Consider the following 46,864-nt stretch of genomic DNA (forward strand, 5'->3'; position numbering starts at 1 on the left):
TCGAGGCGGTCGCTCAGCACATCATCGATCATGGCATTGCTGCCGTTGCGTATAATTCCCCGGCGGGTCCGATCCGTCCCCTGGACATGCTGTATGGGCACACCCGGGCGATCGAGGAGGGCCACTATTACATGGCCCATCGCACCGGCTTCACGGCCGAGCGGCTCGGGAACCTGCTGATGACGGCGGGGTTCCCGACCATCAACGTCCGGCGCGAGAATTTCGAGATCTGCGCGCTGGCCTTCATGCCTGACGCCGATGTCTCGGCCATCGAGGATGCACTGGCGCGGGCCGGCTTCGACATGCGGGAAACCGCCTGATCTCGCTCCGCGGCGCGGCCACGCACGTTAATCACACGTCCGAACCTTTTCGGCGGCGGGCGCGATGAGCGCCGGTCCGCCGTTGGCTTTCTCCGCTGTTATGCGGTATGGTAATCAAATGTTATAGCTCGTTTGACGCAGCGGATCGTCGTCGCTGCGAACGGCATATTTTCAGGAGCATCTCTGCGATGTCCTCACCCTCCGCGATGGTCCCGCAGCCCGCACCGCTCTCTCCGAGCTTCGATGCCGCCCAGGACGGCGCCGCGCCGACGGGGCTTGCCGCGCTGGTGATCGTGGCGCGTCAGCACGGCCTGCATCTCACGGTGTCGCAGCTGATCCATGACAATGTGCTGTCCGGCGCGGAGGTGTCGACTGCGGAAATCGTGAAGTCCGCCAACAATTCTGGCATGACGGCGAAGGTCGTGAAGCTCGACTGGGATGGCCTCAGCCATCTCAAGAGGGCGCTGCCGGCGATCGTCCGTCTGAAGGACGGCAGCAGCATGGTGCTGCTGCGCCTCGAGGGCGACGAGAACAACCCCCGCGTCGTGCTGCGCGATCCCAATGTCGACGACGACACGCTGCTGGTGATCGACCGCCTCCGTCTCGAGGATGTCTGGACCGGCGACGTCGTCCTGGTGAAGCGCGACTACGAGATCTCCGACGAAACCCAGCCGTTCAGCCTCGGACTGATCACGGCGCTGATCTTCCGAGAGCGCCGGATCGTCCGCGATGTCGCGGTTGCTGCGCTCGTGCTCGGTCTGATGGGTCTCGCGCCGATCATGTTCTACCGGCTGCTGTCGGAGAAGGTGCTTTATTACAAGGCGTTCAGCACGTTCAGCGTTCTCTGCGTGGCGATGCTGGTTCTAATCGCCTTTGAGTCGGCCTTCGCGTTTCTCCGGCAGTTCCTGGTGCATCAGCTGACGGCGCGACTCGACGTCAAGCTGTCCACCTACATGTTCGAGAAGGTTCTCAACCTTCCGATCGACTTTTTCGAGCGCAACCAGGTCGGCATGGTCGCGCGCGATATGCGCGAGATCTTCCGCATCCGGACCTTCCTGATGGGCCAGTTGTTCGGGACGATCCTCGACTCCACGACGCTGATCTTCTTCCTGCCGGTCATGTTCTTCTTCAGCCCGATCATGACGTTCGCTGTGCTGGCCTTCGTCGCCTTGATCGCGGTCTGGCTGCTGGCGATGCTGCCGGTGTACCGCAAGCGGTCGAATGCGGTTCTGTCGGCGGAAGGCGTTCTCGGCGCCTTCATGGTGCAGACCCTCAACGGCATCCGGACCGTCAAGTCGCTCGCCCTCGATGCCCGCCAGAAGCATATGTGGGATGTCTATGTCGCGCGCGTCGCCAAGGCGCGCGTCGCGGAGGGCATGGCCGGGACGATCATCCAGGCCGTGGTCCGTCCTCTGGAGCGGCTGGCGGTCACCGCGCCTTATGCGCTCGGCGTCTATCTCGCGATCACGACCGATGATCCGCTGTTCGTCGGCGCGCTGTTCGCCTTCCTGCTGCTGTCGCAGCGCGTTGCGGCTCCGCTGATGCAGATGGCGCAGCTCATCAACCAGTATGACGAGGCGCGGTCCGCGGTCGGGATCGTTGGCCAGCTCGTCAACCAGCCGGCGGAAGAGGGCCGGACCGGCCACGGCGTCCGTGCGCCGCTGAAGGGGCACATCGAATTTTCAGGCGTGACCTTCAAGTACAAGGGCGCGGTGTCGCCGGCCCTCAACGACCTGTCGTTCGAGATCCCGGTCGGCGGCACGCTCGGCGTCATGGGCAAGAGCGGCTCCGGCAAGACCACGATCACCCGGCTGCTGCAGCGGCTGCATTCCGACTACGGCGGGCTGATCAAGATCGATGGCGTCGACGTGCGTGAATACGACGTCGACCATCTGCGCCGGAACGTCGGCGTCGTGCTGCAGGAGAATTTCCTGTTTTCCGGCACGATCCGCGAGAACATCTCGGCCGCCAAGCCCGACGCGACGTTCGACGAGATCGTGCGGGCGGCGCGTCTGGCCGGCGCCGAGGAGTTCATCGACAAGCTGCCGCGCGGCTATGAGACCTACATCTACGAAGGCTCGCCCAACCTGTCCGGCGGCCAGCGGCAGCGGCTGGCGATCGCGCGGGCGCTGCTCGTCAATCCGCCGATCCTCATCCTCGACGAGGCGACATCGGCGCTCGATGCCGACAGCGAGGCGATCGTCAACGCCAACATCGCCCGGATCGGCCACGGCCGGACGATGATCATCATCTCGCACCGGCTGTCGTCCCTGGTCGATTGCGACGCGATCCTCGTGCTGAACCGCGGCGTGATCGACGATATCGGCCGCCACGACGAGCTGCTGGATCGCAACGAGATCTATTCCAGCCTGTGGCACCAGCAGAACAGCCACGCCATCGCGGCGCCGCGGCGCGGCCGTCCGGGCTATGGAGGGCCGACCCTTGTCTCGTAGCTCCGCCGCGGTCGCGACCGTCCGCCAGTTCCAGTCGGAAACCGACGCCATCCGCGAGGCGCCCGAGCCGATCGCGGCGCGCGCGACGCTGTACGTGCTCGTCGCCTTCATCGTGGCGATGATCGCGGTGATGTGCCTGATGCGGCTCGACCGCGTGGTGTCCTCCGTCGGCGGCAAGATCGTGCCGCTGGATGCGATCAACGTGCTGCAGGCGCTGGATGCCTCGATCATCAAGAGCATCGACGTGCGCGAGGGCGAGCAGGTCGCCGCGGGGCAGCTGCTCGCCACGCTGGACCCGACCTTCACGCAGGCCGATGTCGCGCAATACCGGGCGCAGGTGGCGAGCCTGAGCGCGCAGGTTCTGCGCGACAAGGCGGAGCTCGCCAACGCGCCGCTGGTGTTTCCCCAGGAGAACGACCCGGAGTTCGCCAGCTACGCCGCCCTGCAGAAGGCGCTGTTCCAGCAGCGCAAGGCGCAATATGCGGCGCAGATCGCGAGCTTCGATTCCAAGATCGGGCAGACCGAGGCGACCATCGCCAAGCTGCAGAAGGACGACGAGCGCTACGCGCAGCGCGACGACGTGCTGCAGAAGATCGAGACGATGCGCTCGACGCTCGCCGAAAGCGGCAGCGGCTCGAAGCTCAACCTCTACATCTCGCAGGACTCCCGGCTCGAGCTGCTGCGCCAGATGGACAATACCCACAACAGCCTGATCGAGGCGCGGCATCAGCTGGAATCGCTGAAGGCCGACCGCAAGGCATTCGTCGAGCAGTGGAACGCGCAGCTCAGCCAGGACCTGGTGACGACGCAGAACTCGCTCGACACCGCCAAGGCCGCCTATGACAAGGCGATGCGGCACCAGGACCTGGTGCGGCTGACCGCGGCGGAGCCGTCGGTGGTGCTGACGCTGGCCAAGCTGTCGGTCGGCTCGGTGCTCAAGCCCGGCGATCCGTTCATCACCCTGATGCCGAACCAGGCCCGCCTCGAAGCCGAGATCAAGATCGCCTCCCGCGACATCGGCTTCGTCCGCCCGGGGGATTCCTGCACGCTGAGAGTCGATGCCTTCAACGCCGCCGAACACGGCACCGCCCAGGGGAAGATTCGTTGGGTCAGCGAGGGCGCCTTCACGCTCGACGAAGACAGCAAGCCGGTTGATGCCTACTACAAGGCACGCTGCTCGGTCGACGCGACCAATTTCCACGACGTGCCTACCAACTTTCGCCTGATCCCGGGCATGACGCTGACCGGCGACGTCCATGTCGGCTCGCGTTCGGTGGCGATGTACGTGCTCGGCGGAATGATGCAGGGCCTCGGCCGTGCGATGCGTGAACCGTAAAGCGCTTTGAATCTCATGAGTCGAATCAGGCAGGCGTTGGCAAGCCTCAGGCCTCAACCCTCTTCCGTAGAGGCGGGAGAGGCGCGGCACGCAGCCGGCGCCTTTGTAGATGCCGTCCTCATCTGGAAGAAGGCTGCGGATGCCGGCTCGGCCGAGGCCGCGTTTCGGGTCGGTCAGGCCTATGCAAAGCGAGAGGGCGTCGCCCTGTCGTTTCCCGATGCTGCCGCTTGGTACAGGCGGGCAGCGGAGGCAGACCATACCGAAGCCCAGTATCAGCTGGGGCTGATGCTGCTCGATGGGGTGCCCGCGTTGCGTGGACCCGGAACGCCCGGCGCGTGGTGCGAAGAGCTGACAGAGCAGGATGGGCAGGCCCCGGTGGTTGCCAGCATGTTGTTTCCAACCGGCATTGCCGTCGAGCGGGACGAACATCAAGGCGCCGCCTGGATCGAGCGGGCCGCGTCCTCCGGTCACGCCGAAGCCCAGGCGCGCATGGGCGATCTGTGTCGTCATGGCCGCGGTGGTCCCCGCGATCTCGCCGCCGCGCGTGAATGGTACGCGCGGGCGGCCGCGCAGGATCTTGCCGACGGCGCCTTCGGTCTCGGCGACATCTACTTCCAGGGCCTCGGCGTCGAGACGGATCCGGAAACCGCCGTCGCTTGGTACCGCCAAGCGGCTGACGGCGGCCATGTCCGCGCCAAGGTCGCGCTCGCCTTCAGTCATCTCAAGGGCTCCGGTGTCGCGGAGGATCACGTCGAAGCCGCGCGGCTGTTCGCGGAGGCGGCGAAGCATGACGATGCGCTGGCGCTCTACAACATCGGACTGATGTATCTGAACGGCGACGGCATCGAGAAGTCGGTCGACCGCGCCGAGACCGCGCTGCGCAAGGCGGCGCGCAAGGACTATCTGCCGGCGATCCAGACGCTGGCGGAGTTCTACGCCAAGGGCCTGGGCGGCGAGCCCGACATGCGCGAGGCGGTCCGCTGGTACGAGGCGGCGGCGGAGCGCGGCGACGTCCAGGCGCAATTCCTGGTCGGGCGGTTCTATGCGGCGGGCACCGGCGTGCCGCCGAGCCCGCGCAGCGCCGCGCGTTGGTTCCTCCAGGCCGCCGAGGGCGGGCATGGCACCGCGGCGTTCAACATCGGCATCTTCCACCTCAACGGCACCGGCGTGGCGCGCGACGTCGCCAAGGCGATCCACTGGTTCGAGAAGGCGTCGGAGGCGGGCCTGCGCGCCGCGGAGGTTCAGCTCGGCCGCCTGTATGCATCGGGCACCGGCGTCGAGCGCGACCAGGCGCGCGCCGAGCGCTGGCTCGGCAAGGCGGCCGACAGCGGCGATGCCGAGGCCAAGGTGGCGCTGGCGCTGTTCCTGCTGCAGTCGGACAAGTCGACCCTGACGGTGGCGCGCGCGACCAGGCTGCTCACGGAGGCCGCCGATGCCGGCCACGCGCCGGCGGCGCTGCAACTCGGCTGTCTGCGCGAGGGACGGTTCGGCGGCGTGCCCTATGTCACTGAAGCGATCATCTGGTACACGCGCGCGGCCGAAGCGGGGCTCGCGGAGGCGATGTTCGTGCTGGCGCGGCTGTATCTGGATTCGAAGATCTCGATCCCCAATCCGGTCGTCGGCGTGAGCTGGCTGGAGAAGGCGGCGAAGGCCGGCCATGCCGGTGCGCAGTTCGATCTCGCGGTGCTGTACTGCACCGGCAACGGCGTCGCGCAGAGCCTGGAGAAGGGCGTTGCGTGGTACGAGGCTGCGGCGCAGGGCGGCCACACCTTTGCGCAATACAATCTCGCGGTCATGACCGCGAAAGGCCAGGGCTGCGCGCGCGATCCCGACAAGGCGATGGACTGGTTCCGCACCGCGGCGGAGTCCGGCATGGCTGCCGCGCAGGTCGCGCTGGGCGATGCGCTCGCCACTGGCAACGGACTTGCAAAGGATCTCGACGCGGCCGTGCTGTGGTTCGACAAGGCGGCCGCGCAGGGGCACGAGGGCGCAAAGCAGCGCCTCGGCACCTTGCGTCAAGGTGCAGAGCAAGGTCCGCCCGGAAGTTAACCGGCGTGGCTTTCCGAGATTCCAAAGTGCAGCGATCAGGCGTGGGGCCCGCTGAATGCAACAAGTAAATAAATTCGAAGCAGCAATCAGTAAGCTGCATATTAGGATAGCGGAGCTTCGGCCACGGTTGCGTGGCGCTGCAGCCAAGCTCGATCGCAACGGTGGTCACGAGTCCGATATCCTGAGGGATGTCGAGCAGGCGATGGTGGATGTGCGGCGCGAATGCGCCGATGTGCTCGTATCGCTGAAGTCGCTGTTCGAACTGATCGCCTCGAACCGACCTAAACCGGACCCGACGTTGCTTAAGAAGCTCCAGCTTCTCAAACGGGATCATGAAAACCTAGTCGACGAGTTAGCACGCAACATGGCAAGGGTGGGCCCGAACTCCGAGAGCGGCCGGGGGGCAGCAACTGCTGCGGATGCCTTCGACAAAGTGGAACGCTCATTTGCTGGCCATGAAAGCATCGGAGGCAGTCCGCCCTCAGCTTCTGAGTTGCAGTCGACACTTGATGTGATCCTGGATCGTGAAGCCTCACTTCGCGCTCAATACGATCTGCTCGTGTTGAAGCTCGATCGCATGCAGAATGAGCATCGCGATGCAGCGGCCCAGGTCGAAAAGTTCAAGCGCGACCTTATAGAGAAGGATTCCGAAAGACAGGAGTTGCTCGGCAAGCACGCGCGCGAGCTTGAAGAGTTTAGAGCGGTCTACGAGCGTCGCCTGGACAGTGCGACGCGTTTCATCGGTGTCCTGGCGGACAGAGCGCGGTTGCTTGAGAGTATCCTCGACGCCCGGAAGCCAGTGCTGCAATATGCGCTGACCGAAGAGCTCGACCTCTATCGCCAAGAGGAGGTGTTCCTCAATCCGGCTCTGCTCGGTGGATCGGCTCCATCGCAGAAGCACGCCGCAAAGCTCGTCCGTATGATCGAGGACAGCGGACTATTCGATCGAGCGTATTATCAGTCACAGTTCGAGGGGGGAGTGCCGCGCGGCATGGACCTCCTGAATCACTACGTCACCAAGGGCTGGCGGGAAGGGAAAAGTCCACAACCGCTGTTCTCCGTCCCATTCTATCTGATGCGCAATCCAGATCTCGCCCGCGACGGGATCGAGCCGCTTTCCCATTACATCGAGCATGGCTCAAAGGAACGCCGCGATCCCCATCCGTTGTTCTGCACAGACTACTACGCCGGATCGGTCGAAACTCCGCCGAGCGGTACGACGTGGCTCGGGCGCTTTCTGGAGATCGGTCCTTCACCGCCCAGCCCTCACCCCCTGTTCGATGCGGCCGCCTATTCCCGCAAGGCCGGCCTCTCGGATAGCCACACCACGGTCGCACTGCTCCATTACGTCACAAGCGGCTGGCGCGCCAGGAAGTTTGGCTTCTTGCCGCTGTTCGACCCTGACTATTACGAGGCGCAACTCGGCAGGCCCGCTGGCATGGAACCCTATCTACATTATGCGATCTTCGGTGCAGCGCATGGGATCAGCCCCCATCCCCTGTTCAGCACCGCGCACTATCTCGAATCGACTCCGGCTCTGGATCCGCTGCGGTCGGATCCGTTGCTGCATTATCTGCTTCATGGGGAGAGAGAAGATCGCCAACCGTCGCCGTTCTTTTCACCTCAGTTCTATCGCCGCAAATATCTTGGCGGCAAAGCCAGCTCGCCGGCAATTCTGCACTATCTGACGGCGGGTATGGCGGCCCAGAACGATCCGCATCCCTATTTCGATGCGGCGGGTTATGCAAAGCTCGCGCAGCGTGCAGGTAGCCCAGCGGCGGCTGCGACGAGCGTCGCATGCTTTGTGACGGATGGTCTGAGGCACCTGCCGTCGGAGACGATCGTCGGCTTCTTCAGGACGGAGGACTCCGCTCAGGTCCCTGTGACCGCGTCGGCGGCCTCCGTCACACCACCTGCACCATCGCTGATCTCGAAGCAGTTTCCTGGGAAGGTCGCCTATCGGGACGGCGCGCCGAATGTCCTGCTCATTGCCCACATCGCGGGCGATCACCTGTTCGGGAGCGAGCGCAGCTTTCTCGACATGGTTGATGCCATCGGCCGTATTCCGACCAATCTTTACGTCGTCCTGCCGCGCAACGTTCCGGACTATACCAACGCAATCCGGCCACATTGCCATCGCGTCTATATCGTTGACTACAAATGGTGGCGCAAGGGCGAGGCGATGTCGGCGCGTTCGACAGAGGCCTTCGAGCAGATCATCCGTTCGGACCGCATCGACGCCGTGCACGTCAATACCATCATGCTTCGCGAGCCCCTCGAAGCGGCGAGAAAATGCGGCGTTCCGGGCATCGTGCACGTCAGGGAGCTCATCCAACACGATCAGGCGCTGCAGGACCTGATCGGAGAGGCTCCGGACGAGATCATCCGCCAGACCAAGGCGCGCGCCGACTGGGTGATCGGCAATTCCGAGATCACGGGCATCGCCTTCGCCAAGGAGGATCGCACCTTCACGATCCCCAATACCATCGACGTCGATACGATGGATATCGCCAACGAGGTATCGGGTGAGATCAAGTTCGGCCTGATCAGCAGCAACGTGCCGAAGAAGGGCATCGCCGACGTCGTCGAGCTTGCCCGCCTGGCGGCAGCGCGCGTGAAGAATGCGACCTTCGTCATCATCGGGCCCGAAAACGATCTCGTGAAGGAGCTGAAGGCCAAGCAGGCGGCCGGCCAGCTTCCCCGCAACATCCAGTTTCCCGGCTATGCGACGACGCCCCGCCAGGCGGTCGAGCAGGTCAATGTCGTCCTGAACTTCTCGCACTTCGCCGAGTCGTTCGGCCGCACCGTGCTCGAGGCGATGGCCGCCCGCCGGCCGGTGATCGGCTATCATTGGGGAGCGCTGCCGGAGCTGATCGATCACGGCAAGAGCGGCTACCTGGTCGACTTCAAGCAGTACGCGGAAGCGCTGCCGCATGTCGAAAAGCTCTGCCGCAATCCGCAACTGATCCGTGAGCTCGGCGAGCGCGGGCGGGAGATCGCGGTCACCCGCTTTGCGCTGCCCAGCTACCGCGCCAAGACGGCCGAGGCCTATGCGCGGATCGTTCCGCCGCGGGAGGTGCGTGAGGCAGCGAGCGCGCCCCTAGTGAGGGAGGCACGCCTTCCGGGCCTGAAGCGGCGCGAGGCGCGGCCGCGGGTCGCTTATTTCTGCTGGCATTTCCCGGTGCCGTCGGAAACCTTCGTGCTCAACGAGCTGGAGTCGCTCGTCGCCCAGGGTGCCGATGTCATCGTGTTCTGCCGGCAGACGCCGTGGAAGGATTTCAAGCCATCCTTCCCGATCACGTTCGAGCGCGTCGATTCGCCCCAGAAGCTCGCGCAGCGGCTGACGGAAACGGGACGAACCATCGTCCACGCGCATTTCGTCTATCCGGTCGTCACCGACATGGTGTGGCCGGCCTGCGAGCAGGCCAAGATTCCGTTCACCTTCATCGCGCACGCCCAGGACATCTTCCGTTACGACAACGATCAGAAGAACCGGCTGGCCGAGATCGGCAAGTCGCCCTGGTGCCGCGCGCTGTTTACGCTCTCGAAATTCCACCTCGACTTCGTGGTCGAGCGCGGCTTCCCGCGCGAGAAGGTGATCATCAACCCGAACGCTGTCGACACCAGCCGCTTCTCGGCGGCCTATGACGAGGACAAGCAGAGCAGGTCGGCCCGCAAGATCATCTCCATCCACCGCTTCGTGAAGAAGAAGGGTCTCGACCTTCTGATCCGCGCGGCTCCGATGATCGAGGATCTCGGCGTTCGCATCGAGATCTATGGTTACGGCGATCTCGAGCAGGAGTACCGCAATCTGATCGCCGAGGTCGGTGCGCGCAATGTCGAGATCATGGGTCAGCTGAGCCAGGACGAGATCGTCGGCAAGATGAAGACCGCCGATCTGTTCGCGGCGCCGTCCGTGCGCATCGAGAATGGCGACATGGATGGCATCCCGACCTCGGTCGTCGAAAGCATGGCGGCCGGCGTGCCGGTGCTCACGACCAACGTCGCGGGGATTCCCGATCTCGTGATCGACGGCATCACCGGCATCATGGTCGAGCCGACGCCTGAAAGCGTGGCGGCAGGCATCCGCCGCTATTACGAGATGCCGTCGCTGAAGGTGCGTGCCATCATCCGCGCGGCCGCCCAGCGCGCGCGCGAGCGGCATGACGTGGTCAGGCTGACGCGGGTCCTCACGCGGGTCTGGCGCAACGAGACGATCGACATCATCATCGTGTCCTGGAACAACCTGGCCGAGCTGAAGATGGTCGTGCAGCGCATCCTGGAGAATACGTCGCTGCCCTATCATCTGATCATCTGCGACAACCAGAGCCGCCGCGAGCCGGTCGCCGAATATTTGGATGCGCTGTGGCAGGCCGAGGAGCGCGTGACGGTCATCCACAACAACGTCAATGCGATGGTCGGCCCTGGCACCAACGCCGCGCTGGCCCAGGGGACCAGCGATTACGCGATCTACATCTGCGGCAAGGAAGGCGTCAGCTTCGCGCGCGGCTGGGAAATCACCGTCGTGCATGCCCTGGAGGAGCAACCGGAGGCCGGCCTCGTCGGCACCATCGGCTACTCACCCACCTATCTGCACGGCGCGCAGCTTCCGACCGGCATCGAGCTGTTCCCGAAGTTCCGCAACAAGGAGTTCGCGAAGGAGAATCCCACCCGCCTCTTCGGCCATGTTCAGGGAGGACTGTTCGGCATGCGCCGGAAGATGGTCGACCAGATCGGCGGCTTTAGCGACGACGTTCCGCACAACTACACCGACGTCGAATACAGCTATTACGCCGAAAGCCGCGGCTGGAAGCTCGGCACCGTGCCGGGCATGCTGGCGCTGTTCAACAAGAGCCGGCCGACGCTCTCACAGCGGTTCGACGAGACCGTCATGGTCGCACATCCGGTCCTCCCTGACGAACTTGCCCGCTATGATGCCGTCGCGAATGGCCGGCTAAAGCACTGCAATCTCTGTGACTGGTATGGTGAGGCGTTCGTCGCCGCGGACTGTTGCCCGTCTTGCGGCTGCACGCCGGAGGACCGGACGGTCTATCGCTGGCTGAGCGATAGCATCCTTATGTACCGTCGGTTGCCGGCACTGGGAGTTGGGTTGCACGGTGCGATGGAGAAGGAGTGGGGACGGCAGTTTCAGGGGGCGCGAATGTCGATGAAGGACATGATCGGAGAGCTCAAGTCGAACGGACGTCTGCCAAATCGGGCCATGTCGTTCCATCTCGCTCTGCTCAGATGCACCCCAGCGCTTGACGACCTCGAATTGGCTGCGCGCGAACTGAAGCGACTAGTCATGCGCGGCGGTACTGCTCTCGTTCAAATTCGCGCGGATGGCGCAATAGAGTGGCAGCCTGCCTCAGACCGTTTGAAAAAATTGATGGCGAGCGCAGGCTTCCGTTTACAGTCTGATGAGGTCTACACGAGCAAAGCCGTCGACTACACATTTGTACCGATGAGCGTCTTTGAAAAGATCTGATCGAGAGCGGACCTGCTCGCCATAATGAAAGGGCGTCTCGTGGAAAAGGCTCAACAGAGGCGGCAGGGGGAAGTGGATCGGATCCGAGGCGAGCCATTGGATGTTGTGCATACGCAACACTGCCGTGTCGTCCCGACGAGGTTGCACATGTTGGACGAGTTACCCAAAGGAGGAGTCGTCGCTGAGATCGGCGTTGCCTCTGGCAGTTTCAGTCGCGAAATCATCGAACGGCTTCAGCCGAGGAAGCTGCACCTTGTCGATGCTTGGAACGATGATCGGTTTGCGGGTGGACTCTCCGTAGTACAGGAAACGTTCTCAGCCGCGATTGCAACGGGTATGGTGGAGATAAATCGCAGCACCTCCGTCGAGGCCCTCTCCCGCTTCCCTGACGGATATTTCGATTTTGTCTATATCGACACGACGCACGCTTATGACTTAACTCTACAGGAACTCAATCTTTGTCTGCCTAAGATGAAGCCGGCCGGCCTCATCGGAGGTCACGACTTCTGCTCGGGCAACATCGTTGCCCCGCACGTCTATGGAGTTATTCAGGCGACGAGTAAATTCTGTAGGGAGCGAGATTGGGTGTATAAGTACATCTCGATCGATCCTGATACCTACTTTAGCTTCTGTATTGAGCGGGCGCTACTTTGACACGACGCTCGAAAGGGTGGGGCCAAACTTGATGTGATCGAACAATATGGTCTGGGTTGTCGCTTGCCGGCGTCGGTAAACACCCAGATCGATTCCTATTGCGTCTCTGACAAGCCCTCTCGTGTAGGGCGAATTCTCGTTCGGCTCAAAGCCCCAGAAGCCTCTCCAATCGAAAAGTGTGGAGCCATTCAACCATACGACAATTCGTCCTGGTTCTTTACTGCCAACAGGGCGAGGCTCCAGTTCGAGAGCCATGTGATACCAGCGATCACGCGCGATTTGCGTTTTGAAGATAGATCTTGGGACGCCGAATTGGTCGCGCTCTAAGCTATCGTTGGTCACAACGAAGTTGAATTCTATTGGCGCCGATTTGATCTGGCTCGGGGTTACTCTAATCGCAAATGGCGGGTGACCGCTGCAACACTGCCATGCCTGCAAGTGGAGTGCCCAACCGTTGGGCGCCTCATAGTTCGGATCCAGTAAGAAGTCGAATGAGATGAAACGCTTGCTCGCCTCTCCTGCCACCGTCATGTGATTTGGCCCATTGTGCGCCACCGGGCTAACCAGGATCTTGTCCTTGACGTTCTCGTTTATGTGGGCTGTGATTTCTAGTGCCAGAGAGCGATCATCGCTTCGCTTCGAGCTGGGCGGTACTCGATGGTCTAGCCAGGTTTGGAAATCGGTGCCGATGTCAACCGTGAAGCGGTATGGATCGACCTGTGGATATCCTCCGTTTCGTTTCTGAAGATAAAAGTATAGCGGCTTCTTCGCAGCCTCCTTCGTGCTGACCTGATCGATCGAGTATTTTTCGTCGAAATCGAGATCGACTATAGGGTTGGAGTCATTTTCAAACGCCTGAGATGCCGAACTATATAGGCCAAGCGTGAGAATGACGCCGAGCAAGACGAGCCGGCTGCGATTAAGCCATCCCAACGTCGTCAGCGCGGGTAGAGCATCAGAACGAAAAGATATTTGCGCCATATGGCAGCGGACCCTGCTTGTCGATTCTTCCACTGTCCCACCGTGCCAGGTCTGGCTGCTCGTGCTGGGACCGATCAATTCACAGTCACTCGAAGAGTGCCATAAACTCGGTCGTTCGTAGCACGTCAGGATTGTAAACGCGCGCCAATCGAGGAGGGGGTATCTGATCAGTTTGGAAGAACTGATCCCTTAATCTCTTCAATCCAGCGGCTCCGGCTCGACCGATGATATCTTGGGCGGTCAGCCGATTTAGTTCTAGAAATTGGCGCCATTCGCGCGTTTCGGTCGGTTGGAACTCTGCGGACAGAACACCTTCGCGAAGTTCGTCGAGGGACAAAATCAGATGGTGCCAGGGTGATTTGAAGTACTTGTAGAGATGCGAGCCCTGCGGTGAAAAGTAGAGTGGGTTGACCTGAACAAAAAGGAGGCCGTTCGGAGCTAGTCGCTTTTTCAAGCTTGAGAATAGGTCGATCATGACGTCTTCTCTGACATGCTCAAACACGGACCAAGCATAGATTAGGTCGAACGGTTGCTCGCCGGGAGGAACTTCACCGGGATGCGCGGATGTAAACGAAATATTCGGTGGAAGCGATAATCCGGACTGCGCTCGATAAATGTTGGCAAGCTGTTGCTGGTTGACCGGCTCGATGTCGAAGCCAGTCACCTGCGCCTTCGGATGTCTGAGGGCGAACGAGGCGGCGGCAATGCCTTGACCGCACCCGAAATCCAGCACTCTGGCTGTATCGAGATTAATTCGATCTCCAACCCAGCCCCTTATGCGCTTGTACTCGGAGATTGCTCGGCCTTTGAAGCCTGCGTCGTTTGCTGCTTCAAACATTTTCTCAAGATTCTGAATGTCCACAATTACTGGCCCCATGCATTGAAACCCTAATCTAACATGATTTGACGAGGTTGTCTCAGCGGCACGCCTGTCGTTACAGCACAGACGACTGGATCAGCCGTGCGACGCTACTATACTGAAAACCGAGCATATGCATCTCCTCTGGCCGATAAACATTGCGCAGATCCACCACGATCGGTGTTTTCATCGTAGGCCTGATCCGCTTGAAGTCCAACGCCCGGAATTCCCGCCGCTCCGTGACGATGACCAGGGCGTTCGCGCCTTCGGCGCAGCTGTAGGCGTCGGCACAATAGGTGATTTCGGTAAGCGAGGGCGCGGCGGCATGTGTCTTTGCTGTGAAGCGACGCGCGTCATCGGAGGATCAATGCGCTGCCTTGCGGCCGAGCCGCTCGGTCTGATAGCCGCGCTGCAGGATCGCCTGCCACCACGGCTTCTCCTGGACATACCAGCGGACGGTCTTGGCGATGCCGGTCTCGAAGTTCTCCTCGGCGCGCCAGCCGAGCTCGCGCTCCAGCTTGGAGGCGTCGATCGCGTAGCGGCGGTCGTGGCCGGGGCGGTCGGTGACGAAGCTGATCAGCTGGCGGCGGCCGCCCTGCGGAGATGGGGCGACCTCGTCGAGCAGGTCGCAGATGGTCTCGACGACGTGCAGGTTGGTGCGCTCGTTGCGGCCGCCGACATTGTAGGTCTCGCCGACCGCACCGCGCTCCACCACCAGGGTCAGCGCCTTGGCGTGGTCCTCGACGAACAGCCAGTCGCGGATGTTCTGGCCGTCGCCATAGACCGGCAGCTTCTCGAAGCCGAGGCCCTTGATGATCATGTGCGGGATCAGCTTCTCGGGGAAGTGATACGGCCCGTAATTGTTCGAGCAGTTGGTGATCATGGTCGGCAGCTCGTAGGTCTCGCGCCAGGCCCGCACCAGATGGTCGGACGAGGCCTTGCTCGCCGAATAGGGCGAGTTGGGCGCGTAAGCCGTGGTCTCGGTGAACAGGCCGGTGTCGCCGAGCGTGCCGAACACCTCATCGGTCGAGATGTGCAGGAAGCGGAAGCCCGCGCGCTTCTCGGGCGACAGCGTGCGGAAGTGGCGCAGCGTCTCCTGCAGTAGCGTGAAGGTGCCGACGATGTTGGTCTGGATGAACTCGCCGGGGCCGTCGATCGAGCGGTCGACATGGCTCTCGGCGGCGAGGTTCATCACCGCGTCCGGCTGGTACTTGTCGAACAGCTTGCGCAAGGCGCTGGCGTCGCAGATGTCGGCCTGCTCGAAGGCGTAATGCGGATTGCCGACCGCGCCGGGCAGCGAATCGAGATTGGCGGCGTAGGTCAGCTTGTCGATATTGACCACGCGCGCATGGGTGTCGCGCAGGAGGTGCCGCACCACGGCCGAGCCGATGAAGCCGGCGCCGCCGGTGACGAAGATGGTCGAGCCCTTGAAACGCATCGATGCCTCCTGGCGTCAGCGGTGGAAGGAGCGGGAGACGGATTGCAGATATTCGCCGTAGCTGCTCTTGGCCGTCTTGGCGGCGACCTTGTCGAACTGCTCCAGCGAGATGTAGCCCTGGCGCAGCGCGATCTCCTCGGGGCAGGCGATGCGCAGGCCCTGGCGCTGCTCGAGGATCTGCACGAAATGGCTGGCCTCGACGAGGGAGGCATGGGTGCCGGTGTCGAGCCAGGCGAAGCCGCGGCCGAGCACCTCGACATAGAGGTCGCCGCGCCTGAGATAGGCGTTGTTGACGTCGGTGATCTCGATCTCGCCGCGCGCCGACGGCTTGACGTCGGCGGCGATGCTCACCACATCGTTGTCGTAGAAATACAGGCCCGTGACAGCGACGTTGGATTTCGGCTGTTTGGGTTTTTCCTCGATCGACAGCGCCTTGCCGGTGCCGTCGAGCTCGACCACGCCATAGGCCTGCGGCTCGTTGACGACATAGCCGAACACGGTCGCGCCCTTCTTGCGGAACGAGGCGCTCGACAGCATGCTCGGCAGGCCGTGGCCGTAGAAGATGTTGTCGCCGAGGATCAACGCGACCGAATCGTTGCCGATGAACTCGCGGCCGACGATGAAGGCGTCCGCAAGCCCGCGTGGCGTCTCCTGGGTCGCGTATTGGAAGCGCAGTCCGATCTCGTGGCCGTCGCCGAGCAGGCGCTGGAACAGCGGCTTGTCCAGCGGGGTCGAGATGATCAGGATGTCGCGGATGCCGGCCAGCATCAGCGTCGACAGCGGATAATAGATCATCGGCTTGTCGAACACCGGCAGCAATTGCTTGGAAACAACCGTTGTCACCGGGTACAGGCGCGAGCCCGTGCCGCCGGCGAGAATGATGCCTTTCATGGCGCCTCTCGGTGAGCAATAAATGTTAAGTTAACAGATGACGTGCGTTGCACAAGTTAGATATAGGGATAGGGTAAATTGGTGTGACCCCTTATTTTCAGCGTTGCCAATGAACGTCATCAGAACCGACCTTCCGGAAGTTATCATTCTCGAACCCAAACTGTTCGGTGATCACAGGGGCTTCTTCCTGGAGACGTTCCAGGCTGCCCGATACCGTGAATTGGGTATTGTCGGGCCGTTCGTGCAGGACAACATGTCCCGCTCGTCCTATGGTGTGCTGCGCGGGCTGCACCTGCAGAACCCGAACACGCAAGGCAAGCTGGTCAGCGCGATGCGGGGCCGGGTGCTGGATGTGGCGGTCGATGTCCGGGTCGGCAGCCCGCATTTCGGCAAGCACGTCGCCGTGGAACTGTCCGACGAGAACCGCCGCCAGCTCTGGGTTCCCCGCGGCTTCGCCCACGGCTTCGTCGTGCTCTCGGAGAGCGCGGACTTCTTCTACAAATGCGATGACTATTACAGCCCCAAGGACGAGATGTCGGTGCGCTGGAACGATCCGGCGATCGGCATCGACTGGGGCGTCGCCGAGCCGAAACTGTCGCCGAAGGACGCCGAGGCGCCGCTGCTGGCGGATGCCAAGAATCTTCCGGTTTACGGGCAGATCTGATGCGCATCCTGATCACCGGAACCAGCGGACAGGTCGGTCGCGCATTGCGCGAGGTGTTGTCGGCCCGTGGCGCGGATGAGCTGCTCTGCCCGCCGCGCGCGGAGTTCGATCTGGCGCAGCCGGCCAGCCTCGCGAGCGCGCTGGATCGGTTCGCGCCGGATCTCATCCTCAATCCGGCCGCCTATACCGCCGTCGACCGCGCCGAGGACGAGGTCGAACTCGCGATGACGATCAACGGCCGCGCGCCGGGCGTGATCGCACAATGGGCGGCGGGGCGGCGCGTGCCGCTGCTGCACGTCTCGACCGATTACGTGTTCGACGGCTCCGGCGAGCGCCCCTGGCGCGAGGACGATCCGGTCGGCCCGCTGTCGGCCTATGGCCGCAGCAAGCTCGCGGGCGAGGAAGCGGTGCGCAGCGCCGGCGGACCGCATCTGATCGTGCGGACCGCCTGGGTGTTCGCGTCCGAAGGCGCCAATTTCATGCGCACCATGATCCGCCTGGCGCGTGAGCGCGAGAGCCTGCGGGTCGTTGCGGACCAGAAGGGCACGCCGACCTCGGCGCGCAGCATCGCGCAAGCGATCGCGGCGATCCTGGCGCAGGGCACGGCTGACCTGCCGGCCGCGTTCGCCAAGGCCGAAGGTCTCGTGCATCTGACCAATTCCGGCGCGACCAGCTGGCACGGCTTCGCCAGCGCCATCGTCGACGGCCTGCGCCAGCGCGACATTGCGGTGAAGGCCGCGGCGGTCGAGGCGATCACCACGGCGGATTTCCCGACCAAGGCGAAGCGGCCGGCGAATTCGCAGCTTGATCTGTCGCGGTTGTCGACGGCCTACGGCATCGTGCCGCCGACCTGGCAGGAGGCGCTGGCGCGCGAGCTCGACGAGGTTGCGCCGAGCCTGCGCTGACGGCGCTCAGGCGCGGCGCTTCTTGCGCCCGAAGGCCTGCCGGCTCCAGTGCCGGTCGGTCGATTTGTAGCGGACCGGGCAGTGGATGCCGATCACCCGCTGCAGCGCGCCGAGGCTCATGATCTGGGTTCTCGCGAGCAGCTGCTCCGACATGTCCTCAGTCCATTCCTGGGCGAATGCCCGCGTCAGCAAACCGGGGCCAGTCGCCAGCCAGACAAGGTCGTGGTCGCCGCGATTGAGTCCCGTGACGGCCAGGCGCAGCGCACGCAAGATTACTGGATGACGTGGCGCTACCGCGATGAAGTTGTTTCCGATCGAGCCGTAGCTTTCCTGATAGACGACCAGGGTCGCACGCGGAGATACAAACGTGTCAATCGGCGCAAGGCAGCGATCGTCCGCATCGGCGTAGATTCCGCCATGGGTCGCCAGATAGGCAAGACGGAAGATGTCGGCTTTCTGGGCCGGCATCCGTGCCCGCTTATAGGCCGACAGCACCTCATCGCCGTGATCGCGCTCGATGAGACCCGTTGCCTCGGAATCATCGAAGCGGATCAAATCAAAGGCCGGATTCAATGTCTTCCAAGTCTGCATAAGCTCGACCACGTCCTGCGGAGGCTCGTGATCCCAAAATTGAACAATACGAGCAGGGATGTTTGACGACAGGCCAGGAGATCCTTCGCCCGTCACGATCGAGCGGTAAGCGCGGCGCAGATCCACAGCCGCAAAAATTGCGGCGGCGGTATAATCGGGGTGCTTGAGTATGAGATCTCGGAGAGCTGCCATGCGAGGCTCGCCTTGGAGTTCTTTCGCGCGTCGCAGCGAAGCGAGCGCTTCCGAGTCCAGCGAGAACTCATCGATCATTTGGCCTACCTGATTCTGCGAAGGACTCAACGATTTGTTCTTGAGCGTCAGGGATCCCCTCGATAGTTCGGTGAACTTTTGCAGAGCGGCGCGTGCTGTGTCGACATCCAGATCCATCAAGGCTGCCCGAGCCAGCTCGTGGTGTGCTGCTGGCCCTGGAGGGTGCAAGTCTCGCGCTTCTCTATACGCTGTTATAGCTTCCGGATACCTGAACATCGCTTCGGCAACCCGCCCGCGCAGCAGCGCAGTACGTGATTCTTCAACGGGATTCGACGCGGGCGATTCCGAAAGCAATTGCGTAGCGTGCTCGTACTCGCCTAGCTCCGTCGCGAGTTGAACTTGATGAGACCAGAGCAAGAAGTTCGACCGGAGCTCTCTTGGTAAATTGGCAAGGATGTCTGCGGCGCTGATCCAATCTCGAAGCTGGCGGAGGAATTCGACCTTCAATCCGGTGAGTTCAGGTGCAAGTCCAAGCTTCGCTATTCCATCGTCGAGCGTCCTCATCGCCTGGTCGCGAGATCCCGCCGCAAATAGCGCGCGCGCTTTGCCCAGCCAGCATGAGACATTGGTTGGGTGCTGATGTAGCGCGCTTCCATAGAGCTCTTCGGCTTCTGCCCATTTCTCCTTTTGTGCCAGAATGTCGGCTAGCTCCAGTAGAGCCCCAACATGACGGCCATCAATTGACAAGGCGCGTTCTAGCCATTGCGTTGCTGAATCAATTCGACCGAACGACCTTTCCTCGACCGCAACCGCCAGCGCCGCCTGAACATTCTGCGGATCTATTGCAATAATCTCCATAAATGTCCGAAGTGCATCATTGCGGAACCCTTGCCGGCGTAAATTGAACCCAAGCGTCATAAGCGCTTTTGAGTTTCGCGGATACTCCTCCAGTATGGCCATCACAATCTCGGTGGCTTCGACATAACGGCCGAGCTCAATAAGCTCGGTGGCAACATCCAGTCGGCGGTCGAAATTTGAAGTATCGATCGCGCTAATACGTCGAAATATACTCAGCGCAGCCGGGCGATCGCCACGTCGACGATAAACCTGCGCAAGGCCATTAAGAGCTCCGATGTGATCGGACCTCTTGGCTAGCGCTGCGCAAAAAAGCGCTTCTGCGTCTTCCAAGCCGTGTCGTGCTGTAGCTATTTGTCCAAGCGCAACCAGAGCTCCGACGTTTTCTGGATCAACTGTCAAAACCTGCTTCAGCTCGACTTCTGCCTCAAGTAGTTTGCCCTGCCGATACAACGCTTGTCCTAACCCTGTCCTCGCGCTTGCCTTGTTCCGGCATCGTGAGAAAGCGCTGCGAAAGACGCGTTCTGCATCTTCATAATTGCTTAGTTGCATCTCAAGGTGTCCAATCTCCAAAAGGAGGTTGGAGTCGCCGATGGTCGCCTCTGCCTTTATAAACGCGTCCAGTGCTTCGGTAGGTCGGCCGGCTGCTTTAAGGGCGTTCGCGAGGGCTAGTCTTGTGGGGCCGTGCTCAGGCCATTCTGATAGGATCTTTTTGTACTCGGCTATTTCTGCCTCGGTGTCTCCCAGTTGTCGAAGCGCCTTTCCAATCTCGGTCCAGGCATTTACGTTGCGAGGGTCGCATTCTTTGGCGATAGAAAGATGCTCTATTGCGGCGTGAGGATCGCCAAGCTCGCGCATAGTTACGCCTAGCGCGTGATGGTGAGCCCCATTTTTTGGCTGCAGCCGCGCCAACCTCAAGAATATCTGAACTGCGAGATCAAGACGCGTCTGCTTGCGGAATACGTAAGCAAGCGCATTGAGCGCTCTCGGGTTATCCGGCGCCTCACCCAGAACTGCTTCGAGTCGCTCTTGAGCCTCGTCTAGGAGGCCCGCGTCGCGCAGCCAGTGGCCTAGGTCTATTTGCAGGTTAACATCGGAGGATGAGCCCGCAACCGCTTTCCGTAGAAAAGAGATGGCTTCCTCCGCTCGCCCTGACGCTTTCATCAAACGAGCCACCAGGGCTAATGCCGCTTGGTCGCCCGGGGATGAACTGTCAAGTTCGAGGCCTATTTGAAGGACTTGTTCGATTCGACCAGTCCGTCCAAGTAGGTCGACAAGATGGCTGAGGGCCGGAGCTCGAGTTTGAGCATGGCGGCTGGCTGCCTGGAGTGCCGAAATAGCATCGTCATGGCGCCCCTGGGATGCAAGTGCAAGCCCGAGGACGAGACTGGCTTCTCCATTCTCGGGATCCAATTCGAGTAGTTGGCGGCAAGAGTATTCGGAGCGCTTAAAATCGTTTTCGAGTACATAGGCGCGGGCAATACCGATGAGCGCGGATCTGTTCTGGGGGGCGGTCGAGAGGACGTCTTCAAACGTGGAGCGTGCTTCCTGAGCATTGCCTAACTCCAGATGGCTGTATGCACACTGCACGACCACGTTTATATTTGATGGATCAAGCTCTCGCGCAGCGCAAAACGCCCTAAGCGATCCAGTCCAGTCGCCCTCGGCGCGCAGCCTTAAACCTATTTCGATCAACTCGTGTGGCCTGCTCATGATCTCGATTGTCCACGATCCGCTTTAGCCGTGCTCAAATTAAATATACCAGAGGTGGTGCGCGTTCACGTTCGGTCGAAGTTAATTCGGGTTGCGGCTGATCTCTTGCTTGCAGAGAGGTACTGGGCGCATCAACCGATTTCGATCAGCCCAAGTGCAAGGAGGCCCAGGCCTTCCTTCGCTCGCCTGTCTGCGAGTGCCGGTTGTGCCCCCCTTCGCGATTGTCGCGGGCTTTCGCCGAAGGCTTGGCGGTAGGCGCGGTTGAAGGAGGCGATGCTCTTGAAGCCGGTGCCGTAGGCCACGGGGGCGATCCTTCTGTTCAGCAGACCTGGCTCCTTGATCGTTTCGCGGACGCGCTCGAGACGGCGGGCTCGGACGTAGCTGGCGACGCCGCCGACCGGCTCAAACAGGCGATACAGCGAGGCGCGCGACAGGCCGAAGGCGCGTGCGAGGGTTGCTGCGCTGAGGTCGCGCGCGTTCAGATTGGCGTCGATGTAGTTGCGGATGGTCACGAAGGACGCCAGCTCGGACGATGGATCGTTCGTTGTTTGAACGTCGGCCGAGAGCAGGCTCATCGCCAGCGTGGCGACGCCGTCGGTCGCGTCGTCGAGCGCCTGCCGGCCAGTGCGCTGCACCTCCTCGACGATGGTTTGCAGTGCGGCGCCGAGCACTGCGACAGCAGCGCTGGCGGAGAGGACGCGGCCGTGGACCCGGTCATCGGACGTACCGCTTAATCGTGTCGGCGCCAGCCACAGGGTGATGCACGACGACGTTGCTTCGTCGTCCTGCCACGCAAGACGGAAGGGGTAGCGAAGGCTGAACACGCCGACGCTTCCCGCCGGACACGATCGCTTTTCGACCTGGGTTTCGAGGCTCAGCGTGCCCGCGCGAACCAGGCACAGTCCGATCTGATCAAACGTACGACCATTCACGACGCGCGGGACGCGGAGCAACTCCCGTGGTCCGCCTTGATGCACGCTGAGGGCGCCGCGTTGCGTTGCCCACACCTTGAAATCGTCGTTCGGCGACGCGATCCGATCATCAGCTATGTCGAACACCGGAAACAAAACATTGCGCCACTGCCACGGGGCAGGCGCGTCACAGATCGGCAGATCGAGGTGTTCAGCGCAATTAGTCAGATCCATACGAGGTAATTGGTGGCCGCTGATTTTGCAATTCGTCTCAGATTGTTACCAAATCGTTTACGGAGCGCGTATGTTAATTGCTCGCCTTTTATCACATTGATAACAGATCCCGGCAATCGATTTCAGTAATGGGGTGTTTCTATGGCCGCGACCGAAACGTTCAACTACGCCTATCAGTTGAGTCTGTCTGGCACAAAATTCAAGATTGTGGATGCCAACCTCAGCACCAGCATCGTCAATGCGGTCGGCGGAGGCGTCATCGTCAAAGACCCGACCCCAACTGACGACATGACCGCTGGCGACAGGATCAAGGTCACCGATGTCAGCGTCGGAAATCTTGCCACGGGCAATTATGATTTCATCGCTGTGGCAGACGCCAAGGATCATGGTTCGACGATCAGCGGCATCATCGTCCAAGGTCCGAACGGGACGTACTATTTTCTGACGGACTCCCCTTACTCGGGAAATCTGGGCGGTGCGAACGGCAACCTCAAGATCACGTCATACGAGACGACGATCTGCTTCTTCGCCGGCACCATGATCCGGACCCCTGACGGCGAGGTCGCCGTCGAGACGCTGAAGCGGGGTGACCAGGTCCTCACGCATGACGGAAGCGTCGCGACGGTCGACTGGCTGGGCGTGCAGACCATCTCGCTGCGCTTTGCCGACAAGCTGCGCGTGCTGCCGATCCGGATCAAGGCGGGGGCGCTCGGCGACAACGTGCCGGCGCGCGATCTGCTCGTCTCGCCCGACCATGCGATCCTGGTCGAGGGTGCCCTGATCCATGCTGGCGCGCTCGTCAACGGCACCTCGATCGTGCGCGAGGCCGACGTGCCGACGACCTTCACCTACTACCATGTCGAGGTCGAGGACCACTCGCTCATCCTCGCCGAGAACACGCCGGCGGAGACCTTCGTCGACAACATCGATCGGCTGCATTTCGACAATTGGGCCGAGCACGAGGCGCTCTATCCCAACGGCAAGCCGATCAACGAGCTGCCCTATCCGCGCGCCAAGTCGCACCGGCAGGTGCCGGTCGCCACGCGCGTGATGCTGGCGGCCCGTGCCCAGGCGCTGGTGCCGGGCTCGGCGGATGACAGCGCGGCGGCGTAAGTCGACGACCCGGATCCTGCAATAGAAAACGGGCGGCGCCACTGGCGCCGCCCGTTTTGCTTTGCGAAGGTCGTTCAGATCCCCGAAGGCACGTCGCGCGCGAGTGGCGGCTCGTTCAACCGCGGCTCGCGGTCGCCGGGCGGCCAGGCCAACGCGCCATAGGGCACGCCGTTGCGCGCGAGCAGCGGGCTGTACAGCGGATCTGCGATCAGATGCTCGCCCCAGCGTGCGCGCAACATGTCGAGCTCACGCTCATAGCGATGACGGCGGTCGGCGCGGCGGTCCTTGCCGCGACTGGCCGATTCGGCATGGATCAAACGGGCATGCGGCGTCAGCACGATCCGTTTCCCGGCCTCACGCAGCCGCAGACAATAGTCGACATCGTTGTAGGTGATGGGAAAGCGGAGTTCGTCCATGCCGCCGACCTCGAGATAGTCGCTGCGACGGGTGACCAGACAGGCCGCGGTCACCGCGCTGCACTCATGACTCACGCGCAGCAGGTCGAGGTAGCTGCCATCATCCGCCATGCGGTCTGTGAAGGCATGCGCGGCGGCGAAATTGCTCCCGAGTACGATACCGCCGTGCTGGACCACGCCGCCGGGCCATGTCAGGACGGCGCCGACGGCGCCGACGTCGGGCTCGGCAAGGCGCGTCAGCATCTCCTCGAGCCAGCCATCATCGCGCGCCTCGATGTCGTTGTTGAGCAGGCAAAGGACGTCACTGTCGAGCGTCGCTGCGGCGCGATTGTTCAGCCGGGCGAAGTTGAACGGCCCGGGGACTTTGAGGGTCGCGATCCCGCGGTTGGGCAGCGCGGCAAGATACGCCAGCGTCTCCGGGTCCGAGCTATCGTTATCGATCACCAGGATCTCGGCATGGGCGCGCGCCGCGGCGGGCGCGATGCTGTCGAGACAGGTCCGCAGCAGCGTCAATTGGTCGCGGGTAGGGATCACGATGGTCGTGCGCTGCCGCTCGATCTCGCGGCGGACGCGGACCGCCGGAAACAGGTCGCCGTCGCTGACCGTCACCTTGGCCGGCAGACCACGCGTCTCCAGATGCATCCGAGTTGCGGAGGCCAGATGCTGGCTCGCGGTCGCGACGTCGAAGCGCTCGACCGTGCCGAGCGAGCCGGGCAGGTGCAGCACCGAGGCTGCGGCCGGTCCGGGCACGTCGAATGACGCATTGAAGAGCCGATAGAGATTGTCGGGTCGGACCACCAGTGCAACGCGGGCGGCATTGGTGCGAAGAGCGAACAGATGCGCGCAGTAACCCTGCTCCAGCATGCGTTCGTAATCGAAGGCCGAAAACGCCATCGGCCATAACTGACCGTCGGATGCGACCAGGTCGACGTCGCCATAAAGCGCGACGGACTCGGGATGCTGATCCAAGGCCGCGGCAATTCGGGCGAGCGCGTTCGGTGCGAGCAGGGCGCCGGCAGCAAGCGCCACGATGGCATCCGAATCCGCTGCGACCTCGTCGAGAAACTCCTCGAACGCATCGGCATCGAGCGCTGGCGCCGGCGCTTCGAGGATTCCGGCCGTCCAATGCGTGTAGCTCTGGGCCTCGAGCGAATCGATCGTCCGCTCGGCTCCTGTCTGCCCGACGATGATCACCGACAGCTGCAGCTGACTTTCGGCCGGGGCCGGCAGCGGAAAGCGGTCGCGCCAAGGTGTGTAGCTCGCAAGCGGCAGCGACGACGGGATGATCTGGTCGTAGAGCTCGCCGCGCAGGCGTTCGGACGGCAGCTCACCGAGGCGCTCCAGCGTGCCGGCCAGGCCGTCGGGAAAGGCCACGAACATCGTGCTCGCCGGGATCGGCTCACGCGAGTCCTTGCGCATCGTCAACTGGTGCACGCGACCATCGGCGAAGCGCTCGGGCAGATGCACATCGAAGGCACGAACGTTGCGGCCGTCAGCCGGATCGGACGGATCGTCGATCCGCGACCAGATCGCCGCGCGGACCTGGGCCACCGCCTCGCCGTCGACCATGATCTCCAGGGCGCCTTCGGCCGGGCTGTCGATCCAGCCCGATACCCGCAGGCCGCCATGCCAGCGCAGCCGCGCCTTGGGACGCGGATCGTCGACGCCGTCCTCGACAGAGGTCAGGTCGATGGGATGGCCGACCGCAGTCCCGAGGTTTGCAAGCCTCGCTTCCACGCGGCTGGCGGCTGAGAGCTGCGCCGCAGGAAGGCTGGCCACAAAGCCGAAGGCACCATCGCTTGCTGCGAGCCCGGCCAGCTCGGGGACGAAATTGTCGGCATGGGCGGTCGCGACCACGACGCCGTCGAGCAAAATCTCGACGGTGAAACGGCGCTCCAGATCGTTGGGGTCGACGACGAAGCCAGTTAGCGTCCCGTCGGCCAGCAGCGCGAGCCGGCTGGTCTCCGTCAGATCGTCGATCTTGGCGGCGGCTGATCGCCGCGCTGGTGGGGTCTGCCTGCGCAAGGTCGTCATGATGTCGTGATCCAGCGGGTCACCGCTGCAGCTAGAGCTTCATCGTCGGCCGTACCGGGGAGGGCAAGGTCGCCTGTCCGCGGTTCGAGCCCGTCGCCTGCCCAATTGCGATAGGCCACAGGCCGCGGCGCCAGTCTTGCCGCCTCGACGAGGGGGTGGCCGAACAGCGGTACTTCGAAATCCGTCAGGATCCAGCCAGGATTATGCGGCGCGAGCAAGTCCGGCAACTCTTCAATGGCCACCGGGCCGGTGACGAAGAGGTTCGGGAAGGACATCAGCCTGTTGTCGTCGAGGGTCTCGCCGGCGACCACGATCGGGATCGGCTTGCCCGATGCGCGGATCTGGTGGGCGACGGCCCGGATCGCCTGCCAGGCCTGGCTCGATGGGCCGGTGGGGATCACGACGAGGGAACAGGGCCGCTCCGGCTCGGCGTCGGCCAGCGCCAGTGGATGCACCGACCAGCCGTCCGCGCGGATGATGCGCTCCTGTCGTCCGGACGTCGGCCGTCCTTGCTCCTTGCGACTCTGGGCATAGCGGAGCGCCGCCTCGCTCGGAGCAAGCACGCGTTCATTGCTGAGCCCCGCGATCGCGGGCACATCGGCCGTCGTCAGCCAACGGTCCAGCGCAACGCCGAGGCGGCGGGCGATGTCGGTCACCGCGGTCGGACATGCCGGATCGATGGCTTCGATCCGCGCCGGACGCAAACGCGCGATCTCGCCTTCCGCCTCGGCGATCGCGCTCGGCGAGTCGAAGCGCAGCAGCAGAGACTGCGGCACCTCGCCGTCAGTTGCGGCGAGTCGAAAGGTGAGCCGGGCCTGTTGCGGACTGAGGATGACCGCATGCTCGCCGCTGTTGATCAACTGTCGCGCCCGTGCCTCCGCGATCGGCCGCAACGCGCCGCGTCCGGCCACGATGAGCGTCGGATGGCGCTCCCTCGCCGGAAGCATCGCCTCCAGCGCGGCGCGGGATAAGCGGAGCGGGTCAGCCGTCTCGATCGCGCGGCATTCGGCGCGGTAGCTCGGGAAGCGCCGGTCCAGGATGTCGAAATTGCGCAAGACCAAAGCGCGCTTGCTCATCTGGAACGAGAGCGAGCCGTGATGCCCGACATAGACCGACGGCGCGCAGACGTTGCGGAAGCCGGCGGTCCGGGCGCGCAGGCAGAAATCGACGTCTTCGAGATAGCCGCGCTGGAAGCTCTCCGACAGCGGGCCGATCCGGTCGAGCACGGCGCGTTTGATGTAGAGACAGAAGCCGATGCCGCTCGGCATGTCCACCGCCTCGGCGGTGTTCGCCTGCTCGGCAGCCTTGTCCCGCGCAATGATTTCCGGCTCCGGCAGCATCGCGTTCGCAGTGTCGGGCAGCGGAAAGGAAAAGAACTCGCCGTTGTTGGAGAGCGGCGTGACCGTGCCGATGTCCGGCGCCGAATAGGCAGTGGCCATGAGCCGCTCGACGAAGCCGGGCGGCACCACCGTGTCGGCGTTCAACAGCACCACGTCGCCTTGCGGGACCTGCGCCAGAGCGCGGTTGACCGCGCCGATGAAGCCCTGGTTGGTCGCATTGACCAACAGTGAGATGTCCTGGAGCGCCGCGAGCGCCTGCAGGTGAGCCTTGAGCGCCGGCTCCGGGCTGCCGTCATCGACGGCCAGGATCTGGAAGGGCGCCTTGGCGCCGCGCTGGCTGCCGACGGCGCGGGCGCGGCAGAGACTATCCAGACAGGCGATGGTGGCGTCTACATCGCCATAGACCGGCACGATCACCGTCGGGACGGCTCTGTCGTTGGCGTCGACATCCCGGCGTTCGGCCGGAGGAGAGGCAGGGCGCGGACGAAGTGGCGGCGTAGCGACCGGAGGCAGGCGATAGGTGCGAAAGATCCGCCGATCGAGCCGCAGCGTCAGGGTTTGCGCGGCGCTGGACGGAGCGCGGCGGAGGCGCAGGGCCGTTGCCTGGATCCTGCTGGTGGCGAGCGGATGAAAGGGGTCTGCGTCCAACACGCTGGTGAGCGAGCCGTCGGCGGTGTTGAGGCTGGCTTCGATCTCGGCGTCGCCGCTCCAGGCGACCCATCCGACGATCTCCGAATCGTAGATCGACAGTGCCGCCCAGCATCTCTCTCCCGCCTCGCGCAGGACGGCCATGGCCGATCGCAGGCTGGAATTGCCCGTGTCGGAGGCTAGCAATTCCCGGGCGGCCTGACGCCGGCCATCGTCATCGGCCCACGCCAACAAGCGGCGGTTGGCGCCAATGTCATGCGGTGAGATCTGGAGCGCCCGGGCAATGTCCGCGAGCGCGGCGTCGCGCTGGCCGAGGCGCCATGCAGCCTCGGCGCGCAGCACGAAACAATGCGCGAGCGGCGGAGGGTCGATCCGGCAGCGGCGATCGGCATATCTGAAGGATGCAATGAAGTCCTCGGCCGCGAGCGCCTTCGCGGCCAGCCGTTCCAGGCGCAAGTGATGGCGCGCCGGCCTTGCCAGCTCCGATATCGCCCCGTCCATGACGAACACCTTTGGCCGTCAGGCCGAAGCCCAGCCGATCGAAGTCCAAACGACCATAAATGAACCTAGCGCGCCGATCCTGCGGCGGGAACATCCTGGCGTGGACGGCTGCGGAAGACGCGCACCCGGCCGGATGACGTCTCCTTGCGGCTCGCCTTGGTCGGCTCCGGCTGCACCGGAATGGGCTCGTCGGCCGGCTGCGCGCCCTCGACATTGATGCGCAAGCCGACCAGCGGCTCGCGCCCGGTCGGGCCGGAGAGAACGACGCGACGGCCGATCGCCCGGAGCGTCGGCGCGCTCAGGAACACGGCCTCGGCGACGAATTGCAGATCGTTGGCTCCATGCATCTCAAGCACGATGCCGGTGATCGGCAGCGCGCGGCCGCGCGTTCCGGCGAAGGTTCCGAGCGGAACCATCTTGCTGTTGGCCGGTGCATTGGCGGACTGGACGGCGTAGCGGATATCGACGCCCGGCGGCATGTCCGGCCAATCAAGCATGATGCCCTCCACCCGCGAGGGGGCGGTGGGGCCGGCGATCCAACCATTCTGGCCGACCATCACGTCGCCGATGCCGGCGACATGAGCCAGCACGCGCAGACCGGGGCCGACATCCTGGGTCAAAGCCGGCGCGGGCGCCGCCGCAGCCGGCGCGTAGGCCATCGCGCTACGCGTCAGCGTCGGCGGACTGCCCGGCGAAATCGGTTCAATCCGTACGGCGGCGGCGCGCGAGCCGCCATGACGCATCGGCAGGACTTGCACCAGCAAGGTCGCCGGCGCCTCGACGCGTACGACGAGGGACGAATTGGGTTGCCAGAGCACGGCTTCATCAGCGTCGGGATGCAGCACAAGCTCGATCCGGCGCTCATGGCCGGGCGCCGGGGCCACCATCACCCGCGGCGGCGCCGTCATATCCTCGGCGCTCTTGTAGCTGACGAAGAACAGGCCCCGGTCGAGCTGGACGACTTTCTGCTGGTCAAGGTCTGTGCCGCGATTCATTCTTTACTCCCGCCCGTGCCAAGTGTCATTCACGCAGCGTCCGATGGGCATGACAAATCGACCATGCCGCTTTACCGTATTGCATAATATCACATACTTCACACTTCGCGCCCGGAAATGTTCGTTATAGTGAAAGCCCGGGCGAAATTTTTGGACATCCGTTTTTGCAGGTGATTGCACGCATCGAGAGACGCATTTGCTTTCGAATCGGGCGCGCCAGCGAGGAGATGGCCCGATGAAAGTTCTGTTCGTTCATAACAATTTCCCGGCGCAATATCGCAACCTCGCCGCGGCGCTGGCGAAGGAGCCGGGCAACGAGCTCGTGGCGATCGGCGCGGCGAATGCGCAGCCCATGCCGTCCGTTCGTCTGCTCAAATATGCGCTGGCCGGCGCGGACGTGTCCGCAACGCATCCGTTTGCACGGCGCTTCGATCTCGAATGCCGGCGGGCCGAGCAGGTGCTGTACAGTCTGTCGAGTCTCGCAGCCTCCGGCTTTTCTCCCGATGTGATTCTCGCGCATCCCGGCTGGGGCGAGACGCTGCCGCTGCGAACGATGTTTCCAAAGGCGCGCATCATTCTGTACTGCGAGTTCTTCTACGGCGCGCAGGGCCGCGATCTCGGATTCGATCCGGAATTTCCGACGCCGGGCCTCGATGGCCATATCGGCCTCCACCTCAAGAACGCGACGACTCTGCTGGCTCTGGAGGACTGCGATATCGGCGTGTCGCCGACGTCATGGCAGCATTCGACGTTCCCGACGCAGTATCAGAACAAGATCGAGATCGTGCATGAGGGCATCGATACGGCACTGGTGAAGCCCAAGCCGCTCGCGCGTCTGCGTCTGCCCGATGGCCGTGAGCTGAACCGCAACGACGAGGTCGTGACGTTCGTCGCACGCAATCTGGAGCCGCTCCGCGGCTACCACATCTTCATGCGGGCTCTGCCGAAGATCCTGGCGCGGCGACCGCAGGCTCAGGTCGTGATCATCGGCGGCGATGGCCTGTCCTATGGCCTCGCACCGCCCGCCGGCACCAACTGGAAGACGACGTTCCTCAACGAGGTCAGATCGCAGCTCGATCTGTCGCGCGTCCATTTCATGGGACGCGTGTCTTACGAGACGTTCCTGACCACCCTCCAAGTGTCGTCCGCGCACGTCTATCTGACCTATCCATTCGTGCTGTCATGGTCGATGCTGGAAGCCATGAGCGCCGGCTGCGTCGTGATCGGTTCCGACACGGCTCCGGTGCGTGAGGTGCTGCAGCATGGCGACAACGGAATGCTGGTTCCATTCCACGCCGTCGACGAACTCGCCGACCGGGTCTCGGCAGCGCTGAAGGATCGCGATCGCATGCAGCCAATGCGCGAGGCTGCGCGGCGCTATGTGATCGAGCATTTCGATGCCGAACGCGTCTGCGTGCCCAAGATGCGCAGCCTGCTCGCAGCGGAGCCGCCGCGGCCGCCGTCGCGCCGCTTTTGGCCCGGACGGATGCTGCCGCCATGGGAGCGGCGCGGCAAGGCCGGCGCGGACACGGGCGGAGCGACCGCAGAGCGAGCGGAGACCATGCCCGCCAAAGGCGGCAGCCGCGCGGGCGGGGCGGAGATCGCGGCGAAGCGGATCAAGTCGAGCCGTCGCCGATCTACTTCAGGAGCGTCCGAGACGCCGGCTGCTCAGTTTCGCCTGCCACGACGTTAGATTTCCCGATCTCGACATGTTAAACATTCGTAACAGAGCCCCGTTCATTGCAGGAGAAGCCGATGCCGTCATGCGCTCACTTTCGCCAGTCGCTTGCCGCGGGCGCAGCCAGCCTGGCCATTGGCGCGCTGCTCGGCGTCTCCGGAATGACCGCGGCCTCGGCGGCAGACGCGCCGATTCCCCGCCGCGAGGCGCGCTATGTGAAAGTCGTCACGGAACATGAGGTCTATTCGCGGACCATCCGTCATCGCCGTTGGGGTTGCCCGGATCGCTATTCGTGCATGGCTCTGTATGGAGCCTATGGTCCGTATGGTGGGGTTGGATATTGGGGTGCCTATACGGGCTGGTACCGCTGACCGGCCGCGACGGCGCGCACGGGTGACAGGCCCGACGGTAGGCTCGCATGTTTAGCAGGCTGTTGTCGCGCGTCGATCAGCGCGCGCGGATTCCCGACGGTCTTGCTCTCTATGCCATTGGCGACATCCATGGCTGCGCCGATCTGCTGGCGGATGCCTTCGCGCTGATCGACGAGGACATCGCGCGGACGCGCCCGGAGCGCGCCATCCATGTGTTCCTCGGCGACTACATCGATCGCGGTCCCGATTCGCGCCGCACGCTCGATCTGCTGCTCGCCCGCGCGCGTCGTCACCCGAGCGCATTCGTCCGGGGCAATCACGAGGCGATCCTGAGCGACGTGTTGCGTCGTGACGACCTCGTATCCGACTGGCTCCGTCTTGGTGGCTCGACCACGCTGATGTCCTACGATGTTCTCGTGCCGCGGACCAACGTGGATGGCGCGGAGCTGCGCAGGTCGCTGGCGCAGGCGTTGCCACGCGCGCATGCCGACTTCCTTGCGGCGCTGAGGCCGTCCTTCACTTGCGGCGACTTCCTCTTCGTTCACGCCGGGGTTCGACCGGGCGTCCCGCTCGCCGAGCAGAGCGAAGAGGACATGATGTGGATCCGAGAGCCGTTCCTCAGCAGCACCGAGGATTTCGGCAAGGTGGTCGTGCACGGCCACACGCCGGTTCGCGAGCCCGACATTCGCGATCATCGCATCAATATCGACGTCGGCGCCTATGCAACGGGTCGTCTGGCCGTGCTCGTCATCCGCGGCCACACGACTGATATTCGCACCGTCGGCAGATCGGGGTAGTCGTCGTGCCGGTCGTTGCCTCCCACGCCAAGCGTTTCCTATGGCGCTCGCTGCGCGCGCAGATGCTGCGCGTCATGCCGGCGCTGATCATGCTCGCGGTGGTCAGCGTCGCGGCGGCAAAGATCTGGCTGGCTCTTGCGTCGCGCGAGATGGTCGCTCTGCCGAACCGAGGCTCGCTGCTTTCTACAGCGTTGAACGCGCTGGACCCGGCGCCGGATGCCGCGGTGGCCGCGATGGCTGTTGATGCCGCCTTGCGTATCGCCGCGACGGAGGATCGCGCCGGTCTGATCTTCCGCATCGAGCATGCCCAGCAGGCGATCGTCCGCGCCCTGAGCGAGCAGCCCCTGCAGCCACGGCTATGGCTCGCGCGCGTCGCGCTTCTGGAGCGCGCCGGGGTCGAGGATGCCTCGATCGCACAGAGCATGAAGATGGTCTACTTCACATCCGCCGCGTCAGGACCACTGGCAATCGAACGGCTGCGAAAGGCGCTGCAGCTGAGACGGCTGGATGATTCTGAGCTCGCTGACCTGATCCGGGCCGATTTGACCGTACTGCTCGTCCAGCCCGGAAGCGTCCGATCCGCCACCATGCCGGTCGAAGTCGCGGATGCCTATCGTAACGCCTCTCCGGCTGGTCGCGCGCTGCTGGTCGGCGTCGTCGCCGAAACGCGACCTGACCTGCTCTCGCTGTTGCGGTGAGCGCAGCGGTCTGCGTCCCGGACTCAGCTCGAGCTCAGGCTTGATCTGCGATGTCGTCGCGTCTGGTTGGCGAGCTCAGCCGCAATGCGCCTCAGCTTCTCGTTCTCGTCGATCAGGAGCGCAATCTGCTCCTGAAGGTGGTAGTCGGCCCCCTGCATTCCGCAGCGGTCCTCATGCGCATCGTCGAAATAGTTCAGTCCACTACGCTTCATTTCGCTATCCCAAGTCTCAAGCCAAATAATAATCGACGTCATGCTCAATCAATTTACCGATGACCCCGAACGCCCATGTGACGCGATGTGATTTTGTCACCCGAGTTGCGCGAAGCCCTCGAACAATGCACGCGACTATGTCACGGGTTGGTCGTTTTGGGTAGCCGATTTGTTCAGCGCCAAATGCAAGGGATTTGTGCGTTTCGTGCTTGAAAATGTTAATGAATGAGAAGATCGAAGATGTGCGATGCTGGGCGAACGGCTTGCAATCCGGCCCTTCGGGCAGCTTCGATCGTTCCGCAGGCGCGAACTGCTGATGTTGATTAACACATGAGTGTGAAGTTCCATGAACGACGAGATCGATTCATGACCGCGGACCCTTCGCTGCCTCGTGTGAAGGACGTTGCGGCTGCGCATCCCGAAGTCGAATTCGCCCTCGTGCTCGCGCGCACGATCGACGCCGTGAGTGGCGACCCGGAGCAGTTGCGCAGCGCCGTCTACGAACTCGCCCGTCACAAGCTGCAGCAGCTCTCCGCCGACGATCCGGCAGAAAAGGCGCGCTTGATGCAGGCGCTCGAGGTCGCGATCGCCGGAGTCGAAACGCATGTGACGGCCGGTCCACAAACTTTGCCTCGTCAGCAGCCGCTGCTTGCGACCCAGGCGCCACAGCCAACGCGCTTATCCGTCTCGCTGATCGAAAGCTCGCAGGCGTCCTCGGCCCTCGAACACGGTTCTTTCGAACGAGAGGCTCTGGCCAGCGGGGGCACCGAGTCGGTCGGTGCCGCACGTCGACTGCTCTCCTCGTTGCCCGCGCGCGTCGCGGCCGTTCTGCTCTTTGTTGTGGTGATCGTCATCGGCATCACGTCGGCGCGCCGCCACGCAGTGACGATGCGGCCTTGCAGGGCCGCGTGTCCGGTGTCCGCGAGCAGGCGATGCCGGCACCGGCTGTCTCCGTCTCGGCCTCGCCGTCGTCATTGCCTCAAGCTTCTGTCCCCTCGGCAACAACAACTGCAGCACCTGCCGCGCCGACGCGAGATCCTAGGCTGCCGACGGCTTACGGCGTTTATGCCGATAGCGCGGGGCGCATGTTCGAGTTGCAGCAGCTGCCGGGGCGCGTGCCGGATCCACGTGTCGCCATTTCGGCGGCGATCACCAAGCCAAGCGATTCGACGCTGCCGGACGGCCGTGTGCGCTTCATCGTGTTTCAGCGCGATGCTGCGTCTGACGCGTTCGACAAGGTTGAAGTTCGGCTGATCGCGCGAGTCCGGCAGGCGACCAGCTTCGATCCGTCCGGCAAGCCAGTCGTCGCCAACGAGGACGAGACCTGGGTCATCCGCAACATCTCGATCCCGTTTCGCGCGGCTCCGCTCAAGGATGATCCGCAGATGTACGAGATCACGCCGCGCGATCCGGATCTGCAGTTGACGTCCGGACGTTACGCGCTCGTGCTCAAGGCGCGCGCGTTCGAGTTTTCGATTGCGGGCACAGTCACGGACAAGCGGCACTGCCTCGAGCGCCTCGTGGCCGCCAACGGCACGTTCTACTCGGAATGCCCCAAGCCTTGAGGTGAACCCGGCTCTTCCAGCTCATGCTCGTCGCGGCATTGTCAACACCGTGCGACAAGCCCGCAAAGAACCCATTCTACCATTGCGGATGGGTGGACAGCCCCGGCCCGCGCTGTGTGATCCGCTCCACAGTCCACTATGCCTCGTACCGGTCATCCTCCCTGGCCACGGAGGAGGTGATCATGTCCTACATTCTCGGTCTCGCATTTGCCGCAGTGCTGCTGTTCTTCCTGTTCCTGCCGATCACCGATCGCAGAACGGTCTTGATGAAGCTCGGCATGATGGTGGCTGCGGTCATTCTGTTTGCGGCGGCTTTCGCCGTGCCGCGGGCCGCCGGACCGTTCCCTGCATCCGCCCAGGCTCTCGTGCTCTCTCACAATTGACGGACGATCGCGTCCCCGCCAAGCACCGAGGCGAGGCCGCGCGCCGTCTCATGCGCCGGCTGCGGCGCAGCTTCGTGATTGGCAGTGTAACCCTCATCGTGTAGCACCGCATGAACGCCAAGCTGCACTCGGAGGGTCTGGATGCCCGCTCTTGCTCATGCGCTGCTCGCTGCTCTGAAGGATCATGGCGCCCGCGAGATCTTCGGCATCCCTGGCGATTTCGTGCTGCCGCTGTTCAAGGTGATCGAGGAAAGCAACGTCCTTCCGAGCGTCACCCTCAGTCATGAGCCGGCGGTCGGTTTCGCGGCGGATGCTGCGGCACGCTACCATGGCGGACTCGGCGTCGCGGTCGTGACCTACGGCGCCGGCGCCTTCAACGTCGTCAATGCGGTCGCCGGCGCTTACGCCGAGCGCTCTCCGGTGGTGGTGATCGCCGGCGCCCCCGGCGCGCGCGAGCGGGTGTCCGGCTTCCTGCTGCACCATCAGGCCCGCACCGTCGACACCCAGCTCGCGGTGTTCAAGGAGATCACGTGCGATCAGGCGGTGCTCAGCGATCCCGCGACGGCGCCGGTACAGATCGCGCGGGTGCTGCGCAGCGCCAAGGAGATGTCGCTGCCGGTCTATCTCGAATTTCCTCGCGACATGGTCGATGCCGAGGTCGACGCGGTGGTGCCGCTGCCGCCGCGAACGGCGAACCGGGAGGCGCTCGACGAATGCGTCGACGAGATCCTCGCCCGCATCGCACGGGCGCAACGTCCGGTGATTGTCGTCGACGTCGAGATCCGCCGCTACGGCGTCGAGGACAGGATCGCGGCGCTGGCGCGCAAGCTCGGCCTGCCGCTGGTCACGACCTTCATGGGGCGGGGCCTGCTCGACAAGGCGGACGACGTCGTCGCCGGCACCTATCTCGGCGCAGCCGGCAATCCGGCCATCACGCAGCTGGTCGAGGACGCCGACCTCGTGCTGATGCTCGGCGTCATTCTGTCCGACACCAATTTCGCGCTGTCGAACCGCGCGCCGGATCCGCGCCGCATGATCCTGGCGTCGAGCCGCGAGGTGCAGATCGGCCATCACGCCTATCGCGACATGCCGCTTGGCGACCTGATCGATGCGCTGGAGCAGCGCGCAGCGCCGCGGGCGGCGCCGTCAGGCCTGCCGCGGCAGCGCTCATCCTATCCCCGCGGACTCGCGGCCGATGACCAGCCGATCGCGCCGTCGGACATCGCGACCGCGATCAACGACATGTTTGATCGCCACGGCAGGATGCCCATGACCTCCGACATCGGCGACTGCCTGTTCACCGCGATGGAGATCGACAACACGGCGCTGGCGGCGCCGGGCTATTACGCCGGGATGGGTTTTGGCGTGCCGGCGGGAATCGGCGTGGCTGCCACGGGCTTGCGGCCGCTGATCCTGGTCGGCGACGGGGCCTTCCAGATGACCGGCTGGGAGCTCGGCAATTGCCGCCGTTATGGCCTCGATCCGATCGTCGTGCTGTTCAACAATTGCAGCTGGGAGATGTTGCGCGTCTTCCAGCCGGAATCGCGCTTCAACGATCTCGACGACTGGCACTATGCGGATGTGGCCAACGCGATCGGTGGCGTCGGCGAACGGGTCACCACGCGTGCCGAGCTCGTTGCCGCGCTGGAACGCGCCGTCGAGCGGTGCGGACGCTTTTCGCTGGTCGAAGTGATGCTGCCGCGTGGCAAGACGTCGGACACGCTGGCGCGCTTCGTCGCCGGCTTCAAGTCGGCGCGCGAGCGCATGGTCAAGTGAACGAGGCGCCGGGTGGACATCGGCCTGGCGCTCGGCGGTGCGGCGGCCTTATTGGACGGCTTTCTCGTGATTGGCGAGCCCGACCGCCTTGTAGTCATAGGTCGGGTAGAACTCGGTCCGATATGCCCCCCATGCCGTGGTCTCGAAGATGCGGTTGACCTCGCGCAGACGCGAAGCTGGCAGCCGCAACGTCACGACTTGGCCGATCCCCATCACGACGTACCAGCTCACCACCTCGATTCCCGCCGGCGGAAATGCCTTGTAGAAGCCCTGGCGTTCGAGCTGCGCGTTCAGTTCGCTGAGCGGCCGCGACTGGTCGTGCTTGAGGAAGATGGTCAGCAGCACGGCGTTGTCCGCCGTCGGTGTCGTGGCCGTGTCGGGCGCACTCTGTGCTCCGCCGTCTGAGCTCGCCAGCGCCGCGAATGCCACGGCCAGCGCTACCAACAGGATCCTGCTCGTTCTCACCTCAGCCTCCGTCGTTGCATCGCTTGAGATGCTCTGGCGCATCATCGGCGGTATGACATGCGGTTTAACTTCGCTGCGCGGCGCATGGCAACGGCATGCGCCTGAAACGGGTTCCTGCAAGGCGTGCGACTTGCACGGCACCGGGATGGCGGACGCAGGCCCTGCAAGGGCAGGCGGTCGCAATGTGCGGCGATGCTGGCACCTGCAGGAAGCGTGGCAGGGACAGCTGCGCGCATCGCTGGCGTTGACGAGCTGCGGTTGGGCTGACAGCTCATCCGCTGTGCGGCGCGCCGTCAGATGTTCGCCAATCAGCCGGTGGCCGAGCGCAGCGCGGTCTTGAGGGCGTCGCGGCCCTTCCAGGCGATATAGGTCAGGCGGTCGCCCAAGGAGCGGTGGCTGCGCAGCCGGTTGGAGCCGAGCACGTGGCCGACCTCGTCCGGGAAGCGCTTGATCTCGGCCTGCACCATCTTGTCGGTGTTGCTCATGATCGCGCTGAGACGCTGGCCCCACTCCGAGTCCTCGAGCCGGTCGATGCGGACCTGGATGGCGTACTCGATGTCGTAGATGCTGGTCAGGATTTCCTTGGCGGTCACGACGCGGTTGTTCTTCAAGGCGACGCGCAGCGCAAGCCGCTTGTCCTCCAGCTGGTCGAGCACCATCGGCACGGTCATGGCGTAGGGCGCGGTGATGACGTCGGAGACGTTCTTGCTGCGCGCGGCCTTGGTCGCCAGCCGCATCACCTGCCATGGCTCTTTCAGACGCTTGGCGACCAGCGTCAACGCAAAGGGCACCGCCTCCGGCTCCTTCTTGCGCAGGCCGTCGAGCAGCAGCACCATCTTCTTGACCTGCGGGTCGTCGAATTCCGCGATCCGGTCGGGCAGCGAGTCGGAGAACTTCGCCAGCTCGTCGCGGGCGCGTAGCGCCTTCATCAGCTTGACGACGTCGTCGAACACCGACGGCGATGCCGTATAGGCCTTGAGCTTGCTGCGGACCTGCTCGATGCCGTCGGCGCGCGCCAGCGTGCCCTCGAGCGACTTCGTCACCTTGGTCTGGAAGGAGCTGGCGACCTGGCGAATCTCGCGCTGCTTGTCGGCCGCGATCAGGTCCTTCATCTGCGCGTTGTAGTCGCGGGCCATCGTCGGCAGCAGGTCGCGCGAGATCCACTCCCAGATTGGCGTCAGCGAGCCGCGGGCGATGCGGCCTTCATTGGCATGCTCCGGCGAGCCGTCGATGAGCAGCTGCTCGACGGGCATGAAGAAGTAGCGCGACGGATTGATGGTGCGGTTGGCGCTCGCCCCGGTGTTGCGGATCTCGGCCCGGAGCCGAGCCTGCAGATCGGCCGAGCCGGGCATGTCGATGCCGCTCAGCTCCAGCCGCTCGAGCTCGCTGAGCAAACAGCTCCGCGTCAGCGGCGACAACCGCTGCAGGAATTCCCAGATCCGGTCGACGGGTCCCATTGTCGTGTCTGGTTACCAGCTCGAAATCTCAGCCGCTCGTCTCACGGACGAGAACGAGCTGCATGGAATCACGAAACAGTTGGTGCCGGATTAATTTCGGTAAACAATCGTAGCAATGCACGATGCTGTTGATTGCCCCAGCTTGGATCGGCCCCGCGATGGGAGCCGCATGGCTTGTGACGTCCCACGTTAATATTCTCAGGACGCAACTTGTGGGGGAATTTGCTCGACTGTTGCGCGAGTTGGCTCTTAAATCCCGTACTGTTACGGGCTCCCATGTTAACCATGTTAAAGCCGCGGCCGCGCCATCATGGGTTATGACCCAGCTCAGCAACAGCCTTTCTGACGATCGCTCCGGACCCGTATCGGCGGACGAGAAGGTTAACGACCACGGCCTCGCGCTCATGCGCGAACTTGTGCTGGTGGAGGACCGTTCCGAGGATCAGGGAGCCCTGACCCTGGCGCACCAGCTCAACGGTTCGCTCACGGCGCTGATGCTCTATATGAGCGAGATCAAGCAGCGCAGCGATGAGATCGCCAGGAGCTCCGGCGAACGTCGGCACGTCCAGATCATCGTGGACAATGCTCTGCGGCAGACCGAGCGCGTCTGTGCCCTGGTGAGCAGAATGTCCGGCGCCGAGCGGCAACCCGGTGTGGTGTCTCGGGCCATCCCGGCACGGCCGCACGAGCCTGCAACGCTTGCGGCGATCACGCGCCCAAGCCGTTCGAGCAAGTCGCTGACGCCGCGCGAACGCGAGGTCCTCACGCTGATCAGCGAAGGCCATTCGAACAAGCAAGGCGCGCTGCGCATGGGGATCAGCCCGCGTACTTTTGAGAGTCATCGTGCCGAAGCAATGCGCAAGCTCGGCGCGCGCAACACCGCCGAGCTCGTTCGCGCCGCGCTCTTGAATCAGATGTGAGGATTTTCGACGCGCCCATTCGCGTGGGTGCGATCGGGTCTGACGGGTGAGAGCAGCGACTGCGGTCTCACCGCATTCCATCCGCTCCATCGAGCGGGCTGATCAGGATTCCCGCTGACGGAGTGTCAGAAATAGTCCTCTGCGAAAGGACGTACCCGTGATGCCGGCCGGAGCGGCGCCTGGGCCTTGGGAGGGGTCGGTACGATCGTGATGGTCCAGCGCGGCGGAACGCTCGATTCCTTTTCCATCACCGAACGGACGTGGCCGGTGATCGTCGCTCCGCCGGATTTCACGGTCGCGGTCCGGCCATTGAACTGCGCAATTCGGAAACGCCTGACTTCCTTCTGGTCGGCGGTTTCAAATGTAAACATGGGACACATCTCCTATGTGGCCCCAAGTCTCGCAGCTCATGATTAGTTGATTGTGAAAATCGTGAGCCGTAGAAGTACGGCGTCAACCCATTGGTAGGGATTATGAGAAACGCGCTTTCGCGAATCTCTTTCGTGAACCTGTCGTTGTCGTTTCAGTGGTTCGCCGGGGCGGGGCTGTCAGGTGCCCGACGTCGCCGGCACGCAGCCAGGTCGGTGTTGTAACGTCAGTATTGCAGCTCCTGTGCGCGCGCAGCGGCGTAGGCGGCTTCGATATTGTCGAGCAGCTCGGAGTATTCCTTTGGCGACAGCCGCGGGGCGCTCTTCTCGAGCGCGAGCGCATAGGTCGCAAGCCGTCTGTAGCCGAAGGTGCCGGCGGCGCTCTTGAGGGAGTGCGCCTCACGGCCGATCTTGATGCGCTCGCCATCGAGCGACAGCTTGCGTAACAGCTTCAGACGGGCGTCGGTTTCGCTGAAGAACACCTCGCGGATCTCCTGCGCCGCGTCGTCTCCGATCTCGCCGACCAGCTCCGCATAGGACTCGCGATCGAGCGCCGGCTCGGGAGCAACGTCCGAGTCGCCAGAGACGTCGACGGGCCTCACCGCCTGTTCGGCCGGCGCCAGCGGTGCGACGTCGGACGCCACGGTCTCCATGACCGGGGTAGGGGCGGGCAGAACCCTCAGAATGGCTTCCACAAGCGCCTTCTTGCGAGCGGGCTTGACGACGAAATCGTTCATTCCCGCTTCACGGCAGGCGCGGATGTCCTCCATGAAGGCGTTCGCGGTGAAGGCGATGATCGGCACGTTGGAGCGACGCTCGCCACGCGCGCGAATCGTCCGCGTCGCCTGGAATCCGTCCATCTCCGGCATGCGGACATCCATCAGGATGAGATCGTAGTTGAAGCGACTGGCGGCGGTGACAGCCTCTGCTCCGTCACAGGCGGTGTCGGTCTGGATCTCGAAATCCTTGAGCATCTTGGTCGCGACCAGCCGATTGGTCGGATTGTCGTCGACCACCAGCACGCGCAGGGGCCGGCCGAATGCCGCGATCCGGCTCTGCAGCGAGGCGTAGATGCTGTCGTCGTTCTGCTCGGGCATCGCGACGGTTTCCGCGATCGGCAAGGTCAGGCTGAACGAGAAGGTCGAGCCGCTGCCCAGCGTCGAGGAAACCCTGATCTCGCCGCCCATCTGCTCCGTCAGTCGCTTGCAGATCGCAAGCCCGAGTCCGGAGCCGCCGAAGCGTCGGCTGATCGAATTGTCAGCCTGCACGAAATTCGCGAACAGCGAGCCGATCTTGTCGGCCGCGATGCCGATGCCGGTGTCGGTCACCGACCACTCGACGGTCGCCTTCTTCTCGTCCTTCTCGATGCATCGCGTGGTGACCACCACTTCGCCCGAGGAGGTGAACTTGACGGCGTTGGACACGAGGTTGAGCAGGATCTGGCGGATGCGGCCGGCGTCGCCGACCAGCGCCGACGGCACCGCCGGGTCGCTGACGTATCTCAGCTTCAGATCCCTGGCCGATGCGCGCGGTCCGATGATGCTCAGCGTGTTGTGCACCAGGGCTTCGGCGGAGAATGCGATGTCCTCGAGTGAGAGCTGGCCGGATTCCAGCTTGGAGAAATCGAGGATATCATTGAGGATCTCGAGCAGATTGTCGCCCGCGTTGTGGATCGCCACCACCGAGCGGCGCTGTTCGGGATCGAGATTGGTCTCCAGCAGCGTGGTCGCGAGACCAAGCACCGCGTTCATCGGCGTGCGGATCTCGTGGCTCATCATGGCGACGAAGGTCGACTTCGCCGCGTTCGCGGCCTCGGCCGCCTCGATCAGATGCTCATGGCGCTGCCACCAGCGCGAGATCAGGACCGCCGCGGCCACCACCGCCAGGGCGCTGACCAGCGATACGATGACCAGCAGTGTGGCCATGGCGCGCCAGGCCGTCAGGACGTGCTGCTCCGATACCGACACCACGATCATGGCTGGATAGTTGGGCAGCATCTTCGCTGCGCGCAGACGCATGTCGCCGGTCCGCGCCGAGGGTTCGCGCAGCACGCCGCCGGCCGACAACGCGCGCTGCCCGAAGCCGGAGGTCGGCTTGCCGATCTCGCTGGTGGGCGGGAAGTGCGCGAGCAGCGTGCCGTCCTCGCGGATCAGCGATATGGCGGCCTCCAGGCCCAGCGAGGTCGAGCCGAAGAAGTTCTCCAGGTGGGGCACGGACATGGCGCCGAGCATCATGCCCATGAACTGGCCCTTGGCGTCGTTGAGCCTTCGGGCGAAGTAGATGTTCCAGGTGCCGTCGCCGCGATTCTGCACCGGCGTGCTGAGGACGGTCTGCAGCGTGGGATCGCTCTTCAGCGTCTTGAAATAGTCGCGGTCAGAGATGTTGACGTCCGGGATCGGCCAGTAGCGGGAGAAGTTGAGGAGCTTGCCCTGCGCGTCGATCAGAGTCACGGCGTCGATCTGCGGCAGCCCGGCGATCTTCTCCTTGAGCAGCAGATGCGTCTGATAGTCCGACGCGATCTTGCGATAGCCCTCGGCGTCGATGGCACCGCCGCGCGCCAGATAGTCACGTACGCTGGTAAGTACGAGATCGACGGACTTCACCGAGCGGTCGGCGTTCTCGGCCAGCGTGAGGCTGTGGCGGCTGAGATCTTCTTCGGCATGCTGAAGCGCGTTCTCGCGCAGGTTGCTCAGGAAGAACAGGTTGCTCCCGGCAATTACGCAGATCAGGATGAGCGCGATCGCAGCAGGCGCTCCCGAGAAACGCTTCTTGTTGCTCATCGGTCGCTACCAGCCCGCCGCTCTGCCAGCCTCTGGCAGTCGGTCCCGTTTGCAATCTGCTTCAGCGTCCGGCGCAGCAGGGTGAGATTGATCGGCTTGGAGAAGGGCGGGTACACGTTCAGGTCGAGAAAATTCCCGATCCGGACGGACGCATAGAGCGCGTCTTCCTCGGAGGCGCTGATGATCAGCACCGGCCCGCGGAACTTCAGCTTTGCGAGGCGATCGAGGACCTCCGTGCCGGATCGTTCGCCGAGCGACAGGTCGAGGGTCACGCAATCGAAATGCCCGTTTTGCAGGGCGGCGCAGGCGGCATCCACCGAGCTGACGCCAGTCGTGCTGAAGCCGGCCTGGGTTGCGATCTTTCGTAGGATGGAGAGATGCACGTCGGCATCTTCGATCACGAGGAGCTCGTTGCGCATGAAGTCCTGTCCCGTTGCCGGCCTGGCGCGGTCGTCGGCGAGCGGGATCCTGTCTAGCGCCGGGGCTCTGACCCCCTCGTAAATTTTGGTTTCCGTACAACTACGGAGGGAGGCGCCCGCGCGATCACGGCCGGTGTTCGCCGGAGGTCATGCAGGCTCCGGCCCGACAAGGAAACGGCCGGACCCGGTCCGGCCGCAACACGTGAAATGTCGAGGGGCGGGACTAGTCGGCCGGGCCGAACACCGCTTCCATCTTGGTCTTGAGGGTGGCCGCGTTGAACGGCTTGACGATGTAATTGCTCACGCCGGCCTTCTTGGCGGCAATGACGTTCTCGGTCTTGGATTCCGCCGTGATCATGATGAATGGCGTCTTCGACAGCTCGGGACTGGCGCGGACCTCGCGCAGCAGGTCGTAGCCGGTCATCGGCTCCATGTTCCAGTCGGAGATCACCAGACCATATTTCTTCGCTTGCATCTTGGCGAGCGCGGCCGATCCATCGCTGGCGTCGTCGACGTTCTCGAACCCGAGCTGCTTGAGCAGGTTGCGGATGATCCGAATCATAGTGGCGTAGTCATCGACCACCAGGATCGGCATCGACAGATCAAAGGCCATGTCATTACTCCGCGCGTTTGGTCAAAAGCCGAACACGGGCGAGATATATCAGCACGAAGATTATTCGACGCTTCTTGGAACTCGCGCTCGTCAGCACGTCGACAATTATCAGCGCCCGTTGAACAGCGCGTTAATTCCGTGCGGGTCAACGGGACGGATCATCGCGTGGCCCGTAGTTGTACGGACCCCTTGCTGCGGTCGTTCCGTTGCAACTGAGGCGGCCATGACAGCCGAGCAAGGAGGCGCTCAGGGCAGGCAGCGTGGCCGGACCAGTTTCTCGTAGTGCCCCCGGACGGCGCCGTAGCATTCGCAGGCGGTCTTCTTCAGACCTTCGAGATCCATGATCTCGATATGGCCCCGGCTGTAGTGGATGAAATCCGCCTGTTGCAGGGTGCTCGCCACGAGCGATACGCTGTTTCGTCGGGCGCCGATCATCTGGGCGAGCGATTCCTGAGTGATGTAAAGCTTGTTGCCGCCGGAGAGATCATGGGTCTGCAGCAGGCAGCGGGCGAGCCGGGATTCAACCGTGTGGGCCGCATTGCAGCCGGCCGTCTGCTGGCTCTGCACGTAGATGGCGAGTGCATGCCGCATCACTTGCGAACGGAAGGTGGAGCTCTGCTCCGCCGCCGCCCGGACGCGATCGATATCGACGACGGAGGCGGTGCCTGGCACGAGAACCGCCGCGCTGTTGAGCACCACGGGATCACCGCCGGCGAGCAGCGACATGCTGCCGAAGAAGCTGTCCCGGCCGATCATGGCGACCTGCACGCGCTCGCCGCGCGCCAGATTGACGACCAGCGAGATGACGCCGCGGTGAGGAAAGTAGATCCGCGTAAGCTTCTCTCCGGCTTCGGCTAGCACCGAGTCCTGTACGAGATCGACGGTCCGCAAATAAGGGCGGATCAGCTCGAAATCATCGTCGGCAAGCGACGACAGGAAACCGTTCGGAGAACGCAAGCTGGGGTCCAAAGCCATCTCCTGCATCGCAATAACGGAGCCTCTCGGATCTCAATGCACTCATGGTTCCATAGAACTGCGTTACGCCCGCTGACAAGAAAAATAACCAGGGAAGATTCCCAGTAGCCATCATTGGTTCCAGTTGTGCTCGTTGATGTGCAGAAGCCAATTGTGTTTCGACGACGCTGTTGCCCAGCGTCGACGCCGGGCGCGCTTTGATCTGCACGCAGGCTGTATACAGGGGTAGCGGGAGCTCGCGCAAAAGCGCGCCGATCGGGCCTGGCAACAACCCTCCGGTTTGCGCGCCCGCGGCGTTCCCTATTCGCGCACGGGATCTCAAGCAGCCGCAGCCATCATTGACAGTCGACATCTTGAAGCCAAAATCGCTAATAACCGCGCTGATTCGTTGACGGATCTTTGTCGGTCGCGATGCAACTCTTCTCGAACGAATGGCTCGAGTCGCTCCAACTGCCATAACGATGCGTCATTGCGGAGCGCGCTTCTCAAGCTCTTGCCGGGCTGATGTCGCGTCGAGTTTGCCGCGCGATCGATGCTCAGCGATGAGGCTGTGCACGGCAGCAGCATCCACCCGTATGCGTTGACCCGGCATCGCCGCTGTTTCGTCCTCAACAGGTAGTCAGGATTCATGGCGCTCTCTCATCATCAAGTTGCCGACCAGTCGCCACAGGACAAGGGCGAAGAGCCGGCAGCGCAAGACGTCAATCCGGGAATGGCGATCGTGGGGCAAGTCGCCGGCGGTCTGCTGCATGACTTCAACAACATCCTCACGGTGATCACGGGGACCATCGACATTCTCGCCGAAGCCGTCGAAGACCGTCCCGAGCTCGCGGCTGTGGCGCGCCTGATCGATGAGGCGGCGACCCGCGGCGCAAGATTGACGTCGCAGCTGTTGTCATTCGCTCGCGGACGTCCGCCACGTCCATGCGTCGTCGAGCTGAACGAGCTGTTGACCGACGTCGGCCGGCTGCTCCGGCCGACTCTCGGAACGGAGGTGGAGGTCACGACCTCGGTGGAGCCGAACGTGCCGGCCGTGTTCGTCGATCCGGGCCAATTGATGGCCGCGCTGCTTTGCCTGGGGATCACCGCGCGCAACGGCATGAACGGCGGCGGCAGAATCGACATCACGACGAAGAGTCCGGTCGCGTCGTCTGATGGCCTCGCCAAGCGCGAGGTGATGATCATGTTGCGGGCCTCGGGGACGGACAGCGGCGCCGCGCGACCCGATTCCATGTTTCACGACGTCGGAATCGTGGAGGATTTCGTCAGACGTTCGAATGGACGCCTTGCACTGACGGAGTCGTGCGACCAGGCGGCGAGCGTCGAAATCGTCCTCCCAAGCGCGCAGCGCGAGCCGGCGTAGTCGCCTTTCCAGCTCATAGTTATCGCTTTGCTAACGATGGAGCCGCCGGTCTCGCCAGACACCCACGATGGCGCTTCTGGCGCCATTTCCGCGCGAGTTTGACAAATTTTCTCGCAATTAACGGAATTGATTAGTGGCCAATTAGGATTAATCGCGGCCGCCGAGGCCCCCTTCTGCCGTTGCCGGGCCAATTTAACGAACGGGTAGGATTCCGAGGACCAGTCTGCCTCGTCGCCGACAGAACGGTTCGGCGATCACTACTCATGTTCATCCAGAAGGGAATGACAATGTCAGGTATCGTACTCTCTGCGTCGGTTCGCCAGAACCTGCTTTCGCTGCAGTCGACGGCTCAGCTCCTCGCCACCACGCAGAACAACCTCTCCACGGGCAAGAAGGTCAACTCGGCGCTCGACAACCCGACCAAT

General features: G+C 63.3%; 35 protein-coding genes and 2 pseudogenes. 18 read left to right on the forward strand and 19 right to left on the reverse strand.

The window, feature by feature from the left end; all coding sequences use genetic code 11:
- The 6 genes and pseudogenes from BRAO375_RS06895 to BRAO375_RS06925 form a co-directional block, all read left to right on the forward strand.
- A pseudogene (locus tag BRAO375_RS06895) lies at window positions 1-320 on the forward strand (methyltransferase); the annotation flags it as partial.
- Window positions 321-526: 206 nt separating this feature from the next.
- Complete coding sequence (locus BRAO375_RS06900) at window positions 527-2,773, forward strand: peptidase domain-containing ABC transporter (RefSeq protein ID WP_009026741.1); 2,247 nt, start codon at window positions 527-529, stop codon at window positions 2,771-2,773.
- Window positions 2,763-4,109 (forward strand): HlyD family type I secretion periplasmic adaptor subunit, encoded by a 1,347-nt coding sequence (locus BRAO375_RS06905; RefSeq protein ID WP_009026742.1) that lies wholly within the window; start codon window positions 2,763-2,765, stop codon window positions 4,107-4,109. The genes BRAO375_RS06900 and BRAO375_RS06905 overlap by 11 nt, the downstream gene beginning before the upstream one ends.
- Window positions 4,110-4,124: 15 nt before the next feature.
- A complete protein-coding gene (locus tag BRAO375_RS06910) occupies window positions 4,125-6,158 on the forward strand; it encodes a tetratricopeptide repeat protein (RefSeq protein ID WP_009026743.1) in 2,034 nt (677 codons plus the stop codon).
- Window positions 6,159-6,363: 205 nt separating this feature from the next.
- Window positions 6,364-11,646, forward strand: a complete 5,283-nt coding sequence (locus BRAO375_RS35645; RefSeq protein WP_175345301.1) for a glycosyltransferase — start codon at window positions 6,364-6,366, stop codon at window positions 11,644-11,646.
- Between the two features lie 147 nt (window positions 11,647-11,793).
- The gene (locus tag BRAO375_RS06925; RefSeq protein WP_244423128.1) at window positions 11,794-12,300 is read left to right on the forward strand and encodes a class I SAM-dependent methyltransferase; all 507 of its coding nucleotides are present in this window, start codon (window positions 11,794-11,796) and stop codon (window positions 12,298-12,300) included.
- Here the strand turns inward: BRAO375_RS06925 and BRAO375_RS06930 are convergent.
- The 5 genes and pseudogenes from BRAO375_RS06930 to rfbA all read right to left on the reverse strand — a co-directional run bounded on the left by BRAO375_RS06930 (window position 12,292) and on the right by rfbA (window position 16,469).
- Entirely contained in the window at window positions 12,292-13,314 is a 1,023-nt protein-coding gene (locus tag BRAO375_RS06930) for a heparin lyase I family protein (RefSeq protein ID WP_175345302.1), read from the reverse strand. The two genes, BRAO375_RS06925 and BRAO375_RS06930, sit on opposite strands and share 9 nt — an antisense overlap.
- Before the next feature lie 52 nt (window positions 13,315-13,366).
- Window positions 13,367-14,158, reverse strand: a complete 792-nt coding sequence (locus BRAO375_RS06935; protein ID WP_009026747.1) for a class I SAM-dependent methyltransferase — start codon at window positions 14,156-14,158, stop codon at window positions 13,367-13,369.
- A gap of 58 nt (window positions 14,159-14,216) precedes the next feature.
- Window positions 14,217-14,444 (reverse strand): annotated as a pseudogene (locus tag BRAO375_RS36100) (UDP binding domain-containing protein); the annotation flags it as partial.
- 60 nt (window positions 14,445-14,504) lie between these two features.
- Window positions 14,505-15,578 (reverse strand): dTDP-glucose 4,6-dehydratase, encoded by a 1,074-nt coding sequence (rfbB, locus tag BRAO375_RS06940; RefSeq protein ID WP_009026749.1) that lies wholly within the window; start codon window positions 15,576-15,578, stop codon window positions 14,505-14,507.
- 15 nt (window positions 15,579-15,593) lie between these two features.
- Window positions 15,594-16,469, reverse strand: coding sequence for a glucose-1-phosphate thymidylyltransferase RfbA (gene rfbA / locus BRAO375_RS06945; RefSeq protein WP_009026750.1), 876 nt, complete (start codon window positions 16,467-16,469; stop codon window positions 15,594-15,596).
- Between the two features lie 109 nt (window positions 16,470-16,578).
- Here rfbA and rfbC point away from each other — a divergent pair, with 109 nt between their 5' ends.
- Together rfbC and rfbD are read left to right on the forward strand one after the other, a co-directional pair.
- On the forward strand, window positions 16,579-17,133 hold the full coding sequence (gene rfbC / locus BRAO375_RS06950) for a dTDP-4-dehydrorhamnose 3,5-epimerase (protein ID WP_009026751.1): 555 nt from the start codon (window positions 16,579-16,581) through the stop codon (window positions 17,131-17,133).
- Complete coding sequence (rfbD, locus tag BRAO375_RS06955) at window positions 17,133-18,038, forward strand: dTDP-4-dehydrorhamnose reductase (protein WP_009026752.1); 906 nt, start codon at window positions 17,133-17,135, stop codon at window positions 18,036-18,038. Before rfbC ends, rfbD begins: the two co-directional genes overlap by 1 nt.
- Window positions 18,039-18,044: 6 nt before the next feature.
- Here the strand turns inward: rfbD and BRAO375_RS06960 are convergent, their stop codons facing one another.
- Together BRAO375_RS06960 and BRAO375_RS35650 are read right to left on the reverse strand one after the other, a co-directional pair.
- Window positions 18,045-21,407, reverse strand: a complete 3,363-nt coding sequence (locus tag BRAO375_RS06960) for a tetratricopeptide repeat protein (protein ID WP_083842443.1) — start codon at window positions 21,405-21,407, stop codon at window positions 18,045-18,047.
- 131 nt (window positions 21,408-21,538) lie between these two features.
- Complete coding sequence (locus tag BRAO375_RS35650) at window positions 21,539-22,552, reverse strand: helix-turn-helix domain-containing protein (RefSeq protein ID WP_009026755.1); 1,014 nt, start codon at window positions 22,550-22,552, stop codon at window positions 21,539-21,541.
- A 141-nt stretch (window positions 22,553-22,693) separates the two neighbouring features.
- On the opposite strand from BRAO375_RS35650, the gene BRAO375_RS06970 reads away from it, so the two are divergent.
- Entirely contained in the window at window positions 22,694-23,665 is a 972-nt protein-coding gene (locus tag BRAO375_RS06970) for a Hint domain-containing protein (protein WP_009026756.1), read from the forward strand.
- A gap of 74 nt (window positions 23,666-23,739) precedes the next feature.
- On the opposite strand, the gene BRAO375_RS06975 is transcribed toward BRAO375_RS06970, so the two are convergent.
- The 3 genes from BRAO375_RS06975 to BRAO375_RS06985 form a co-directional block, all read right to left on the reverse strand.
- Complete coding sequence (locus BRAO375_RS06975; RefSeq protein WP_009026757.1) at window positions 23,740-26,115, reverse strand: glycosyltransferase family 2 protein; 2,376 nt, start codon at window positions 26,113-26,115, stop codon at window positions 23,740-23,742.
- Window positions 26,112-28,604 carry a glycosyltransferase gene (locus BRAO375_RS06980; RefSeq protein WP_009026758.1) on the reverse strand — a complete coding sequence of 831 codons (2,493 nt, stop codon included), beginning with the start codon at window positions 28,602-28,604 and terminating at the stop codon, window positions 26,112-26,114. The genes BRAO375_RS06975 and BRAO375_RS06980 overlap by 4 nt, the downstream gene beginning before the upstream one ends.
- 65 nt (window positions 28,605-28,669) lie before the next feature.
- Window positions 28,670-29,599 (reverse strand): hypothetical protein, encoded by a 930-nt coding sequence (locus BRAO375_RS06985; RefSeq protein ID WP_009026759.1) that lies wholly within the window; start codon window positions 29,597-29,599, stop codon window positions 28,670-28,672.
- A 235-nt stretch (window positions 29,600-29,834) separates the two neighbouring features.
- Here BRAO375_RS06985 and BRAO375_RS06990 point away from each other — a divergent pair, with 235 nt between their 5' ends.
- The 4 genes from BRAO375_RS06990 to BRAO375_RS07000 all read left to right on the forward strand — a co-directional run bounded on the left by BRAO375_RS06990 (window position 29,835) and on the right by BRAO375_RS07000 (window position 33,143).
- Window positions 29,835-31,292, forward strand: coding sequence for a glycosyltransferase family 4 protein (locus BRAO375_RS06990; RefSeq protein WP_009026760.1), 1,458 nt, complete (start codon window positions 29,835-29,837; stop codon window positions 31,290-31,292).
- 47 nt (window positions 31,293-31,339) lie between these two features.
- The gene (locus tag BRAO375_RS37245; protein ID WP_139031327.1) at window positions 31,340-31,648 is read left to right on the forward strand and encodes a hypothetical protein; all 309 of its coding nucleotides are present in this window, start codon (window positions 31,340-31,342) and stop codon (window positions 31,646-31,648) included.
- Between the two features lie 47 nt (window positions 31,649-31,695).
- Window positions 31,696-32,445 carry a metallophosphoesterase family protein gene (locus BRAO375_RS06995; protein WP_009026762.1) on the forward strand — a complete coding sequence of 250 codons (750 nt, stop codon included), beginning with the start codon at window positions 31,696-31,698 and terminating at the stop codon, window positions 32,443-32,445.
- A 74-nt stretch (window positions 32,446-32,519) separates the two neighbouring features.
- The gene (locus BRAO375_RS07000) at window positions 32,520-33,143 is read left to right on the forward strand and encodes a hypothetical protein (protein WP_139031328.1); all 624 of its coding nucleotides are present in this window, start codon (window positions 32,520-32,522) and stop codon (window positions 33,141-33,143) included.
- 23 nt (window positions 33,144-33,166) lie between these two features.
- Here the strand turns inward: BRAO375_RS07000 and BRAO375_RS07005 are convergent, their stop codons facing one another.
- Both BRAO375_RS07005 and BRAO375_RS37885 read right to left on the reverse strand, forming a co-directional pair.
- Window positions 33,167-33,355: a hypothetical protein gene (locus tag BRAO375_RS07005; protein ID WP_009026764.1), complete on the reverse strand. Its 189-nt coding sequence runs from the start codon at window positions 33,353-33,355 to the stop codon at window positions 33,167-33,169.
- A 135-nt stretch (window positions 33,356-33,490) separates the two neighbouring features.
- Entirely contained in the window at window positions 33,491-33,961 is a 471-nt protein-coding gene (locus BRAO375_RS37885; RefSeq protein ID WP_035639349.1) for a hypothetical protein, read from the reverse strand.
- A 479-nt stretch (window positions 33,962-34,440) separates the two neighbouring features.
- On the opposite strand from BRAO375_RS37885, the gene BRAO375_RS07015 reads away from it, so the two are divergent.
- The 3 genes from BRAO375_RS07015 (at window position 34,441) to ipdC (ending at window position 37,079) form a co-directional block, all read left to right on the forward strand.
- Window positions 34,441-34,920: a hypothetical protein gene (locus BRAO375_RS07015; RefSeq protein WP_052536064.1), complete on the forward strand. Its 480-nt coding sequence runs from the start codon at window positions 34,441-34,443 to the stop codon at window positions 34,918-34,920.
- A gap of 182 nt (window positions 34,921-35,102) precedes the next feature.
- Entirely contained in the window at window positions 35,103-35,303 is a 201-nt protein-coding gene (locus BRAO375_RS07020; protein ID WP_009026767.1) for a hypothetical protein, read from the forward strand.
- A 141-nt stretch (window positions 35,304-35,444) separates the two neighbouring features.
- Window positions 35,445-37,079 (forward strand): indolepyruvate/phenylpyruvate decarboxylase, encoded by a 1,635-nt coding sequence (gene ipdC / locus BRAO375_RS07025; protein ID WP_009026768.1) that lies wholly within the window; start codon window positions 35,445-35,447, stop codon window positions 37,077-37,079.
- Window positions 37,080-37,127: 48 nt separating this feature from the next.
- Here ipdC and BRAO375_RS07030 read toward each other — a convergent pair whose 3' ends face one another.
- Window positions 37,128-37,589, reverse strand: coding sequence for a hypothetical protein (locus tag BRAO375_RS07030; protein WP_052536065.1), 462 nt, complete (start codon window positions 37,587-37,589; stop codon window positions 37,128-37,130).
- Between the two features lie 263 nt (window positions 37,590-37,852).
- A complete protein-coding gene (locus tag BRAO375_RS07035; protein ID WP_009026770.1) occupies window positions 37,853-39,001 on the reverse strand; it encodes a hypothetical protein in 1,149 nt (382 codons plus the stop codon).
- 317 nt (window positions 39,002-39,318) lie between these two features.
- Between BRAO375_RS07035 and BRAO375_RS07040 the strand changes: the two genes are divergently transcribed.
- Complete coding sequence (locus BRAO375_RS07040; RefSeq protein ID WP_009026772.1) at window positions 39,319-39,921, forward strand: helix-turn-helix transcriptional regulator; 603 nt, start codon at window positions 39,319-39,321, stop codon at window positions 39,919-39,921.
- A 125-nt stretch (window positions 39,922-40,046) separates the two neighbouring features.
- On the opposite strand, the gene BRAO375_RS07045 is transcribed toward BRAO375_RS07040, so the two are convergent.
- The 5 genes from BRAO375_RS07045 to BRAO375_RS07065 form a co-directional block, all read right to left on the reverse strand.
- Window positions 40,047-40,292: a hypothetical protein gene (locus BRAO375_RS07045; protein WP_009026773.1), complete on the reverse strand. Its 246-nt coding sequence runs from the start codon at window positions 40,290-40,292 to the stop codon at window positions 40,047-40,049.
- A gap of 224 nt (window positions 40,293-40,516) precedes the next feature.
- Window positions 40,517-43,069 (reverse strand): hybrid sensor histidine kinase/response regulator, encoded by a 2,553-nt coding sequence (locus BRAO375_RS07050; protein ID WP_009026774.1) that lies wholly within the window; start codon window positions 43,067-43,069, stop codon window positions 40,517-40,519.
- Window positions 43,066-43,488, reverse strand: a complete 423-nt coding sequence (locus BRAO375_RS07055; protein ID WP_009026775.1) for a response regulator — start codon at window positions 43,486-43,488, stop codon at window positions 43,066-43,068. Before BRAO375_RS07055 ends, BRAO375_RS07050 begins: the two co-directional genes overlap by 4 nt.
- Before the next feature lie 223 nt (window positions 43,489-43,711).
- A complete protein-coding gene (locus tag BRAO375_RS07060; RefSeq protein WP_009026776.1) occupies window positions 43,712-44,101 on the reverse strand; it encodes a response regulator in 390 nt (129 codons plus the stop codon).
- Window positions 44,102-44,347: 246 nt separating this feature from the next.
- On the reverse strand, window positions 44,348-45,070 hold the full coding sequence (locus BRAO375_RS07065; RefSeq protein WP_009026777.1) for a Crp/Fnr family transcriptional regulator: 723 nt from the start codon (window positions 45,068-45,070) through the stop codon (window positions 44,348-44,350).
- Between the two features lie 634 nt (window positions 45,071-45,704).
- Between BRAO375_RS07065 and BRAO375_RS07070 the strand changes: the two genes are divergently transcribed.
- Window positions 45,705-46,439 (forward strand): histidine kinase dimerization/phospho-acceptor domain-containing protein, encoded by a 735-nt coding sequence (locus BRAO375_RS07070; RefSeq protein WP_009026778.1) that lies wholly within the window; start codon window positions 45,705-45,707, stop codon window positions 46,437-46,439.
- The last annotated feature ends 425 nt before the right edge of the window (window positions 46,440-46,864 follow it).

The organism is Bradyrhizobium sp. ORS 375, from assembly GCF_000239775.1.
Lineage (GTDB): Bacteria > Pseudomonadota > Alphaproteobacteria > Rhizobiales > Xanthobacteraceae > Bradyrhizobium.

What these genes read in the sequence shown, in the direction of transcription:
- BRAO375_RS06900 (WP_009026741.1), top strand. Translation starts at nt 527, where the DNA reads ATGGTCCCGCAGCCCGCACCGCTCTCTCCGAGCTTCGATGCCGCCCAG.
- BRAO375_RS06910 (WP_009026743.1), top strand. Translation starts at nt 4,125, where the DNA reads ATGAGTCGAATCAGGCAGGCGTTGGCAAGCCTCAGGCCTCAACCCTCT.
- BRAO375_RS06925 (WP_244423128.1), top strand. Translation starts at nt 11,794, where the DNA reads ATGTTGGACGAGTTACCCAAAGGAGGAGTCGTCGCTGAGATCGGCGTT.
- BRAO375_RS06935 (WP_009026747.1), bottom strand. Translation starts at nt 14,158, where the DNA reads ATGGGGCCAGTAATTGTGGACATTCAGAATCTTGAGAAAATGTTTGAA.
- rfbB (WP_009026749.1), bottom strand. Translation starts at nt 15,578, where the DNA reads ATGCGTTTCAAGGGCTCGACCATCTTCGTCACCGGCGGCGCCGGCTTC.
- rfbA (WP_009026750.1), bottom strand. Translation starts at nt 16,469, where the DNA reads ATGAAAGGCATCATTCTCGCCGGCGGCACGGGCTCGCGCCTGTACCCG.
- rfbC (WP_009026751.1), top strand. Translation starts at nt 16,579, where the DNA reads ATGAACGTCATCAGAACCGACCTTCCGGAAGTTATCATTCTCGAACCC.
- rfbD (WP_009026752.1), top strand. Translation starts at nt 17,133, where the DNA reads ATGCGCATCCTGATCACCGGAACCAGCGGACAGGTCGGTCGCGCATTG.
- BRAO375_RS06960 (WP_083842443.1), bottom strand. Translation starts at nt 21,407, where the DNA reads ATGAGCAGGCCACACGAGTTGATCGAAATAGGTTTAAGGCTGCGCGCC.
- BRAO375_RS35650 (WP_009026755.1), bottom strand. Translation starts at nt 22,552, where the DNA reads ATGGATCTGACTAATTGCGCTGAACACCTCGATCTGCCGATCTGTGAC.
- BRAO375_RS06970 (WP_009026756.1), top strand. Translation starts at nt 22,694, where the DNA reads ATGGCCGCGACCGAAACGTTCAACTACGCCTATCAGTTGAGTCTGTCT.
- BRAO375_RS06975 (WP_009026757.1), bottom strand. Translation starts at nt 26,115, where the DNA reads ATGACGACCTTGCGCAGGCAGACCCCACCAGCGCGGCGATCAGCCGCC.
- BRAO375_RS06980 (WP_009026758.1), bottom strand. Translation starts at nt 28,604, where the DNA reads ATGGACGGGGCGATATCGGAGCTGGCAAGGCCGGCGCGCCATCACTTG.
- BRAO375_RS06985 (WP_009026759.1), bottom strand. Translation starts at nt 29,599, where the DNA reads ATGAATCGCGGCACAGACCTTGACCAGCAGAAAGTCGTCCAGCTCGAC.
- BRAO375_RS06990 (WP_009026760.1), top strand. Translation starts at nt 29,835, where the DNA reads ATGAAAGTTCTGTTCGTTCATAACAATTTCCCGGCGCAATATCGCAAC.
- BRAO375_RS06995 (WP_009026762.1), top strand. Translation starts at nt 31,696, where the DNA reads ATGTTTAGCAGGCTGTTGTCGCGCGTCGATCAGCGCGCGCGGATTCCC.
- BRAO375_RS07000 (WP_139031328.1), top strand. Translation starts at nt 32,520, where the DNA reads ATGCCGGCGCTGATCATGCTCGCGGTGGTCAGCGTCGCGGCGGCAAAG.
- BRAO375_RS07005 (WP_009026764.1), bottom strand. Translation starts at nt 33,355, where the DNA reads ATGAAGCGTAGTGGACTGAACTATTTCGACGATGCGCATGAGGACCGC.
- BRAO375_RS37885 (WP_035639349.1), bottom strand. Translation starts at nt 33,961, where the DNA reads ATGCGTTTCGACTCCGGCGATCGCGACCTCGAGCGCCTGCATCAAGCG.
- BRAO375_RS07015 (WP_052536064.1), top strand. Translation starts at nt 34,441, where the DNA reads ATGTTCGAGTTGCAGCAGCTGCCGGGGCGCGTGCCGGATCCACGTGTC.
- BRAO375_RS07020 (WP_009026767.1), top strand. Translation starts at nt 35,103, where the DNA reads ATGTCCTACATTCTCGGTCTCGCATTTGCCGCAGTGCTGCTGTTCTTC.
- ipdC (WP_009026768.1), top strand. Translation starts at nt 35,445, where the DNA reads ATGCCCGCTCTTGCTCATGCGCTGCTCGCTGCTCTGAAGGATCATGGC.
- BRAO375_RS07030 (WP_052536065.1), bottom strand. Translation starts at nt 37,589, where the DNA reads ATGATGCGCCAGAGCATCTCAAGCGATGCAACGACGGAGGCTGAGGTG.
- BRAO375_RS07035 (WP_009026770.1), bottom strand. Translation starts at nt 39,001, where the DNA reads ATGGGACCCGTCGACCGGATCTGGGAATTCCTGCAGCGGTTGTCGCCG.
- BRAO375_RS07040 (WP_009026772.1), top strand. Translation starts at nt 39,319, where the DNA reads ATGACCCAGCTCAGCAACAGCCTTTCTGACGATCGCTCCGGACCCGTA.
- BRAO375_RS07045 (WP_009026773.1), bottom strand. Translation starts at nt 40,292, where the DNA reads ATGTTTACATTTGAAACCGCCGACCAGAAGGAAGTCAGGCGTTTCCGA.
- BRAO375_RS07050 (WP_009026774.1), bottom strand. Translation starts at nt 43,069, where the DNA reads ATGAGCAACAAGAAGCGTTTCTCGGGAGCGCCTGCTGCGATCGCGCTC.
- BRAO375_RS07055 (WP_009026775.1), bottom strand. Translation starts at nt 43,488, where the DNA reads ATGCGCAACGAGCTCCTCGTGATCGAAGATGCCGACGTGCATCTCTCC.
- BRAO375_RS07060 (WP_009026776.1), bottom strand. Translation starts at nt 44,101, where the DNA reads ATGGCCTTTGATCTGTCGATGCCGATCCTGGTGGTCGATGACTACGCC.
- BRAO375_RS07070 (WP_009026778.1), top strand. Translation starts at nt 45,705, where the DNA reads ATGGCGCTCTCTCATCATCAAGTTGCCGACCAGTCGCCACAGGACAAG.